Annotated in this window: 75 protein-coding genes (2 of these 75 running past the window's edge); 21 read left to right on the top strand and 54 right to left on the bottom strand. The window is 71.8% G+C overall.

Annotated features, from left to right (window positions below):
• From OO68_RS07725 to OO68_RS07760, 8 genes are all read right to left on the bottom strand, one after another.
• A protein-coding gene (locus tag OO68_RS07725) for a hypothetical protein (protein WP_033307372.1) crosses the window boundary here: on the bottom strand, positions 1 to 699 show its 5' portion. Its footprint begins 183 nt before the window's first position; the window shows 699 of its 882 coding nt (coding positions 1-699); the start codon lies at positions 697 to 699; the stop codon falls past the left edge of the window.
• Positions 700 to 804: 105 nt separating this feature from the next.
• On the bottom strand, positions 805 to 1608 hold the full coding sequence (locus tag OO68_RS07730; protein WP_033307373.1) for a DNA adenine methylase: 804 nt from the start codon (positions 1606 to 1608) through the stop codon (positions 805 to 807).
• A 55-nt stretch (positions 1609 to 1663) separates the two neighbouring features.
• A complete protein-coding gene (locus OO68_RS07735; RefSeq protein WP_033307374.1) occupies positions 1664 to 1966 on the bottom strand; it encodes a hypothetical protein in 303 nt (100 codons plus the stop codon).
• Complete coding sequence (locus tag OO68_RS07740; RefSeq protein WP_033307375.1) at positions 1963 to 2244, bottom strand: hypothetical protein; 282 nt, start codon at positions 2242 to 2244, stop codon at positions 1963 to 1965. Before OO68_RS07740 ends, OO68_RS07735 begins: the two co-directional genes overlap by 4 nt.
• 43 nt (positions 2245 to 2287) lie before the next feature.
• Positions 2288 to 2650 (bottom strand): hypothetical protein, encoded by a 363-nt coding sequence (locus tag OO68_RS07745; protein ID WP_033307376.1) that lies wholly within the window; start codon positions 2648 to 2650, stop codon positions 2288 to 2290.
• Between the two features lie 190 nt (positions 2651 to 2840).
• Positions 2841 to 3785 carry an adenine nucleotide alpha hydrolase family protein gene (locus tag OO68_RS07750; protein WP_078625216.1) on the bottom strand — a complete coding sequence of 315 codons (945 nt, stop codon included), beginning with the start codon at positions 3783 to 3785 and terminating at the stop codon, positions 2841 to 2843.
• A complete protein-coding gene (locus OO68_RS43000) occupies positions 3782 to 4396 on the bottom strand; it encodes a zinc finger domain-containing protein (protein ID WP_051814527.1) in 615 nt (204 codons plus the stop codon). The genes OO68_RS07750 and OO68_RS43000 overlap by 4 nt, the downstream gene beginning before the upstream one ends.
• On the bottom strand, positions 4393 to 5301 hold the full coding sequence (locus tag OO68_RS07760) for a hypothetical protein (RefSeq protein WP_033307377.1): 909 nt from the start codon (positions 5299 to 5301) through the stop codon (positions 4393 to 4395). The genes OO68_RS43000 and OO68_RS07760 overlap by 4 nt, the downstream gene beginning before the upstream one ends.
• A gap of 147 nt (positions 5302 to 5448) precedes the next feature.
• Between OO68_RS07760 and OO68_RS07765 the strand changes: the two genes are divergently transcribed.
• Positions 5449 to 5763 (top strand): type II toxin-antitoxin system prevent-host-death family antitoxin, encoded by a 315-nt coding sequence (locus tag OO68_RS07765; protein WP_033307378.1) that lies wholly within the window; start codon positions 5449 to 5451, stop codon positions 5761 to 5763.
• Between the two features lie 47 nt (positions 5764 to 5810).
• On the opposite strand, the gene OO68_RS46210 is transcribed toward OO68_RS07765, so the two are convergent.
• From OO68_RS46210 to OO68_RS43815, 26 genes are all read right to left on the bottom strand, one after another.
• Positions 5811 to 5978: a hypothetical protein gene (locus tag OO68_RS46210; protein ID WP_157852695.1), complete on the bottom strand. Its 168-nt coding sequence runs from the start codon at positions 5976 to 5978 to the stop codon at positions 5811 to 5813.
• On the bottom strand, positions 5978 to 6301 hold the full coding sequence (locus OO68_RS07770) for a hypothetical protein (protein ID WP_033307379.1): 324 nt from the start codon (positions 6299 to 6301) through the stop codon (positions 5978 to 5980). The genes OO68_RS46210 and OO68_RS07770 overlap by 1 nt, the downstream gene beginning before the upstream one ends.
• Before the next feature lie 11 nt (positions 6302 to 6312).
• On the bottom strand, positions 6313 to 6501 hold the full coding sequence (locus OO68_RS07775) for a hypothetical protein (RefSeq protein ID WP_033307380.1): 189 nt from the start codon (positions 6499 to 6501) through the stop codon (positions 6313 to 6315).
• On the bottom strand, positions 6498 to 6695 hold the full coding sequence (locus OO68_RS07780; RefSeq protein WP_033307381.1) for a helix-turn-helix domain-containing protein: 198 nt from the start codon (positions 6693 to 6695) through the stop codon (positions 6498 to 6500). Before OO68_RS07780 ends, OO68_RS07775 begins: the two co-directional genes overlap by 4 nt.
• 87 nt (positions 6696 to 6782) lie before the next feature.
• A complete protein-coding gene (locus tag OO68_RS07785) occupies positions 6783 to 7274 on the bottom strand; it encodes a hypothetical protein (RefSeq protein WP_033307382.1) in 492 nt (163 codons plus the stop codon).
• Positions 7271 to 7657 carry a DUF6915 family protein gene (locus tag OO68_RS07790; protein ID WP_033307383.1) on the bottom strand — a complete coding sequence of 129 codons (387 nt, stop codon included), beginning with the start codon at positions 7655 to 7657 and terminating at the stop codon, positions 7271 to 7273. The genes OO68_RS07785 and OO68_RS07790 overlap by 4 nt, the downstream gene beginning before the upstream one ends.
• A 54-nt stretch (positions 7658 to 7711) precedes the next feature.
• A complete protein-coding gene (locus tag OO68_RS07795) occupies positions 7712 to 8014 on the bottom strand; it encodes a hypothetical protein (RefSeq protein ID WP_033307384.1) in 303 nt (100 codons plus the stop codon).
• Positions 8011 to 8448, bottom strand: a complete 438-nt coding sequence (locus OO68_RS43005) for a WhiB family transcriptional regulator (protein WP_051814528.1) — start codon at positions 8446 to 8448, stop codon at positions 8011 to 8013. Before OO68_RS43005 ends, OO68_RS07795 begins: the two co-directional genes overlap by 4 nt.
• On the bottom strand, positions 8445 to 9320 hold the full coding sequence (locus OO68_RS45300) for a hypothetical protein (RefSeq protein WP_051814529.1): 876 nt from the start codon (positions 9318 to 9320) through the stop codon (positions 8445 to 8447). Before OO68_RS45300 ends, OO68_RS43005 begins: the two co-directional genes overlap by 4 nt.
• Positions 9320 to 9691, bottom strand: a complete 372-nt coding sequence (locus OO68_RS07815) for a restriction endonuclease (protein ID WP_033307385.1) — start codon at positions 9689 to 9691, stop codon at positions 9320 to 9322. The genes OO68_RS45300 and OO68_RS07815 overlap by 1 nt, the downstream gene beginning before the upstream one ends.
• Complete coding sequence (locus tag OO68_RS47500; RefSeq protein WP_033307386.1) at positions 9688 to 10014, bottom strand: hypothetical protein; 327 nt, start codon at positions 10012 to 10014, stop codon at positions 9688 to 9690. The genes OO68_RS07815 and OO68_RS47500 overlap by 4 nt, the downstream gene beginning before the upstream one ends.
• Positions 10014 to 10274, bottom strand: a complete 261-nt coding sequence (locus OO68_RS07825) for a hypothetical protein (RefSeq protein ID WP_033307387.1) — start codon at positions 10272 to 10274, stop codon at positions 10014 to 10016. The genes OO68_RS47500 and OO68_RS07825 overlap by 1 nt, the downstream gene beginning before the upstream one ends.
• Entirely contained in the window at positions 10271 to 10627 is a 357-nt protein-coding gene (locus tag OO68_RS07830) for a hypothetical protein (protein WP_033307388.1), read from the bottom strand. Before OO68_RS07830 ends, OO68_RS07825 begins: the two co-directional genes overlap by 4 nt.
• Positions 10627 to 11346 carry an exonuclease domain-containing protein gene (locus OO68_RS07835; RefSeq protein ID WP_033307389.1) on the bottom strand — a complete coding sequence of 240 codons (720 nt, stop codon included), beginning with the start codon at positions 11344 to 11346 and terminating at the stop codon, positions 10627 to 10629. Before OO68_RS07835 ends, OO68_RS07830 begins: the two co-directional genes overlap by 1 nt.
• Positions 11343 to 12167, bottom strand: coding sequence for a phage antirepressor N-terminal domain-containing protein (locus tag OO68_RS07840; RefSeq protein ID WP_078625218.1), 825 nt, complete (start codon positions 12165 to 12167; stop codon positions 11343 to 11345). The genes OO68_RS07835 and OO68_RS07840 overlap by 4 nt, the downstream gene beginning before the upstream one ends.
• Positions 12164 to 12373 (bottom strand): hypothetical protein, encoded by a 210-nt coding sequence (locus OO68_RS07845; protein WP_033307390.1) that lies wholly within the window; start codon positions 12371 to 12373, stop codon positions 12164 to 12166. The genes OO68_RS07840 and OO68_RS07845 overlap by 4 nt, the downstream gene beginning before the upstream one ends.
• On the bottom strand, positions 12370 to 12900 hold the full coding sequence (locus tag OO68_RS07850) for a hypothetical protein (RefSeq protein WP_033307391.1): 531 nt from the start codon (positions 12898 to 12900) through the stop codon (positions 12370 to 12372). The genes OO68_RS07845 and OO68_RS07850 overlap by 4 nt, the downstream gene beginning before the upstream one ends.
• A 73-nt stretch (positions 12901 to 12973) precedes the next feature.
• On the bottom strand, positions 12974 to 14098 hold the full coding sequence (gene bet, locus OO68_RS43015) for a phage recombination protein Bet (protein WP_051814531.1): 1125 nt from the start codon (positions 14096 to 14098) through the stop codon (positions 12974 to 12976).
• Entirely contained in the window at positions 14095 to 14343 is a 249-nt protein-coding gene (locus OO68_RS46215; RefSeq protein WP_033307392.1) for a hypothetical protein, read from the bottom strand. The genes bet and OO68_RS46215 overlap by 4 nt, the downstream gene beginning before the upstream one ends.
• The gene (locus OO68_RS46220) at positions 14340 to 14834 is read right to left on the bottom strand and encodes a hypothetical protein (RefSeq protein ID WP_033307393.1); all 495 of its coding nucleotides are present in this window, start codon (positions 14832 to 14834) and stop codon (positions 14340 to 14342) included. Before OO68_RS46220 ends, OO68_RS46215 begins: the two co-directional genes overlap by 4 nt.
• Entirely contained in the window at positions 14831 to 15184 is a 354-nt protein-coding gene (locus tag OO68_RS07870; RefSeq protein ID WP_033307394.1) for a hypothetical protein, read from the bottom strand. The genes OO68_RS46220 and OO68_RS07870 overlap by 4 nt, the downstream gene beginning before the upstream one ends.
• A complete protein-coding gene (locus OO68_RS07875; protein WP_157852696.1) occupies positions 15181 to 15417 on the bottom strand; it encodes a hypothetical protein in 237 nt (78 codons plus the stop codon). The genes OO68_RS07870 and OO68_RS07875 overlap by 4 nt, the downstream gene beginning before the upstream one ends.
• Positions 15414 to 15881 carry a hypothetical protein gene (locus OO68_RS07880; RefSeq protein WP_033307396.1) on the bottom strand — a complete coding sequence of 156 codons (468 nt, stop codon included), beginning with the start codon at positions 15879 to 15881 and terminating at the stop codon, positions 15414 to 15416. The genes OO68_RS07875 and OO68_RS07880 overlap by 4 nt, the downstream gene beginning before the upstream one ends.
• On the bottom strand, positions 15878 to 16189 hold the full coding sequence (locus OO68_RS07885; protein WP_033307397.1) for a hypothetical protein: 312 nt from the start codon (positions 16187 to 16189) through the stop codon (positions 15878 to 15880). The genes OO68_RS07880 and OO68_RS07885 overlap by 4 nt, the downstream gene beginning before the upstream one ends.
• A gap of 94 nt (positions 16190 to 16283) precedes the next feature.
• Positions 16284 to 16628, bottom strand: a complete 345-nt coding sequence (locus tag OO68_RS07890) for a hypothetical protein (RefSeq protein WP_033307398.1) — start codon at positions 16626 to 16628, stop codon at positions 16284 to 16286.
• Entirely contained in the window at positions 16579 to 16881 is a 303-nt protein-coding gene (locus tag OO68_RS43815) for a helix-turn-helix domain-containing protein (protein ID WP_078625219.1), read from the bottom strand. The genes OO68_RS07890 and OO68_RS43815 overlap by 50 nt, the downstream gene beginning before the upstream one ends.
• A gap of 173 nt (positions 16882 to 17054) precedes the next feature.
• Here OO68_RS43815 and OO68_RS07900 point away from each other — a divergent pair, with 173 nt between their 5' ends.
• From OO68_RS07900 to OO68_RS45305, 4 genes are all read left to right on the top strand, one after another.
• Positions 17055 to 17507 carry a hypothetical protein gene (locus OO68_RS07900; RefSeq protein WP_033307400.1) on the top strand — a complete coding sequence of 151 codons (453 nt, stop codon included), beginning with the start codon at positions 17055 to 17057 and terminating at the stop codon, positions 17505 to 17507.
• Positions 17508 to 17661: 154 nt separating this feature from the next.
• On the top strand, positions 17662 to 17856 hold the full coding sequence (locus OO68_RS07905; protein ID WP_033307401.1) for a hypothetical protein: 195 nt from the start codon (positions 17662 to 17664) through the stop codon (positions 17854 to 17856).
• Between the two features lie 86 nt (positions 17857 to 17942).
• Positions 17943 to 19316, top strand: coding sequence for a site-specific integrase (locus OO68_RS07910; protein WP_033307402.1), 1374 nt, complete (start codon positions 17943 to 17945; stop codon positions 19314 to 19316).
• A gap of 111 nt (positions 19317 to 19427) precedes the next feature.
• Entirely contained in the window at positions 19428 to 19577 is a 150-nt protein-coding gene (locus tag OO68_RS45305; protein WP_106974283.1) for a hypothetical protein, read from the top strand.
• A 20-nt stretch (positions 19578 to 19597) separates the two neighbouring features.
• Here OO68_RS45305 and OO68_RS07915 read toward each other — a convergent pair whose 3' ends face one another.
• Positions 19598 to 20200 (bottom strand): DUF4291 domain-containing protein, encoded by a 603-nt coding sequence (locus OO68_RS07915; protein WP_033307403.1) that lies wholly within the window; start codon positions 20198 to 20200, stop codon positions 19598 to 19600.
• Between the two features lie 96 nt (positions 20201 to 20296).
• Here OO68_RS07915 and OO68_RS07920 point away from each other — a divergent pair, with 96 nt between their 5' ends.
• Positions 20297 to 20767, top strand: a complete 471-nt coding sequence (locus tag OO68_RS07920; protein WP_033307404.1) for a nuclear transport factor 2 family protein — start codon at positions 20297 to 20299, stop codon at positions 20765 to 20767.
• Between the two features lie 68 nt (positions 20768 to 20835).
• Positions 20836 to 22401 (top strand): apolipoprotein N-acyltransferase, encoded by a 1566-nt coding sequence (lnt, locus tag OO68_RS07925; RefSeq protein WP_033307405.1) that lies wholly within the window; start codon positions 20836 to 20838, stop codon positions 22399 to 22401.
• Here lnt and OO68_RS07930 read toward each other — a convergent pair.
• Both OO68_RS07930 and OO68_RS07935 read right to left on the bottom strand, forming a co-directional pair.
• Positions 22325 to 23230: a Gfo/Idh/MocA family protein gene (locus tag OO68_RS07930; protein ID WP_033307406.1), complete on the bottom strand. Its 906-nt coding sequence runs from the start codon at positions 23228 to 23230 to the stop codon at positions 22325 to 22327. The two genes, lnt and OO68_RS07930, sit on opposite strands and share 77 nt — an antisense overlap.
• 13 nt (positions 23231 to 23243) lie before the next feature.
• Positions 23244 to 24428, bottom strand: a complete 1185-nt coding sequence (locus OO68_RS07935; protein ID WP_033307407.1) for an FAD-dependent monooxygenase — start codon at positions 24426 to 24428, stop codon at positions 23244 to 23246.
• Positions 24429 to 24509: 81 nt separating this feature from the next.
• Between OO68_RS07935 and OO68_RS07940 the strand changes: the two genes are divergently transcribed.
• From OO68_RS07940 to OO68_RS07950, 3 genes are all read left to right on the top strand, one after another.
• Positions 24510 to 25100, top strand: a complete 591-nt coding sequence (locus OO68_RS07940) for a TetR/AcrR family transcriptional regulator (RefSeq protein WP_033307408.1) — start codon at positions 24510 to 24512, stop codon at positions 25098 to 25100.
• A gap of 43 nt (positions 25101 to 25143) precedes the next feature.
• Entirely contained in the window at positions 25144 to 25656 is a 513-nt protein-coding gene (locus tag OO68_RS07945) for a DinB family protein (RefSeq protein WP_033307409.1), read from the top strand.
• Between the two features lie 113 nt (positions 25657 to 25769).
• Positions 25770 to 26300: a hypothetical protein gene (locus OO68_RS07950; protein ID WP_033307410.1), complete on the top strand. Its 531-nt coding sequence runs from the start codon at positions 25770 to 25772 to the stop codon at positions 26298 to 26300.
• A gap of 34 nt (positions 26301 to 26334) precedes the next feature.
• Here the strand turns inward: OO68_RS07950 and OO68_RS07955 are convergent, their stop codons facing one another.
• From OO68_RS07955 to fabG, 5 genes are all read right to left on the bottom strand, one after another.
• The gene (locus OO68_RS07955; RefSeq protein ID WP_033307411.1) at positions 26335 to 26835 is read right to left on the bottom strand and encodes a hypothetical protein; all 501 of its coding nucleotides are present in this window, start codon (positions 26833 to 26835) and stop codon (positions 26335 to 26337) included.
• Positions 26836 to 26957: 122 nt separating this feature from the next.
• Entirely contained in the window at positions 26958 to 27641 is a 684-nt protein-coding gene (locus OO68_RS07960; RefSeq protein ID WP_033307412.1) for a uracil-DNA glycosylase, read from the bottom strand.
• 91 nt (positions 27642 to 27732) lie between these two features.
• Positions 27733 to 29319, bottom strand: coding sequence for an ABC transporter substrate-binding protein (locus OO68_RS07965; RefSeq protein WP_033307413.1), 1587 nt, complete (start codon positions 29317 to 29319; stop codon positions 27733 to 27735).
• Between the two features lie 200 nt (positions 29320 to 29519).
• On the bottom strand, positions 29520 to 30278 hold the full coding sequence (locus OO68_RS07970; RefSeq protein WP_033307414.1) for an SDR family oxidoreductase: 759 nt from the start codon (positions 30276 to 30278) through the stop codon (positions 29520 to 29522).
• 12 nt (positions 30279 to 30290) lie between these two features.
• Complete coding sequence (gene fabG, locus OO68_RS07975; RefSeq protein WP_033307415.1) at positions 30291 to 31052, bottom strand: 3-oxoacyl-ACP reductase FabG; 762 nt, start codon at positions 31050 to 31052, stop codon at positions 30291 to 30293.
• A gap of 230 nt (positions 31053 to 31282) precedes the next feature.
• On the opposite strand from fabG, the gene OO68_RS07980 reads away from it, so the two are divergent.
• Positions 31283 to 31789, top strand: coding sequence for an excalibur calcium-binding protein (locus tag OO68_RS07980; protein ID WP_033307416.1), 507 nt, complete (start codon positions 31283 to 31285; stop codon positions 31787 to 31789).
• 19 nt (positions 31790 to 31808) lie between these two features.
• Here the strand turns inward: OO68_RS07980 and OO68_RS07985 are convergent, their stop codons facing one another.
• Complete coding sequence (locus OO68_RS07985) at positions 31809 to 32222, bottom strand: DUF3037 domain-containing protein (RefSeq protein WP_033307417.1); 414 nt, start codon at positions 32220 to 32222, stop codon at positions 31809 to 31811.
• Positions 32219 to 32974, bottom strand: coding sequence for a HipA family kinase (locus OO68_RS07990; RefSeq protein ID WP_033307418.1), 756 nt, complete (start codon positions 32972 to 32974; stop codon positions 32219 to 32221). The genes OO68_RS07985 and OO68_RS07990 overlap by 4 nt, the downstream gene beginning before the upstream one ends.
• A 197-nt stretch (positions 32975 to 33171) precedes the next feature.
• Here OO68_RS07990 and OO68_RS07995 point away from each other — a divergent pair, with 197 nt between their 5' ends.
• Positions 33172 to 33660: a Rieske (2Fe-2S) protein gene (locus OO68_RS07995; protein ID WP_033307419.1), complete on the top strand. Its 489-nt coding sequence runs from the start codon at positions 33172 to 33174 to the stop codon at positions 33658 to 33660.
• On the opposite strand, the gene OO68_RS08000 is transcribed toward OO68_RS07995, so the two are convergent.
• Positions 33647 to 34297, bottom strand: coding sequence for a cysteine hydrolase family protein (locus OO68_RS08000; RefSeq protein ID WP_033307420.1), 651 nt, complete (start codon positions 34295 to 34297; stop codon positions 33647 to 33649). The two genes, OO68_RS07995 and OO68_RS08000, sit on opposite strands and share 14 nt — an antisense overlap.
• A 134-nt stretch (positions 34298 to 34431) precedes the next feature.
• Between OO68_RS08000 and OO68_RS08005 the strand changes: the two genes are divergently transcribed.
• Positions 34432 to 34902 (top strand): pyridoxamine 5'-phosphate oxidase family protein, encoded by a 471-nt coding sequence (locus tag OO68_RS08005; RefSeq protein WP_033307421.1) that lies wholly within the window; start codon positions 34432 to 34434, stop codon positions 34900 to 34902.
• A gap of 51 nt (positions 34903 to 34953) precedes the next feature.
• Here OO68_RS08005 and OO68_RS08010 read toward each other — a convergent pair whose 3' ends face one another.
• On the bottom strand, positions 34954 to 35856 hold the full coding sequence (locus OO68_RS08010) for a LysR family transcriptional regulator (protein WP_033307422.1): 903 nt from the start codon (positions 35854 to 35856) through the stop codon (positions 34954 to 34956).
• A 75-nt stretch (positions 35857 to 35931) separates the two neighbouring features.
• On the opposite strand from OO68_RS08010, the gene OO68_RS08015 reads away from it, so the two are divergent.
• Positions 35932 to 36876 carry a DMT family transporter gene (locus tag OO68_RS08015; RefSeq protein WP_051814532.1) on the top strand — a complete coding sequence of 315 codons (945 nt, stop codon included), beginning with the start codon at positions 35932 to 35934 and terminating at the stop codon, positions 36874 to 36876.
• 779 nt (positions 36877 to 37655) lie between these two features.
• On the opposite strand, the gene OO68_RS08020 is transcribed toward OO68_RS08015, so the two are convergent.
• On the bottom strand, positions 37656 to 38987 hold the full coding sequence (locus tag OO68_RS08020; RefSeq protein ID WP_033307423.1) for an aminotransferase class I/II-fold pyridoxal phosphate-dependent enzyme: 1332 nt from the start codon (positions 38985 to 38987) through the stop codon (positions 37656 to 37658).
• 35 nt (positions 38988 to 39022) lie between these two features.
• Between OO68_RS08020 and OO68_RS08025 the strand changes: the two genes are divergently transcribed.
• The gene (locus OO68_RS08025; protein ID WP_033307424.1) at positions 39023 to 39709 is read left to right on the top strand and encodes a pyridoxamine 5'-phosphate oxidase family protein; all 687 of its coding nucleotides are present in this window, start codon (positions 39023 to 39025) and stop codon (positions 39707 to 39709) included.
• Positions 39709 to 40341 carry an FMN-binding negative transcriptional regulator gene (locus OO68_RS08030; protein WP_033307425.1) on the top strand — a complete coding sequence of 211 codons (633 nt, stop codon included), beginning with the start codon at positions 39709 to 39711 and terminating at the stop codon, positions 40339 to 40341. The genes OO68_RS08025 and OO68_RS08030 overlap by 1 nt, the downstream gene beginning before the upstream one ends.
• Positions 40342 to 40402: 61 nt before the next feature.
• Here the strand turns inward: OO68_RS08030 and OO68_RS08035 are convergent, their stop codons facing one another.
• The 3 genes from OO68_RS08035 to OO68_RS08045 form a co-directional block, all read right to left on the bottom strand.
• Positions 40403 to 41356 (bottom strand): DMT family transporter, encoded by a 954-nt coding sequence (locus tag OO68_RS08035; RefSeq protein WP_033307426.1) that lies wholly within the window; start codon positions 41354 to 41356, stop codon positions 40403 to 40405.
• A 229-nt stretch (positions 41357 to 41585) separates the two neighbouring features.
• Positions 41586 to 42590 (bottom strand): EamA family transporter, encoded by a 1005-nt coding sequence (locus OO68_RS08040; protein ID WP_033307427.1) that lies wholly within the window; start codon positions 42588 to 42590, stop codon positions 41586 to 41588.
• Between the two features lie 123 nt (positions 42591 to 42713).
• A complete protein-coding gene (locus OO68_RS08045) occupies positions 42714 to 43262 on the bottom strand; it encodes a Clp protease N-terminal domain-containing protein (protein ID WP_033307428.1) in 549 nt (182 codons plus the stop codon).
• 224 nt (positions 43263 to 43486) lie between these two features.
• Here OO68_RS08045 and OO68_RS08050 point away from each other — a divergent pair, with 224 nt between their 5' ends.
• Entirely contained in the window at positions 43487 to 43915 is a 429-nt protein-coding gene (locus OO68_RS08050) for a type II toxin-antitoxin system Rv0910 family toxin (protein WP_033307429.1), read from the top strand.
• Between the two features lie 62 nt (positions 43916 to 43977).
• On the opposite strand, the gene OO68_RS43820 is transcribed toward OO68_RS08050, so the two are convergent.
• Positions 43978 to 44601, bottom strand: coding sequence for a PadR family transcriptional regulator (locus tag OO68_RS43820; protein ID WP_078625221.1), 624 nt, complete (start codon positions 44599 to 44601; stop codon positions 43978 to 43980).
• Between the two features lie 177 nt (positions 44602 to 44778).
• Here OO68_RS43820 and OO68_RS08060 point away from each other — a divergent pair, with 177 nt between their 5' ends.
• On the top strand, positions 44779 to 45597 hold the full coding sequence (locus OO68_RS08060; protein ID WP_033307431.1) for a PhzF family phenazine biosynthesis protein: 819 nt from the start codon (positions 44779 to 44781) through the stop codon (positions 45595 to 45597).
• Positions 45598 to 45649: 52 nt separating this feature from the next.
• On the opposite strand, the gene OO68_RS08065 is transcribed toward OO68_RS08060, so the two are convergent.
• Entirely contained in the window at positions 45650 to 46450 is an 801-nt protein-coding gene (locus OO68_RS08065; RefSeq protein WP_033307432.1) for a CPBP family intramembrane glutamic endopeptidase, read from the bottom strand.
• 69 nt (positions 46451 to 46519) lie between these two features.
• Positions 46520 to 48037: a glutamate-cysteine ligase family protein gene (locus OO68_RS08070; protein ID WP_033307433.1), complete on the bottom strand. Its 1518-nt coding sequence runs from the start codon at positions 48035 to 48037 to the stop codon at positions 46520 to 46522.
• 545 nt (positions 48038 to 48582) lie between these two features.
• On the opposite strand from OO68_RS08070, the gene OO68_RS08075 reads away from it, so the two are divergent.
• The 3 genes from OO68_RS08075 to OO68_RS08085 all read left to right on the top strand — a co-directional run bounded on the left by OO68_RS08075 (position 48583) and on the right by OO68_RS08085 (position 51098).
• On the top strand, positions 48583 to 49167 hold the full coding sequence (locus OO68_RS08075; protein WP_033307434.1) for a hypothetical protein: 585 nt from the start codon (positions 48583 to 48585) through the stop codon (positions 49165 to 49167).
• A 492-nt stretch (positions 49168 to 49659) separates the two neighbouring features.
• The gene (locus OO68_RS08080; protein WP_033307435.1) at positions 49660 to 49863 is read left to right on the top strand and encodes a DUF5999 family protein; all 204 of its coding nucleotides are present in this window, start codon (positions 49660 to 49662) and stop codon (positions 49861 to 49863) included.
• Positions 49864 to 50072: 209 nt separating this feature from the next.
• Positions 50073 to 51098, top strand: a complete 1026-nt coding sequence (locus OO68_RS08085; RefSeq protein ID WP_033307436.1) for a LacI family DNA-binding transcriptional regulator — start codon at positions 50073 to 50075, stop codon at positions 51096 to 51098.
• A gap of 60 nt (positions 51099 to 51158) precedes the next feature.
• Here OO68_RS08085 and OO68_RS08090 read toward each other — a convergent pair whose 3' ends face one another.
• Positions 51159 to 52116: the 3' portion of an endo-1,4-beta-xylanase gene (locus tag OO68_RS08090; RefSeq protein WP_033307437.1), read on the bottom strand. Its footprint extends 92 nt past the window's final position; only the last 958 of its 1050 coding nucleotides appear in the window; the start codon falls outside the window, past its right edge; the stop codon is at positions 51159 to 51161.

Here is a 52116-nt window from a genome sequence, read left to right on the forward strand (position 1 = left end):
CCGCGCCTCGGCGGCGTGATTCACCGGGCAGGGCGCCGAGTCGCAGTCGCACGCGTCTGACTCGCAGGCGGTGGCCCCGCACGTGCACGCCGCCTCGGTGCCGGGCTGCGCCTCGCCGGCTGCGAGTGCGGCGATCTCGTCATCGGGCGTGCCGAGCAGCGCCGGGCTTTGGGTGACGGCGACGACGCGGCCCTTCAGCCGACGCGGTCCGGGCTGCGCCTCGTCGGCCATGCGGCGCAGCAGGGGGCGGGCTTCGTCGATGCGGTCAGCGATGTGGTGGCAGTCCTGCACCCATGCGGCGTTCCTGGGGTGCTCAGGGGCCATCGAGCGCACCAGCTCGGCGACCTCCCCGTAGACGTCGGCCCGGGACACGGGCGGCGGCAGCACGGCCAGCACCACATCGGCGAGGTCGAACTCGTTCGGCGCCAGAAGGGCGGTCGCTGCATCGAAGGGCTGCGCCTTAGAGACGGTGGCCCGCTTGATGCGAGCGAGGATCGCCTGGGCGATGCGGTCGCGCAACGCGGCCTGCTCGGGCTGCTCGCCGACGGCGGTGACTTCGTCGATGATCTCGGCGACGGCGGCGCACACCCGCTCGTGCTGCTCGGTGAACGTCGGCGTCTTCGGCCCGGGGATGGCGACGGCGTCCCACAGGCGGTCGGCGTGCTGCACGGACAAGCCGTGCGTGTGGTCGGTGGTCATGTGCTGCTTGCTCCTGGTGGTGGCTGGTGCGGGCGGGGGTGGGTGGTGTGGGACGCTGAACGGAGGCCCGGGGCGGGTATCGGCCGCCCCGGGCCGTCTGCGTGGTCACGGGGTGGGGAGCGGCCGGTTGGACCACAGCACCTCGGTCCGGGCCCGGCTCTGGTCGGCGCGGGCGTTGCCGGCGCTGGCGATCAGCTCGCTGCGGTGCCAGCCGGCGTACAGCTCGTCGTACAACGGGCTGTGGTAGCCGGACAGGACGACCGCGGCCTTGCAGGAGGCGAGCGCGGCAGCCAGCTCCCGGTGCTCGCCCTCGGTGCGCATCTCGTGCCGGTAGCCGGTCGCCCCGCGGGTCGAGCCCAGGTACGGCGGGTCCACGTACAGCAGCGCGTCCTCCCGCCCACCGAACGCTTCGATCAGCTCCAGGGCGGGCCGAGACTCCAGATGCACGCCCATCAGCCGCTCGGCGGCCGGGTGAAGGCGCAGCCGGTAGCCGTCCAAGTAGGCGGGCATGTTGGTGCCGATGTCGGCCTTGCAATGCCGCCAGCCGGTGCGGTCCATGCGTCCGGAGCGGCCCTGGGTGAGGCGCACCCACACTCGGCGGGCGGTCTCCAGATCGGTGTCCGCGGGCTCGTAGGACAGGGCGTGCTCGACGCGGGAGTGCGGGGTGAGCGCGCAGACGCGGGCGAACTCGGCGGGCTGGTCACGCAAGATCCGCCAGAAGGTGATCAGTTCGCCGTCCTTGTCGCTGACGGTCTCCAGCGGCGCCGGGTCCTTGGCGAGGAGCACGGACAGGCCCCCGGCGTAGGGCTCGACATAGTGACGGTGCTTGGGCAGCAGGGCGGCGATACGGCGGGCGAGGCGCTGCTTGCTGCCGAAGTACGGGACGGGCGGCCGGACGGCGGTGCTCATCGGTGTCTCCTCGGTGTTGGTGCCCGGTGTGGGGCGGGGTGGGGTGGTGGGGCAGTCAGGCGGCGGGCTGGAGGTGAGCGAGCGCGCCGCTGCCGGGGCAGGGGTGTCCGTGGGGTCCGTGCCGGCGGATGCGGCCCTGCTGGGTGACGAGGTGGCGGACGGTGCAGGCGGGGCAGGCGGCGCGCTCGCGGGACTGGTCGCCGCGGGGGACGTACAGGCCCCAGCCGCTGCCGACGAGGTACTCGGCTGCGCGTTCGGCTGCGCCGCGTGGGGTCTGCCGGTGGGTGGGGGTGGTGAGGCGGTAGTCGTCGAGGGCGGCGGCGATCACGGCTATCGCCGCGGCAGGCATGGCGGTCACAGTTGGTGCTCCTTGATGTAGAGCTCCTCGTCCTCGCGCTCCTTGTCGTGGCAGCGGATGCAGAGCTTCTGCTGGGGCAGGTGGTGGAGGCGGCGGGCGCACCAGCGGTCGTCGGTGTCCTCGATCTGCTCGATCCACTCGACGGCCTCGGTCAGGCGCATCAGTCCGGCGGTGTCGATGCAGTCGTGCTCGGTGACGTAGGTGAAGAGGGGGCGGGGCTGCTGGCAGCGCTCGCAGGTGCCCTCGGTCGGCTTGGGGGTGGCGGGCTTGTTACTCATGGGTTGGCTCCGGAGTGCGTGTTGGCGGACGGTCAGACGGCGGTCAGGTGCTCCAGCCGATGAGGCGGAACTGGGCGCCGTGCTCTTCCAGGGCGCGCTTCGACTCGGCCTGCTCGCGGGCCCAGACGAGACGGACGACCGAGTCGGACTCGGGGACGGTGCGGTACTCGGCGTAGAGGTAGCCCTCGTCGTCGACGTAGACGGCGTCGTGCTCGGGCGAGGGGCGTTCGGCCGACGGCATGAGCCCGGCGGCGACAGCGGCCTTAAGCCACGCGGCTGCCTCACCGATGAGGTGCTGGCGGAGGGCGGCGTCGAGGTTGTCCCAGGCGTCAGCGGCCCAGGCGCCGTAGCCGTTGCGGTAGCGCGCTTCGGCGAGCTGAAGGACGCGGGGGTCGGTGCTGGTCATCGCTGGTTCTCCTGTGCGTCGTGGGCGTCGATTCGTGCGGGGTGTGGCTGCTGGAGTCGTCGTCCGGTGCGGGTGGTGCAGGGTGCTCGTTCGGGTGCGCGGCAGTGGGGGCATGGGATTTGCCGGGCGGGGTGTGCGCCGGTGCGTTGGCGGAGTTCGTCGGGCATGGGGGCGCCGGGCCGGCGGGCGGTCATCGCTCGGTCTCGGCGGTGACGGGCTGTCCACTGCGGCAGGTCCACGGGGAGCAGCCGTCGGGGTCGCCTTCCTCCAGCTCGGCGTCGGCGATCTGTCCGAAGACGTCGGTCTGCTTGCTGGCCCACTCGTGGGCGGTGACGCGGTCGATGGGCGCCTGGTCGAGCGGGAGCCGCGAGCGGTGCAGGTACGCCTCGCCGAGGAGCGGCTTGCCGTTGGCGTTGCCGCGGGCGTTTCCGGAGCGGATGGCGTGGTCGAAGTCGACGGCGTCTGCCCACTCGTCGGGGTGTTCGTCGCGGAGCTGTCGCCACTGGGCGTTGCCGTGGAACGGGCAGCCGACGCAGGCGCTCTTGGGGGTGGACTTCCAGCCGCGGGAGCGGAGGTAGCGCATGCAGTCGGTGCGGGTCCAGCCTCCGCGGCCGTCGGCGGCGCCGTCGAGGTGCAGCAGCGGGTGCTCGGACTTCAGGTAGCCGATGCCGGAGTCCTTGGCGCGGCCGATCTCGTCGCGGCTGATGCCGATCCACTGCTCGGCGTACACGCCGCGCGGGACGGGCGTGGGGTGCGGGTAGCCGAGGAGCTGCCGCGCCTGACGCTTGATCGGCTTCAGCTTGTACTCCGAGGTGCACTGCCGTCGGGTCATGCCGTCGCCGCCGTCGGGGTTCTTGACGAACAGCGGCATGGACGCGAACCGGTGCTCGGGGTCGAGGGCGTCGTTGCGGATGTTGCCGACGGACACGCGGTAGATCGGGATCCCGGCGGGCTGGGCAACTTCGCGCTCCAGCCTGTCGAGGTGGGTGTACACGGCCGCGGGCTCCCAGCCGGTATCGGCGAAGATCGCGCCGTCCAGGCCGGGCAGGCGTCCCTCGGCGGCGAGGAGCAGCAGGGTGGTGGACTGGACGCCGGCGCCGAGGGACAGGAGGCGGAGGGCGGGCTGGCTGGTCATGCGTTGGTCTCCTCGTTCTGCGTGAGGTGGCGGGAGGCGTTCTTGCGGCGGGCTTCTTCGGCGGCGGGGTCGTGCTGGCGGCCGTGGACGGCGTGCTCGCGGGCTTCGTGGGGGGCGCGTTCGCGGCCGCCGAGCATGCGGCAGGGGCGGCCGATGGGGGCGTGGCAGGTGGGGCATTCGACGCCGAGGGGGCCGGGGCGGCGGACGGTGGCGATCTCGGGGTGGGGGATGTCGCGGCCGGCGCCTGCGAGGAGTTCGGCGACGGGGCGGCGCTTCAGTTCGCCGTCGGCTGCGCGGGTGCGCTGCTGTCGGACGGCGGCGAGGTAGGCCTGGACGTCGTCGGGATCGGCGTCGGGGATGGCGGCGGGGAGGCCGGGGCCTTGGATGTCGGCGGCGGTGTCGGCGCGTTGGGTGAGGACGTGCTGCCGGATGTCGGCGGGCATGATCCAGCGGGTCTCGCGGGCGTAGTGGGCGGCGACGGCGGCTTTGGCCGGGTCGAACCGGATGTCGGCGAGGACGGTTTGCCAGGCGAGGACGTCTGCTTCGCCGATGGTGCGGCGGTCGAAGGCGGCTGCGAAGGAGAGGAGCGCGGCGGTCTCGGCGGGGGTCATGCGGTGTCTCCTTGCTGGGCTTCGAGGGCGCGGAAGTGTTCGACGAGGGCGAGGCCTTGGGCGACGCGTTCGTCGGTGGTGGAGCGGCGAGGCGGCGGGGTGGGGCCCCCGGGGAGCGCGACGAGGTGTGCGCCGGGGGTGGGCATGGGGGGCAGTTCGCTCCAGCCCTTGAGGAAGTACTTCGCGGACTCGATGTTGGTCCGGGCGGCGGCCTTCAGGGCGTGGTCGACCATGGCGGGTACGCCGCTCTTGCTGATCATGGCCAGGATGGGGAACCAGGCGTTGCCCTGGAAGGGCCAGCGGACGACGACGCCGTTGGCGGTGAGGGCGTCGACGAGGGGGCGGGCGGCGTCGGGGATGCCGTAGCCGATCGGCGCTGGGGGCTGGCTCTCCTGCTTGCTTGTTGAGGGGGTAGTTGAGGAGGGGTTCAGAGGGGTAGGGGTCAGGGATTCCCTGACACTGACGTCCCGGATTTCCTGACACTGAGACGGTTCAGTGTCCGCGTTTTCGGGACACTGATCGTTCGCGTCAGTGTCCGCATTTCCGGGACGCTGAGGGGCGTCAGTGTCCCGGTTTTCGGGACGCTGAGAGGAGGCCTCAGTGTCAGCGATTCCGGGACACTGAGCGTCGAGGAACTCGGGGATCTTGTACTTGGCCGTGCCGTTCTTTTGGCCGGCCGCGAGCTTCGTGAGCGCGCCCTTGGCGATCAGCGACTTGATGACGGCGTAGAGCTGCGCGCGGCTGAGCTTGGCGCCGCGCAGGACTTCGGGCCGTTCGACGCTGTTCCACGTGATGCGGGTGTCGTCGTTGGCGTCCTCGGCCAGCACGACGAGGAGGAGCTTCTCCCGGTGCGTGAGGGCTTCGGGCGCTGCGGTGAGCACCTCGACGATCAGGCGGATTCCCACTGAGGTCTTCTCTCATCTGTGCTGGTCAGGGCATGGCGACTAGCGCCCCCTTCAGGGCGGTCTTGTGCGGTTCCTGACGTAGCTATCATAGCTAAGAAAGCGAATTAGCGCTCTTGTGTGCCGCAGCGAATCCGCTACGCTGTCGACATGCCGACCCCCCGCACCGAGCACCGGGCGAAGATCGCTGAGGCGCGCAACGTCCTCGGCGAGGTGATCTCGCGCGCCCGCTACGCAGATGAGCCGACGGTCCTCGTCAACCGCGGGAAGGAAGCGGCGGTCATCGTCAGCCACCCCTTCTACGAGCAAGCCCTGCGCGACCGGGCACTCATCGAGCTGCTTGAGCGGCGCGCTCAGAGGACTGCGGACGGCGCCCCGGCCGTGACCCACGCCCGGGTTCTCCGCGAGGAGCTGGACATGGCCGAGCGCGACATCCAGGCTGCGAAGAACATCGCCGAGTCCTGACACCGTCCCCTCCTCTCCTCCGGGCCCCGCCGTGTGCGGGGCCTTCGTCACGTCTGCTGCGGGTCTCGGGTCGGTAGGTCGACCTGCTCGCCGTTGATCAGGTGCCGCCACCAGCCGGGGCGGCCCGGGATCGCTACCGGTGGCCAGCCCTCGGTGGCGGTGACCGTGTGGGGCTGCGGTGGTTCGTCGTGCACCAGGCGCAGGTGGCCGGCCATCACGCGGCGCGGCCGGCTTGGGCGGCGCGGGTGCCGCGCCACACCCCCACCGCGGAGCGCTCACCGGTCGGCCGGCGGGAGCGGTCGAACGCCACGTGCTCGATCACGCCGTCGCGGACGAGGGAGAGGACGAGGTTTCCCCAGTCCGCGCGCGGGTTCGGCGGCTCGGGGAGGTCGTTCGCCTTGGCGATCTCGTAGCTGGTGAACAGCTGGCCGGTGCGCGCCGCGGCCACGAACGCGGGCCGCACCGTGGCGGCCCAGCTGTGGTAGTCGGCGGCGACCGCGGGTTGGGTGCCGTCGAGGGTGGGTTGTATCGCGGGCATCGGTCCTCCGGTCAGGTGGTTTCGGTGAGTGGGCCGTGGTCGGCGACGAGGACCCGCCAGCGGATGAAGTGGCTGCCGGTGCAGGTCCAGCGGGGGCCGCTGCGGGTCCAGCGGCGGCCGGTCCGGTCGGTCACCGCGCGCACATCCTCGGGGGCCTGGAAGGAGCCGGGGCCGTCGGGCCGCCAGCAGCGGCCGGTCACCGGATACGCCGTGTCTGCCGGGAGCCGGAGCGGCGGAGGCGCACCCCGGCCTCAAGGATCAGCGTCCGGGCGGTGCCGTAGGAGTAGCCGATCTGGCGGGCGACGCTGGTGATGGTGCAGCCCTCCATGTACAGCTGGGCGGCGCGACGGCGGGCGCGGTAGCGGGTCTCGCCGGTGATGGGGCGGCCGGTCATCGCAGGGTCCTTTCTGCCGAGGCCCGCCCCGCTGGGGGCCGGGGCGGGCGGAGTGGCGGCCGTTGGGGCGACCGCCGGGTGGGGTGGTCAGTCGTGGTCGTAGAACTCGACTTCGATGCCGTCGCGGCGGACGGTGATGTTGGCGTGGTCGCCGAACGCTTCGAGCAGGACGACCTCGAACGCGCCGCCCTCGACGGCCTTCTCCAGCGCCTTGCACCGGTGGTAGCGGGCCTCGTCCGGGCCCTCGTACGGGTCCTTCACCCACTCGCCGGTCGTCTCGTCGCGGCGGCCGGGGATCTTGCCGAGGCTGCGGTGGCCCCACATCTCCAGCTCGTCCTCCTCGGCGTCCGCATCGTCAGTGGTGCGGACCCAGGTGCCGTGGACGCTGAACTCGCAGGGGTCGCCGTCGTTGAAGTACGGGGTGTACTGCCGCCACCCGAACTCGACGATGGCCGGGTCGTCGAGGACGGCCTGAAGGATGGGCTGGAGTTCCTCGATCGGCTTCTGCTCGACGCGGGTGGCGCCGGGGGTGATGTCGCCCTGGACGGGGATGCCGAGGAAGTTGCGGCCGCTGGTCACTGGTTGCCTCCGGTGGGCTGGTTGAGGAGCAGGTGGGAGAGCGGGACGGTCTTGCGCTGGGAGCCGGACATCCACGGCTTGATGGGCATGCCGTCGATGTAGTCCGCGGGGCTGGGGAGCCAGCCGAGGTCTTCGAGGACGTGCTGTTCGGCGATGAGCCGGACCGGGACGCGGACGGTGGAGCGCTGCTTGGGGACGTCGAGGGTGACGCCGAAGATTCGCTGGCAGAGCCAGACGCCCTCGGTGTGGTGGTAGAGGGAGCGGTGGCGGACGTCGCCGATGATCCGCTTGCTGCTGTCGATGAACTCGTGGATGGGCAGGTACAACTCGGGCTCACCGCCCCACTTGCGGGCGCTGCTCTGGGCGTGGTGCCAGGAGTTCACGCGTGTTCTCCTTGGGTCGGTGCCCCGCCCGGATTCCGCCCGGGCGGGGCGCTGTTACGTGGTGGGGCGGACCGCGGCCTGCGCGGCCCGGTACGCCGCCGGGTTGGACCTGCGCTTGCCGGAGGCGACCGCCCGGGCGTCGAAGACGCGAGAGTCGTTCAGCGGCGACGGCGTGGACCAGGCGGCGGCCGGCATGCCCGGCCCCGGCGGAACCTCGGGCAGGCCCTGCAGGGCGCGGGGCGTGTGCTGCGGGCACCGGTGGCCGGGCAGGAAGTGGCGGACCTGGTCGGCGGCGTGGCAGTAGCGCCGCTCACCGCCGACCCAGTGGCCGCAGACCGCCGGGATCCGGCTCGTCACGCCGTGGCCTTCAACGGGGCCTGGCCCGCGCGCGCACGCTTCTCGGCCGACGCCCGCGCGTGTGCGTCCCGGCATGCCTGATCGATCGGCTCGCCGTACTTCACGTGCCGGTCGTACGCGGACGCCGTGCCGCACGCCGCGCGCGGCCGTCCACCCCTGCGGGGCTTGTCGGTGCCGTCCTTGACGCGGATCTTGAGGAGGGTGCGGCGTTCCCGTTCGGTCATGCCGCCCCAGGTGCCGTACGCCTCGCGGTTGTCGATGGCCCACTCGCGGCAGCTCAGCATCACCGGGCAGCGACGGCAGATGTCCTTCGCTGCCGCTTCAACGGCGGCCGTGCCGTCGAAGAACAGCTCGGACTGCCCATCGCATGCGCCCTGGTCGCGCCAGTCCGCCTTGCGCTTCGTCTCGGGGACCGCGCCGGTGTAGTTGCTCACGATGCTGCTCCGAAGATCGCGTCGTACAGGGAGTTGGTGCGCTGGCGCATTGGCCGGTCCTCCATGTGCGCGCCGGCCACGCACAACGGCATGTCGCAGCTGGGGCGGACCTGGCCCTCGGGGTCGCGGCCGTGCTGTACGCGGAACGCGATGCGGTAGGCGGAGTAGGTCGTGCCGTTGAACCAGACACGTGGCGTGCTGTGAGAGGTGCCGCCGAGCCAGCGGACGTGGCCGCCGTCGACCGGCTCGGCGTGGATCCGGAGGGCCTCTTCCAGCGAGGTGGGCCGCTGGCGGTGCGGGCGCGGGATGGATGGGTCTCGCTTCGCCTGCTTGTCGAGGAGCTTGCACAGTCCGCAGTAGGCGGTGCCGTCCGGTTCCAGGCGGGCGTGCTCGGTCATGTCGTGGCCGCTGACGCACACGGTGGGGAGGGCGCCCATGCCGCGTTCGGCGCGCCGCGCGAGGCGTGCCTGCTGCCGTCCGGCCTCGTCGTTGACGTGGTCGGGGGCAACGCAGTGCTTGAAGTCGCACTCGGCCCTGACGTAGCCCTGCGGCTCGCGGCCGTGCTTCATGCGGAAGGCGACGGCGGCCGGGCTGTAGCCAACCTCCTTGTACCGCATGACCGGTGTGCCGGACGTCTTGGCACGCTCGCCGACCCACTCCAGGTGACCGCCCTCAACGGGGCGGGTCTTGGTGGCCCACTTCTGTTCGAGGGTGAGCGGCTGCAACACCACGTTGGAGAGGCCCAACTCGATACGGAGGCGGGCGACGCGGGTCTTGTCGCAGCGGAGCTCGCGCGAGATGCGGAGGTTGCTGTGGCCATCGCGGAGCATCGCGATGATGTCGCTGTTGGTGGCGTTCAGCGGCGTGGGCATCAGGCCACCCCCGCGGCGAGTTCGTCGAGGGTGAGCTCGGTGTACGGCTGCCGTCGGCCGGGCTGGTCCTTGCGTCCGGTGAGCCGCCAGTACTTCCGGCCGCGGGCGAGTTGCTCGGCGAGCACCGGGACGGCGCCGATCATCTGGGCGAGGTCCCAGAGGGCGTTCCACTCGGCGGGTGGGAGGGCGCCTGAGCGCTTGCACTGGACGAGGAGGATCTGGCCGGGCTTGATGGCGACGAGGTCGACCTTCGACTTCGACCCGGCGGTGCGGAGCACCTCGTAGCCCTCCTCGCGGAGGTGGGCACGGACGCGGTGTTCGAGGTCCCGGCCGCGGGCGTAGTTGGAGCGCGGCTTCGTAGGCGTGGTCACTGTTCCCCCGTGGTGGTGTGCTGGTCGCGGCGGGCCTGCCACTCGGCTTCGGTGAGGTAGACCCGGGGTTGTGCTGTGCGCTGGCGGCGGTTGCGTTCGGTGTTCGCCTTGCGGCATGCCTTGCAGCGGCAGCCGGCCCGGTAGCCGCGCATGCCGTGCTGGACGGTGAGGTGCTTGGGCAGCAGCCCGAGGACGTCGAGGAGTTGACGGCAGTCGGCCGCATCGCCGGCCATGGCGGCGACGTACAGGGACGCCCTGCGCTGCTCGTTCGGGGTGGCTTCGTCGGCTGGGCCCCAGGTGCGGCGGTTGAGGTCCTTGCCCATCAGCAGCCGCCCTCGACGAGGTGTCCGTGGGGGCAGCGGAAGGTGGTGCCATGGAGGGTGCCGGGGAGGTCCATCGAGCAGGTCGGGCACCAGGCGAAGGCCTGCACGATCACGGCGCCCGGGGCGAGCGGCCATACCGACCGGTGCCGGGCGGCGAGGTTGCGGGCCCGGGTCGGGGCGACCGCCCAACGGAGCGCGGCCACCGCCACGACCAGCGACCCGAACAGGCTCGCGGCGCCGAGGGTGATCTGCGGGATCACGCCGCACTCCCCTCAGCGGGCGCCGTCGCGGCGGCCAGCGCCTCGCGCAGCTCCCGCACTTCGCGGGTCAGCTGCACGTTGACGCCGATCAACTCACTGCGGTCGTCGTCGAGCGCGCGGCGGGCCTTCTCCGACAGGCTCAGCTGCTGCTTCAGCCGGACGGTCTCCGGCGACGGGGCCGGGTAGTTGATCGGCGCGTCCGGGTGCTGGTCGCGGTGGTGCTCGACCAGGCCCTGCATGCGGGCGATGGCGACGTCCTTCTCGTCGAGCTTCCGCTCCGCCGCCACACGGGCCGCGGCTTCGCGCTCGCACTGGCGGGACATCTGGTCGTAACGGGCACGGGATACGAACATCACGCCTTACCTCCGATGGAACGCAGCGGCCAAGAGCCGTCGATGGATGCGGCCTTGCCGCTCTGCTTCAGATGGGCCTCGAAGTCCTGCGCCCACCGGGCGTGCCACTGCACCTGCCAGCCGTGCAGCACCTCGGCCGGGACCTGGAGGTCCGGGAACTTCTCGGCGATCGCGCAGGCCACGTCGAGCGCGGCCCCGGCGTCGGCGTCCGCCGTGTGGGCGTCGGTCAGCGGCACGCCGTAGTGCGCGGCGAGCGCCTCCAACGTCCGCTTCCCGCGCCGGAAACGGTCGGCGGCCCGGTCCAGGACGAGCGGGTCCACCACCGGGGCGATCGCGGTGCCGAGCCGCTCGGCCACCGTGGCCACGCCGTGGCGGTGGCACTCGACGTCGAGCAGGCTGAGGTCGAACGGGGCGTTCATCACGACGAGCGCGGCCTGGCCGGCGAGTTCACCCGTGAGGGCGTGGGCGATCTGATCGACGACCTGCTTCGCCGGGCGGCCGTGCGCCCGGGCGTGCTCGGTGCTGATGCCGCGGACGTCGCTCGCGGCCTTGGGGATCTCGGCGCCGTCGAGGTCGGACAGCCAGTGGGTGGTCTGGCCGTTCGGGTGGATCAGGGCGGCGGAGACGATCCGGTGGGTGTGGATGTCGACGCCGTTGGTTTCGCAGTCGTAGGACGCGAGCGGCCCGCGGTGCCACGACGTGGCGGTGGGGGCGCTCATGCCGCACCACCGATCGCGGTCTGGACGTCGTAGTGACGGGCCAACTCGCCCCAGGCGGTCTCGAAGAGGTCGATGTCGCGGTGCGTGTAGACCGCGACGTCCCGGTGTACGCCGTTGATGGGCCGCTTGATCTTCTGTGGCGCCTGCCCGTAGCGGGCCCGGTAGAGCGATGCCACCGTCGTGCCGAGTTTCACCCGTGCCGACCGCAGGTCCTTGCCGGTGACGCCCCGCTCAGTGAGGAACTCGTCGCACGTGATGGTGATGTCCGCTGGGTCGATGTCCGGCTCCTCGCCGTTCATCCGCGCCAGCTCGGTGCGCGCCATCGCCTCGACGTACGAGGAGTTGACGAGGCCGAACTGCTTCGCAACGCCCATCGCCGAAAGACGCTCCTGCGCGAGCCGGGCCCGCTCGACGCCGTCCAGCCGCTGGCGGAGGTCGGCGACCTGCTCAACGCTTGCGGCCGGGTTGATGGCCCCGCCCCGAGTCCAGTACTCCTCGACGGCAGTGGTCGTCTCGCGCTGGTAGGCGACGAGCGTGGGCCGGGCGGACTCGGCGACCTTGTTTTCGTTGACGGTGGCGAGCCACATGAGGAAGGTGCGAATGTCGACGGCGACCATTTGGCGGGTCTTGCCGTCTTCGGCAACCGTGGGGATATCCCTACGGTTGGCCCACGACCGCTCCCGCAACTTCCGAAGTTGGGATGAGTAGTCCAGGCCGATCGCCTCGACGGCTGGTCGGAACACCACGTGCGGCTCCCCATCAACCATGACCGTCTCGACAGCTCCGGCGGACAAGCTGATACGTGCGATTTCGGTGGTCATTCGGTGCCTTCCTCGGCCAGCGACTCGTGATAGGGGGTGGCACGGTCCTGGCCGTCGCAGGCCGTGCAGGGGACGGCCAGAACTGCGGGGCGTCCCTGAGCGACGCGCTTCCGCATGACCGCCGTCAGACCGGGGACGTCGACGGTGACGGTGCGGAACGTGCTGCCGTGGCCGCTGCAGTTCCGGCAGAAGTCGAGGGCGCTCACTCGGCACCCCCGGCAGTGAGCTCGGGCAGCGCCACGGTGGCCAGACGGCCCTCGCGCCAGGCCTGCATCACCTGGTCGCGGCCGTCCTTCTTGAACCGCACCGCATGCGTCCGGGCCCGGGCCGGGGCGATGGCGACACCCGGCACGTCGTGGATCACGCCCGTCTCGGGGTCCGCCCAGTCCGTACCGCCGGCCGCGGTGAGCTCGGCGAGGAGCTTCTTCGTGAACGCCTCGCGGACGGTGGTGACGAACCGCCGCTCGATCTCGCTGGCAAAGTTCTCCCGAACCCAGGCGGTGAACTTCTCCTCGTCGACGACCTTCGCCGCGGTCTCACCGGACGCGAGGCTGACGGTGGCGATGTCCGGGCCGTCCGGCAGGGTGACGGCGACCTGGCGGGCGCCGGTCTCCTCGGCGGCCGCGTCGAGGAGCGTCTGGGTCTCGGCGCGGGCCGCCTTGTAGGCGTCGTTGACGACGTCGACGAGGGTCTTGAGGTAGGCCTCGCGGGCTGCTGCCTCTTTCAGGCTCATTCGTGTTCTCCTTGGGGGCGGGCCGCCCTGCCTGCTTCGGACGGGCAGGGCGGCCCCTCTGCGTGCGGCTGGGTCAGGCGGCGGAGCCGGTCAAGATGGCCGTCATCTGCCGCATCTGCTGGGCGCCGGCCTGGGCGATCGGGATGCCGTAGCTCTGCTCGAACTCCTCGTCGAGGTTGTCGAGTCCGGCCGCAGTGGCGGCGGCGCGCAGCTCCCGCTCGGCGACGTCGGCCTCGGCCTCGCCCTCAGCGACGACCACGGCGTCCGGCACGTCCTCGCCGGGCTTGCCCTCCCCGGTGGTGGGCTTCGGCTGGGCGAGCTGTTGGCCTCGTGCGATCAGGTAAGCGCCCAGCTCCAGCAGTTCGCGGTCGGCGGTCTTCACCGTCTCGGCGAGGAGACCCTCGCCGTGCGCCTGCCGGTACAGCTCCTTGACGGCGGCCTGGTCGGTCGTCGTACCGGCGACGTCGGCGATGGCCTGGGCGGGCTGCGAGCGGCCCTTTACGGCCGTCGTCCCGGCCTGCCCTGCGTCCGGACCCGGAGTGGCCCACGGGTCACCCTCACCCGGCTGCACCTTCCGCAGGTGCCGCTCCTCGGGCGCCGGGTTGTCGGCCTGCGCCATCTCCTCGGCGGTGTACACCCCGGCCAGGTCGTGGGGGAACGCCTTGCGGAGCGCGAGTGCCTCGGCGCACTTCGCGAGCTGACCGGCGGGCATCTTGCCCCAGAGGCCGATCGGCTTGTCGTCCTTGTTGGTCTGCACGTACTCGCGGAACAGGGCGACAGCGGGGAACCGCTGGCCGTTCCGGATCACCGTGACCTTCGCAGCGGCGGGCGGCTCGTCGAGCAGCCACACGTCCCGCCACTGGCCGTTCGCGTCACACCACAGGGTGTCCTCGTAGCCCAGGTCTCCACCTTGCTCGGCAACGACACGGTGACCGATGACGCGGTAGCCGTCGATGCTGGTCTGCGGCGTGTACACCTTCCGCCGCTGTCGGTTGTCCCAGCGGCCGATCAGGTAGATCTGCCGGGAGAACGGGTCCAGGCGGGTGCGCTGGCAGAGGTGGAGGAACGCGGACAGCTCCTCGGCGGTGACCTCGTTGTCGATGCCGGACTGCCGCAGGACGGCCCCCTGTTGCGGGGTCCAGTCGGTTTGGTCGGGGCGGATGGCGAGGGAGCCGCCGGCCTTGACGATGTCGTTCACTGGGTGTCCTTCGGGGCGGGGTAGTCGAGTGCGGGGGTGGTGGCGTCGGGGTCTGCGTCGTAGAGGAGATGCCGGTACTCGGCGGCCTCCCCGGCGGTGGCGTGGCCGGTCGGCCAGTCGGGGTGCGCGACGAGCCAGTTGGCGCGCTCGATGCGCGAGGTGAGCCGCTGGCGGGCGACGGTCTTCCGCACGTCGGCTTCGAGCTGGGTGCGGCCGACGTCCAGGTCGGAGATCGGGCGCGTCATCGGGCCACCTCTTCGGTGATGTCGCTGTGGCCGACGCGCTGGTGGATGTCCCAGTCGTCCTCGCCGTAGGCGTAGGGCTCCCATGTCCCGTCGAAGTGGCGCCAGCCGAGGGCCGTGCGCTCGCCGTCCTCGGGATGTGTGGTGACGACGTCGACGCGGAACATCCAGGCGGTGCCGTTCGCGGCGGAGTAGGTGTGGCCGGGCTGGAAGAAGTCCGGCGCGGCAGCCTCCGTGCCCTTCTCGACTCCGTAAGGCGCCTCGGCTCCTCGCTCGGCGAGACGGACATCCACAGCGCGCACGACCTTCGCCACGTTCTCCGGCGTCTCCCCGGCGGGGAACGTCGGCAGTTCGGCCCGGTGCACGTCTGCAGCAGCCTCAGCCCGGACGTGGGTGTCGTGCCGGGCGAGGAACTGGCGGGCGTCGTCCTCGTACATCGATCCGGCCTCGCGGATGCACTGCACGATGTACTCGGTCTGGTCGGCGGGCCTCATGCCGTCCGCCTCTCGGGGTTGAAGCGGGACAGGACCCGGTCCGCGGCCGTCAGCTCGGCGTGCAGGCGGTGCGTGTCCGCCATGGACACCTCGACGTGCGCCGACTCCATCCCGGCGACGTCCTCGACCTGCTCCAGCGCGGCGTCCAGCTCACCCTCGCGGCGCGGGCCCTGCATCACAGCGGCCAGCTCGTCGAGCGCGGCGATCACGTCGTCGCGGGCGTCGGGGTCACCCCAGTGGGTGACGAGCTGCACCAGCGTGTCGGTGCGGATCTGGTCGACGCGGAGCACCGAGTGCAGGTGGCCAGCGCCGAGTTCGAAGGAGAGTTGCGGCTTCGTGGACTTGATCATCGGGTGCTCCCGGTCTTGCGGTGGCGGCCCTGAGGCCGAGAAGGAGAGGGAGGGAGGTGGCCGGTCCGCGCCCAGTGCGGGACACGCGGCGCTGCGGCGGGCTTCACGCGGGGCAGCGGCTTCCGGTCCGTGACGGCCATCCACACCAGTTGGGCGATCCAGAACGCGAGGATCAGCAGGCCCAGGTAGATGACGGCGTGGATCGTGCACCAGCCGACCAGCACATGCATCACGGAGCGGCGTCCGGTTGCGGCAGGTCCCGGCCGAGCCGGTAGGTGTGGTGCAGGGGCGAGTCGTGCGGGTCCTCACGGAGGGCCGCGACCGGCGTGAACGTCCGCGTCAGTGCGTCCGGCTTCGGCAGCGGCTCACCACTCGCCGCCCGACGCACCGCCTCGACGGTGAACCAGCCACCGGAGACGATGCCGACCTGGTCCGCCGCGTCGCACAGCGCACGCAGCGTGGCCAGCCGCTCGTCCAACTCGGCGACCCGGGCCCGCAGCTCGGCGACATCGAAGACGTACGCCCGCTCCACCTTGTCGAGCCGCGCCTGCAACGCCTGTTGCTCGGCCGCCGTCTCCGGCGACTGGAGCATGCACGCCGCCTCCAGAGCCGCAGCCCACGCCGACGCCGTGATGTGCCCCCGCTTCTGCGCCGCGAGGATCACCTCACCCGCAGCCTTCACCCGCTTCGTGTTCACGCCGCCACCGCCTCAGCGCCAACCGGCACCGCCACGACAACCTCGACCGGCACGTCCCGCCACACCGTGTCCAGCACGTGACGGCGCATCGTCCGCCCCAAGTGCTCGTAGGAGTTCGCCGCGTGCACGTCCCCGCCGAGCACGTCCTGATACGCGTGGAGCCCCTCCAGCGAGTCGGCGTGCACGAAGCCGCGCAGCTCCGCCATGACCGAGCCGATCGACCAGCTCGCCTCCGGCAGGTGCGGGTGCTCCGCGAGGAGCTGCACCAGCGCGGTCGCCGCGCTGATCTGGGTACAGTTACTGGCCATCGGTGGCCTCTCCTTCTTCGGTTCGTAGAGGTGCGCCGGTAGTCGTGGGGTCGCCGGCCGGGCAAGCTGGGCGGCCCTTCGGCGCGAGTGGGGGTCAGTTGGTGGCGAGCGCCGGCTTGGCGGCGGCCTTCTTGCGGCGCGGCCGGTAGCCCGAGGTGGTGCTGCGGCGGCCGGCCCGCTTGTCCTTGCGGTTCGCCAACTTCTCGGCAATTTCGGCGAGGTCGGAGTCGCTGAAGATCAGGCGGTTGCCCATGCGGTGGCAGGGCCAGCCGAGCTTGTTGACGCCGTCGCGCAGGACCTTCTCCCCCGTGGTCGTGGGGTCGTCCTTGTCGCGGAAGCGGAGGCGGACGGCGGCTTCGGGGACGGTCCAGAAGTTCTCCAGGACCGGCTCAGCCGGGGTCTTCCGGGTGCGGGCGGGGGTCGCCTTCGTGGCGGGCATGGGTGTCCTTTCCGTGCTGCTCCTCGGGTGGGGCGAGGAGGCGGCGGTCGTCTTGCTGGATTTGCAGGACGGTGCGCAGGCGCTTGTAGGTGGGGGGCCGCACGTTTCGTCGAGCGCCGGTTTCAAGCTGGCTGAGGTACGGACCGCTTATGCCGGCGGCTTCGGCGCACTCGTCTCGGCTGAATCCGAGCTCTTTGCGGCGGGTGCGGATCTCCGCCCCGTCCACCGGGATGGTGGGTTGGGGTCTCTCCATGCACTGAAGGTAGCAGTCGAATCTAGATGGAACTAGATGTACGCGTGGGTAACTTACAGACGCATATAGCTGGCCATAGCTTCGCGAGGGGAAACCGGCCAGTCACCCTGCGCATCGGGCCATGCACACAGATGCGTATAGCGGTAGCTGGAGGTAGCTGCCATCATGTCGACATGGCGTCACCCAGCGATCAGACCGCCCGACACCTCCAGCGACTCGCTGCCCTGGTGTCGCAACGTCGCGCCCAGCTCAGGCTGAAGAAGCAAGAGGCCGCCGCGGTCTGCGACATCGCCTACATGACGTACTGGAAGATCGAAGACGGCCAGAGCGTCAGAGCCTCCACGTACTCCAAGCTCGAAGTCGGCTTCGGCCTGCGCGCCGGCTCGTGCAAGGCGGTCCTCGACGGCGCCGCTGACAGCGTTGTCCTTGAGGACGGCACCGAGTTGATCGAGGGCGGGCAGATCGCGCGCGTCGACACGGAGTCGCTGAGCGACGGCATCCCGGACGCGGTCACCAAGTCGGCGATGCTCGTGGCGCCGGAGTTGACCGGGCGTCAAATCCAGGACTTGAGTGAACAGGTGATGGAGGAATTGCGAAGGCGCGGAATTTTGCCCTCCGCGCCGTGAACTGCGGGCCTTCGCCGTACAACCTTTTCGCCGTTACCGAATCGTGACCGTATGGGGCTGATGAATCCTCAATCAACCCTTTGCGAGCGCCTGTTCGCCGTGTGACGCTTGCGGTCCACCTGGGGGGTTCCCAAAGCGACACTTAGGGGGACCTATGGCGACTGTGATCACCTTCGACAGACCCGGCTTCACCGCCAGGCTTCTGGAGACGGACGGACAGATCGTCTGCGTCCTGGCGACAGCGGCAGCCACCGACACCGTGATTCAGGCACGCGTGCGGAGGATGATGCGCGGTCAGGGCATCGACTGCCGAAATTGCGGCGGCTGCCCCGTGGGGCAGGCAAAGTAGAGCAGTCAGTACGCGGAGGCCGGCGGCAGGGGTGCTACGCCGGCACATCCGCGTTTCACCTCGCGATCGTCCTGGGGGGATGACGCATGCCGTACGCGGAACAGCGCGGTTCGAAGTGGAGAGTCCGGTGGAACACCGGCAAGAAGCACCCCACGAACGGGAAGTGGCTGTACGACAGCCAAGGCGGGTTCGACGACCGTGACGCGGCCATCGAGTACGGCCTGGACCGCGAGTCCGACATCCGCAACGACCGCTACACCAGCCGCCGCGACGGCGCGATCCTGATCAGCGAGTACTGCCGGACCTGGCAACAGACCCTCGACGTCGGGCATCTGAGACGCAGGAGCATCGAGAGCTACATCCGGCTGTACATCGAACCCCGCTGGGGCAAGATGGCGGTCGCCGACATCAAGCCGTCCGCCTACCGAGCCTGGGAGCTGTGGCTGAAGGACCAGCCCAACATCGGCGACCGGTACCGACGGGAGATTCTCCTCGCGTTTTCGATGATGATGGACGACGCCGTCAACGACGGTATGCGGCAGGCGAGCCCGGTCCCGAAGCAGCGCAAGCGCGGCCGGTACACCAAGGAGAAGCGCGAGCGGAAGCGGCCCATGCTCATGGCCGACGTCCATCAACTCGCCACCAACGCCCTGACGTTCTGGGGCTTCCCTGGCTATGTGTACGTCCTCACCATGGCGTTCACCGGGATGCGGCCCGCCGAGGCCTACGCACTGCGCCGCGAGTACTGCTATCCCAACTGGCCCGCCGCGGACCCGCGCATCGACCCGACCGAGGAGATGCGCTACGAGGAGGACCTGGAGCGGTACGCCGGCGAGAAGCCGATGCCTGCGATCCGGGTCGAGTGGCAGCATCAGCGGGAGGACGGGAAGCTGAAGCTGTTCCCGCCGAAGTACGAGTCCCGGCGCACGTTGGTTGTGCCGCCGTTCCTGGCGGAGCTGCTGGAGATGCTGCTCGGATCGCACGAGTTCGAGTACGTGTTTCCTTCAATCAACGGTGGCGAACTGGCGAACGCGAACTTCACCTTTCACTACTGGCGTCAGATCGCCGACGGCCGTGAGGCGTCGGTGCCGCGGCAGAAGGGCGCCGGCCGGGGCGGTACGTGGCGGCCTCTGCCGGCGATTCCTGCGGTGCCGGGGTGGGAGGGGAAGCGGCAGTACTTGACGAGGCATGGTCACAAGGAATGGTGCGACGAGGACGGCCATAGCCGGATCGCGGTCGAGTCGCGCATGGGCCACGAGCTGGCCGGCGTGGAGGGGCTCTACGCGAACGTCACGCCGACGATGGAGCGGGCGATCGCGGATTCACTCCAGGCTCGGTGGCTGGGCTTCATGGCGGGTCTCCCAGCCGGTTGGGAGCCTCAATCTCCCACCCCTCTCCCAGTGGATCTTGCGGAATGGATGAAATTGCAGGTCAAAGCGGGTAAGGCTTTGCAGAAATGACGTTGTTCATGAAATTCATTTCGACCAAGAGCTTCATGCCCTTCGTCTACTACCGCATCGCCCTGGGCATCGTCATCATCGTGCTGGTCAGCATGGGCGCCCTCTGGTTCCGTGCGGCCCGCTGCCGAGGTCAACGACGAGATCCGTGCGCTGTGGCAGCGCACGGGCGGCTCCCTGTCGGCCGAGGATCGCGCGGAGTACGAGCTCCTCGTCGTCGAGTGGGCGGCCGCGATCCGCGGCGGCGTCGTCACGGCGGCCTGATCCACACGACAGGCCCTGGCCTAGGCGCGCAGCCGCGCCAGCACCTCGTCGTCGAGGCAGAGGGGCCGCTCCTCGGGCAACAGCCCGGCGGCCGCGTCCTGTTGTCCCGTCCGCACCAGCCCGCGGATCTCTCTGGCCAGCGGCGTGACGTCCTCGATCCCCACGATCCACTCGTCCGCGTACCGCGCGGCGGCCTCCCCCGCGAGCCCCAGCTGAAGCGACCGGTGCGGCAGCGGGTTGAGGTGCAGGTCCCGTTCCGGATCCCACTGCACCCGCGCGGGCGCCTGCCTCAACTGCCGCTTCCAGGAGGCCTGGTCGCCGTGCAGGGCGGGGACGTGATGGGACAGGCACGCGTTGCGCAGCGCCCACAGGAAGCCCTCACGGTCGATCTCGATCGCCAGGACCGTCTCCTGGCCCTCCTTGGTGCCCCAGCCGCAGCGGTACATCATCCACAGGAACGACGGCTTGATCCAGGTCATGCGCTCCCGCTTCCAGGACGACGGGAAGCGGCCCATGCGGGCCGCGGGGCCGCCGATCTCGGGGCGGTAGGCCTGGTAGACGGTGATCGTGGACTCGGTGTGGCGGGCGCGCACCCGGAATCTCGGTTCGTGCAGATCGTTCACGGAGGACAGGCTGGCCTCCCAGGTCCCCCGGCGGCCACCGAATATCGCGCACGCACGGCTCTTGGCCCCTGCTCCGCCATGCCCAACACTGAGCCGATGACGCAGCGCGTGGAGCTCGCTACCGTGAGGGACCGGCTGGCCGTCGACGGGCTGATCACCGACTATGCGGTGGCGGTCGACGACGGTGACTGGGAGGCGTACCGGGGGCTGTTCGCCCCTCGGGGGCGGGCGGACTACCGCTCGGCCGGCGGCATCGAGGGAGAGGCCCGGGCGGTCGCCGCGTGGCTCGCGGAGAGCCTGCGGCTGTTCCCGATGCGGCAGCATCTGATCGTCAACCGGCGGGTGCGCTTCGGGGTCTGGGAGCAGGACACCGGTGACACGGCCGAGGTGCAGGCCGACTACGTCAATCCCATGGCCACCGCGGGGCCCGCTTTGGACTTCGTGTGCGGTGGCCGGTACGCCTTCGCGGCGCTGCGCACGGACGACGGCTGGCGGCTGAGCGGAGTCGTCGTGCGGGAGAAGTGGCGGCGCCTTCCCGAGCCGCGGACCGCGCCTGTGGTCAACTGACCCGGCGTCCTGTGTCCTAGATCGTCCGCAAGGCGCACACTGGAGGCACCCGCGGGTAGGAGGCGCCTATGAAGACGCTCGGCCACTGGCTCGCCTCCCCCTGGCGCCGCTCGGCCGCCGCGGCGGTCGCGGGCGCCCTCCCCGTCCTGGCCTTCCCCGCGCCGTCCCTGTGGTGGTGCGCCTACGCCGCCCTGGTCCCCTGGCTCCTGCTGCTGCGCACCGCGCCGACCGGCAAGCGGGCCGCGTTCGACGGATGGTGGGGCGGCTTCGGCTTCATGCTGGCCATGCACCACTGGCTGCTGCCGAGCCTGCACGTGTTCACGTTCCTCATCGCCGCCCTGCTGGGCGCGCTGTGGGCACCGTGGGGCTGGCTGGTACGCCGTCTCCTCGGAGGTCTTCCCTCCCTCGGGCGGGTCACGGTCGCGCTGCTGGTCCTGCCGTCGGGCTGGCTGGCCGTCGAGCTGGTCCGCTCCTGGCAGGGGCTCGGCGGCCCCTGGGGCATGCTCGGCAGCAGTCAGTGGCAGGCCGAGCCCGCGCTGCGTCTCGCCGCAGTGGGCGGGGTGTGGCTGCTCAGCTACCTGCTCGTGGCCGTCAACGTCGCGGTCACCGTGCTCGTCGCGGTCCCCCGGGCCCGGGTACCCGCCGTGGCCGGTCTCGTCGCCACGGCCGCCGCCACCTCCGCCGCCTGGGCGTTCTCGCCCCGCCCCGCCGTCGACGGCCAGGTCAGGATCGCCGTCGTGCAGCCGGGCGTCATCGCCGGCCCGGACGGGCGGTTCGCCCGCGAGGAGCAGCTCACCCGCCGGCTCGCCGGCCAGGACGTCGACCTGGTCGTCTGGGGCGAGAGCAGCGTCGGGTTCGACCTCGACGACCGGCCCGACCTCGCCCGGCGGCTCGCGGGCCTCTCCCGCGCGACGGGCGCCGGCATCCTGGTCAACGTGGACGCCCGGCGCTCCGACAAGCCCGGCATCTACAAGAGTTCGGTCCTGATCGGGCCCGACGGCCTGACCGGCGAGCGCTACGACAAGATGCGGCTCGTGCCGTTCGGCGAGTACATCCCGGCCCGGTCCCTGCTCGGCTGGGCCACCTCCGTCGGCAAGGCCGCGGGCGAGGACCGCAGGCGCGGCTCGCAGCCGGTCGTGATGAACGTCGGGGACGATCTGCGCGTCGGCCCGCTGGTGTGCTTCGAGACCGCCTTCCCCGACATGACCCGCCATCTCACCCGGGAGGGTGTCGACGTGCTGATCGGCCAGTCGTCGACATCGACGTTCCAGCACAGCTGGGCGCCCGGGCAGCACGCGTCGCTCGCCGCGCTGCGGGCCGCCGAGACCGGCCGCCCCATGGTGCACGCGACCCTGACGGGCGTCTCCGCCGTCTACGGCCCGGACGGGCAGCGCGTCGGATCATGGCTCGGCACGGACGCGTCCGCCGCGCGCGTCTATGACATCCCCCTCGCCCACGGCACCACGCCCTACGTCCGCCACGGCGACTGGACGGTCCACGCGGCGATGCTGATCCTCGCACTGTGGGCCGTCGGTGAGGGCGCACGGACCGTGCGGCTCAGGCGGTCCGCTCCTGAACCGCACGTACCACCCGCTCGCACAGTTCATGGGTCTCCAGCGCGTCCCGGGAGCTGAGCACCTTGCCCGTCCGGACGGCGTCGAGGAAGGCGAGCACCGCCTGCTCGATCCCGCGCTGCCGGGCCACCGGCACCCAGTCCCCGCGCCGCCGGACGGTCGGCTGCCCCTTGTGGTCGACGACCTCGGCGAGGTTGATCACCTGCCGCTTGGTGTCCTGCCCGGACACTTCCAGGATCTCCTCGGCGGAACCGCTGAGCCGGTTCATCACGCCGAGCGCGGTGAAGCCGTCCCCGGCGAGCTGGAGCACCAGGTGGTGCAGCAGCCCGTCCTGGACGCGGGCGCGCACGGTCACGTCGTCGATCTCGCCGGGCACCAGGAACCGGAGGGTGTCGACGACGTGGATGAAGTCGTCGAGGATCATCGCGCGGGGTTCCTCCGGCAGTCCGATGCGGTTCTTCTGCATCAAAATCAGCTCGCGCGGATGGTCCGAGCACTGCGTGTAGCCGGGGGCGTGGCGCCGGTTGAAGCCGACGGCGAGACTCACGCCCCGCTCCTCGGCGAGCGCTACCAGCCGCGCGGAGTCGTCGATCTCGTAGGCGAGCGGCTTGTCCACGTACGTCGGTACGCCCGCCTCCAGCAGCCGCGTCACGATCTCCGGGTGCACGAGCGTGGGCGCGTGCACGAACGCCGCGTCGAGGTCCGCCGCGATCAGGGAGTCGAGGGTGGTGTGCCGCCGCTCCGGCGGGACGTGCAGGCCCTCGGCGACCCGGTCCAGGGTGGCGGGCGTACGGGTCTGCAGGTGCAGTTCCACCCCGGGCCGGCAGGCGAGGACCGGGAGGTAGGCCTTCTGCGCGATGTCGCCGAGTCCGATGCAGCCGACCTTCACGGGGTGATCTCCTCTAACGGTTGCCTGCCGGGGTCTGCTCGGAGCATACGGCGTCCGCCGGCGGGGGCCGCCAGTCGGCGATGCCGTCGAACCCGCGCAGGACGAGGGCGGGCCCGGCCTTCGAGAGGGTGGCCAGGGCGGTGTCGCGCACGGCGATCGCTGCGCGGTTCGTCATGAGGTTGAGGCGGGCGACCCGCACGGCCCGGCGTGCGACGGCGGTCGTGCGGGGCAGCCGGGCGGCGGTGTAGGCGGGCAGGTCGTCGCGGTGGTGCGCGAGGACGATCGCGTCCTCGATGGCCTGGTTGCCGCCCTGGCCGAGGGTCGGGGGCATGGCGTGTGCGGCGTCGCCGAGCAGGGCGACCCGGCCGTGGTGGTAGGCGGGCAGGGGTTCGGCGATGTGGTGGACGTCGTGGCGCAGGACGTCCACGGGCCGGGCGGCGGCGAGCACGGCGGGGATCGGGTCGTGCCAGTCACCGAAGCGGCTCAGCAGCTCGGCCCTCTCGTCGGGCGCGTGGCCGCCGGCGGGCGTGACGGCGGCGGCGTAGGCGTAGACGCGGCCGTCCTTGAGCGGGTGTGTGCCCCAGATGCGGCCCCTGCCCCAGGTCTCGTGCGAGGCGAATTCGGCGCCGGGCACGGGGATCACGAGCCGCCACGCGGTGAAGCCGGAGTACACGGCCCCGGGGTGGGCGGGGAAGAGCGCGTGGCGTACGGCGGAGCGGATGCCGTCCGCCCCCACGACCAGGTCGGCCTCCAACTCCTTGCCGCCCGCGTCGACCCGGGCGGGCCGGCCGGGGCCGCCGGGGTCGGTGAGGGTCGCGGCGGTGTCCGTGCGGATGGCGCCCGGCGGGAGCCGGGATGCCAGGCCGGCGATGAGGGTGGCGCGGTGCAGCAGCACGAGCGGGCCGCCGTAGCGCTCGGCGGCGGCGTCGGCGGAGGACCGCGAGAGCCACCTGCCGGAGGGGGCCCGCAGCCCGCCGTCCCCGGACCAGGCGGCCAGGTCGCGGATCTCGTCGCCCAGTCCGATGGCGTCCAGCGCGCGCAGGGAGTTCGGCGCGAGGGAGATCGCCGCGCCGACCGGCTCCAGCGAGGGGGCCCGCTCCAGCACCGTGACCCGCAGGCCGCGCTGGTGCAGGGCGACCGCCGCCGTCAGGCCTCCTATACCGCCACCGATCACGACGGCATGCCCGGGTTGTGTCATGACCCCTCCTCGAATGTGACTACACCTGTAGTGACGCCACCGACGTTACTACAGGTGTAGTCGGACGGGTAGCGTGGCCCCATGTCCGAACGCACCGCCGGCCCTTCCCGCTCCGACCTGGTCGCCGACGCCGCCCTCGCGCTGCTCGCCGAGCGCGGCATGCGCGGCCTCACGCACCGCGCGGTCGACGAGGCGGCCGGGCTCCCCCAGGGCTCGACGTCGAACCTGGCGCGCACCCGGCAGGCCCTGCTGGAGCTGGCGGTGCGGCGCCTGGCCGACCGCGAGGCCCGGGTCCTGGGCCTGCACGAGATGCCGGACCCCGGGGCCGGGCCGGGCCCTCTGGCGGACGCACTGGCCCTGGCGACCCACCGGGCCCTGACGGGCCACCGCGCCCTCACGCTCGCCCGCTACGAACTGGCCCTGGAGGCGACGCGCCGCCCCGAGCTGCGGGCCTTCTTCGACGCCACCGGCGCCCGCTTCCGTGACCAGCTCGCCGCCCTGGTCAGCGGCTTGGGCTCGACCGACCCGGCCCGGCACACCCTGTCGCTGATCGCGTGGGGGGACGGGTTGATGTTCAGCTGCGTGGCGGGGTCGTTCGGCGCCGAGGTGCCGAGTCTGGAGGAGGTGCGGGCCGGGCTACGGGAACTGCTGGAGGGCATGCTCGGGGGCTGAAAATCTTGTGGTGCGGCGGGGGCGGCTCGGAAAGGATGCGTGCATGACGAACGAACGCCGAGAGCCCGCCACCACCGCCGACGAGCGCACGATGCTGGAGGGCTGGCTGGAGTATCACCGCCAGACCCTCGCCTGGAAGTGCGAGGGCCTGACCGACGCCCAGCTCCGCACCGCCGCGGTGGGGCCGTCCGAGCTGAGCCTGATGGGGCTGGTGCGGCACATGGCGGAGGTGGAGCGGGGCTGGTTCCGCAAGGTGCTCGCGGCCGAGGACGCCGGCCCGATCTACTACACCGAGGAGGACCCGGACGGCGAGTTCCATCTCTCCGAGTCCGACACGTACGAGGAGGCGTACGCCACCTGGCAGTCCGAGATCGAGACCGCCCGGCGCAACGCGGCCCGCTTCGGCCTCGACGACATCTCCGAAGGCAAACACCGCCGCACCGGCGAGCGCTTCAACCTGCGCTGGATCTACACCCACATGATCGAGGAGTACGCGCGGCACAACGGCCACGCCGACCTGATCCGCGAGCGCGTGGACGGCGCGACCGGCGACTGACGTCACCCCCGTCGCACCGGCGCCCTCCGTACGGGGCGCGAGATCACCCGTGCGGGGCATCCTGCGCCGGATCCGCGACCCCAGCGAGGGCCGCACGCACCAGAGTTGCGCGGGTGCATCGAACGACGACCACAGCGACGCTCCTGCTGACCGTGGCGGTCTCGGCCCTCTCCGGCTGTACGACGACGGTCCCGCATCCCTCCGCACCGGGGCCCGCTCCGGCACCGTCCCGGCCGTCGGCGCCGGAGCGGGAGGAGGAGGAGGCGGCGGAGACCCAGATCGTGCAGGCGCCGGCCCGCGAGGCCCTTCAGCTCATCGAAGAGGCGTCCCGCCGCCCGGAGCCGGCCGCGCCGACGACCCGCCCGGCCGCGCCTCCGGCGGCCGCACCGGAGCCGGGGACACCGCGGCCCGGCCACCGCGCCACCCGCCCCCGCCCCGCCCACCCGGAACACCCCGATCCCACCCGGCGCGGCCCCCAGCGGTCATACGCCGGCCTCCCCGACGTTTCGGAGTCGGTACGCCAGGACGTCGAGAGGAGCGTCCCCAAGAACAACGCGGACGTGTGCGCCCTGGGCAGGCGCTACGGGGGGTGGCGGGCGGACAGCCCGGAGGCGACGATCTGCCGCGACACGTACGGGCGTTGAAGGCACAGCACCGCGGAGCGTCGACGCGGGCGTCTCAAGGCCGCTGCCGTGGCGGCGTCCAGGACCCCGTGCCGCCCTCCCCGAGCCGGGACTCCAGTCGGGCGATGGCCGCCCACACGCCGTCGCCGTAGCTGTCGTCGGTGAGGGCGGCGGCGGCTTCCCGGGCCCATCGCAGGTGGGTGCGGGCGGCGTCGCGGCGGCCGAGGCCGAGGTAGTCGTCAGCCAGGTTCAGATGCAGGGCGGGGTAGATCGCGATCACCGCGGCCACCGCGACGGACTCCTCCCTGGCCTCCTCGGCCGCCGTCAGGGCACGCAGGTCCCAGGCCAGTTCGTCCGCCGGGTCGTCCTGGGTGTCGGCCAGGTAGTGGGCGAGGGTGCAGCGGTGGAGCGGGTCGCCGTGTTCGCCGATCTCCGCCCACAGGCCGAGGTAGCGGTGCCGGGCCTCCTCCCGGTCCCCGGCGTGGTGCAGCATGACGACCTGCCCGATCCGCGTCAGCACGGCATCGGGCGCCGCCTGCTCCTGTCGCTCCGCCACGACGCCCTCCGCGCACTCGCCGGCTGTTCCCGCCGACGCTAACCGCAGGCGGGGGCGATCCGGCTCAGGCGGCTCCGGACACCGCCGGGCCGGGCACGGCACGGCGGTACGGCCGGGGCACGTCAGCCCAGGTTCGGGATCGTCCAGTCGATCGGCGTGTGCCCCTGGGCCGCCACGGCCTCGTTGATCTGCGTGAAGGGCCGCGAGCCGAAGAACTTTTTCGCGGACAGGGGCGAGGGGTGCGCTCCCTTGATCACGGCATGCCGGGACTCGTCGATCAGCGGGAGCTTCTTCTGCGCGTAGTTCCCCCACAGCACGAAGACCGCCGGGTCGGGGCGCTCGGCCACGGCCCGGATCACGGCGTCCGTGAACTTCTCCCAGCCCCGGCCCTTGTGCGAGTTGGCCTCGCCGCCACGGACCGTGAGCACCGCGTTGAGCAGCAGCACGCCCTGCTCGGCCCACGGCATGAGATAGCCGTTGTCCGGGATCGGCGTGCCCAGCTCCTCGTGCATCTCCTTGTAGATGTTGCGCAGGGACGGCGGGATCCGCACGCCCGGCCGGACCGAGAAACACAGCCCGTGCCCCTGCCCCTCGCCGTGGTACGGGTCCTGACCGAGGATCAGGACCTTGACCCCCTCGTACGGCGTGGCGTCCAGCGCCGCGAAGACCTCCTCGCGCGGCGGATGGACGGGACCCTTCGCCCGCTCCTCCTCGACGAACTCCGTCAGCTCCTTGAACCAGGGCTGCTGCAGCTCGTCACCCAGAACCCCGCGCCAGGACTCGGGCAGCATGGCGATGTCGGTCACGTCAACGTCCTCACGATGTGCGGTCACTTCAGGCCACAGAACCTACAGGCGACCACTGACACCGTGCCCGGGAGAGCCCGAGGCCGACGCGCTACCAGGCGGTCTTGCGGTGCAGCTCCCACAACATCATGATCGTCGACGGGTCCAGGGCCCGCTCGGCGCCCGAGACGTCCCGGCTCGCCGCCACGTACTGCCGGCCCTGCCACAGCGGCAGCAGTCGCGCGTCCTCCACGAGGATCCGCTGGGCCTCCTCGAACTCCTTCTCCACACTCGCGCGGTCGCTCTCGCGGCGCGAGCGGGGCAGCAGATCGCCGGTGATCTCGGGGGCCGGGTAGGGCGTGCCGAGGGCGTTCTGGTCGCCGACGAACGGCGCGATGAAGTTCTCGGCGTCCGGGAAGTCGGGGAACCAGCCACGCCCGAACACGGGGTACTCGCCCTTCTGGTAACCCTCGACGTAGGTCTTCCAGGGGCGGCTCTTCAGACTGATCGTGAACAGCCCGGAGGCTTCGAGCTGGCGCTCCAGCTCCTTGAACTCCCCAGCGGTCTCGGAGCCGTAGCGGTCGCTCGTGTACCAGAAGGTGAGCGGGACGCGCTGGTTGATGCCCGCCCCGGTGAGGATCTTGCGGGCCTTGGCGACGTCCGGGTCGCCGTAGTCGTCGAAGAAGCCCGTGGTGTGGCCCGTGAGGCCCTTGGGGACCATGGAGTAGAGCGGGTCGACGGTGTCCTTGTAGACCTTGTGGGCGATCGCCGCCCGGTCGACGACCTGCGCGATGGCCTGGCGCACGGCCTTCTTGTTCGCCCAGGAGTCCTTCGGGTTGAACACCAGGTAGTTGATGTCGGTGCCGGTGCCCTCGACGAGCTGGATCTCCTCGTCCTTGGAGGACTTGCTCTGGAGGTCGACGACGTCTCCGGCGGCCAGGCCGCGGTAGGTGACGTCGATGTCCTTGTCCCGCAGGGCCTTCACCATGGTGCCCGAGTCCTGGAAGTAGCGGACGGTCACCGCGTCGTTCCGGCGCTCGGCGTAGCCCGTGTAGGAGTCGTTGCGGACGAGGACGGCCTCCTTGCCCTCGGTGTACGAGTCGAGGGTGTACGGCCCGGACCCGACCACGTCGCCGTCCTTGCGCAGGCTGTCCCGCGGATAGGCCTGCGGGGACACGATCGACATGGCGGGGGTGGCGAGCACGAACGGGAAGGTCGCGTCGGGCTTGTTGAGGTGGAAGATCACCTCGCGGTCGTTGGGCGCCTGGACCCGCTCCAGGCTGCCCAGCAGACCGGCGGGGCCGCCGTTGACGTTGATCTTGCGGATCCGGTCGAACGAGTACTTCACGGCCTGGGCGTCGAGCGCGTCGCCGTTGGAGAACTTCAGGCCTTCGCGCAGCTCGCAGCGGTAGACCTGGTTCGAGGAGTCGCTGAAGCCGCAGCTCTCGGCGGCGTCCGGCTGGGGCGTGCTCGCGCCCGTCGGATAGCTCAGCAGCGTCTGGTAGATGTTGCGGAACAGCTCCCAGGAGCTGTCCCACGACGCGGCAGGGTCGAGCGTGCTGGGCGAGCTGGTGGTACCCACGACGATCGGCCCTTCGTCCTCCGGGGTGTCGGACGACAGCACGCCGCACCCGGCGAGCAGGGACGATATGGACGCGATGGCCGCCACCTGCCACAGGCACCGGTTCCGCTTGAACACGCGCACGCTCCTCGATCTGCCATACCAAGGGTCGGCAGACCATACCGCAGTGCCGCGCCCGCTGACCCTCCCCGGTTCATGACTTCTTGATCGATAAACCTTTGACGACGTTGTCATCGCGCTTTGCGGTGCTTTTACCGCCGGCACGGGCGCCGTTTGTGTCAACGGGCGCCCGTGCCGGTCCGCGTGCGCGGTCCTCGTCAGCCGGTTCCGGCGTTGAGGAAGATGCCGCCGTCCACCACGAGCGTCTGGCCGGTGACCCAGTCGGACTGCTCGGAGGTGAGGAACGCGGCTGCGCCGCCGATGTCGGAGGGCACGCCCAGCCGGCCCAGCGGGTAGGCCGCGGCGGCCTCCTCCTCCCGGCCCTCGTACAGGGCCTGGGCGAACTTGGTCTTCACGACGGCCGGGGCGATCGCGTTGACCCGGACCTTGGGTGCGAACTCGTGCGCGAGCTGCACGGTCAGGTTGATCATCGCGGCCTTGCTGACGCCGTACGCGCCGATGAAGGGCGAGGGCGACAGGCCCGCGACGGAGGCGATGTTGACGATCGCTCCGCCGTTGTCCTTCTGCCAGGCGTGCCACGTGCGCTGGGCGAAGCCGAGGGCCGAGACGACGTTGGTCTCGAAGACCTTGCGGGCGACGTTCAGGTCGAGGTCGGCGATCGGCCCGAACACCGGGTTCGTGCCCGCGTTGTTGACCAGGTAGTCGACGCGCCCGAAGGCCTCCATCGTGCGCTCGACGGCGACGGCCTGGTGGGCCTCGTCGTGCGCCTTGCCCGCCACGTAGACCGCGCGGTCGGCACCGAGCTGCTCGACGGCCTCCTTGAGGGCGTCCTCGTTGCGGCCGGTGATGCACACGCGGTCACCACGCGCGACGAGGGCCTCGGCGACGCCGTAGCCGATGCCGCGGCTGGCGCCCGTGACGAGGGCGACCTTGCCGGAAAGTTCCACGGAAGTCATGTTCATCGTCCCTTAGTCGAGCGGTCCGCCGGCCACGTACAGCACCTGGCCGGAGACGAACCCGGCCGCCTCGCCGGTGAAGAAGGCGATGGCGTTGGCGATGTCCTCCGGCTCGCCGACCCGGGCCACCGGGATCTGGGTGGCGGCGGCGGCCTTGAAGTCCTCGAAGCCCATGCCGACGCGGTCGGCGGTGGCCTTGGTCATCTCGGTGGCGATGAAACCGGGGGCGACGGAGTTGGCGGTGACGCCGAACTTGCCGAGTTCCTTGGCCAGGGTCTTGGTGAAGCCCTGCAGGCCCGCCTTGGCGGCCGAGTAGTTCACCTGGCCGCGGTTGCCGAGCGCGGACGACGACGACAGGTTGACGATCCGGCCGAAGCCCGCGTCCACCATGTGCTTCTGGCAGGCCTTGGACATCAGGAAGGCGCCGCGCAGGTGCACGTTCATGACGGTGTCCCAGTCGGAGACGCTCATCTTGAACAGCAGGTTGTCGCGCAGCACGCCCGCGTTGTTGACCAGGATCGTCGGCGCGCCGAGCTCCTGGGCGATCCGGGCGACGGCCGCCTCGACCTGTGCCTCGTCCGAGACGTCGCATCCGACCGCGAGGGCCTTGCCGCCCGCGGCGGTGATCTTCTCGACGGTGTCCTTGCAGGCCGCCTCGTCGAGGTCGAGCACGGCGACCGCGCGGCCCTCGGCGGCCAGTCGTACGGCGGTGGCGGCACCGATGCCGCGCGCGGCACCGGTCACGACGGCGACCCGCTGCTCAGTGGTGGACATGACTGCTACTCCTCAGGTGAGCGACCGCTTAGTACCTTCAGTGGGTGTGACGCTAGAAGCCCTGGCACGCGGTGTCAACGGCCGGAGGCGGCATGTGATCCATCACCCGGGCCCACCCTGCCCGGCGGCACCGTCCGGGACACCCGATCGGCCTACGGACACGCGCCGCCGCACCGCTCGGCGCCTAGCGTCGGAGCGCGAGCCACCCGTGGCCGGAAGGGAGGCGCTCCATGCGCCGTCGCACCGGTGCCATCGGCACGCTGTTCGCGATCGCCGCGATCGTGCCGCTGGCCGACCCCGCTCATGCCCGGCAGGACCTGGACTGCCGTGATTTCGCCTTCCAGGAGGACGCGCAGGCCGCCTTCGAAGCGGAACCGGGCGACCCCCACCGACTCGACGAGGACCCGGGTCCGGACGACGGCATCGCGTGCGAGGCGTTGCCCCGCGTGGGCTCGGGCGTCATCTCCCCCGTCCGGCCGTTCGCCTCCGCCGGCCCTTCCCCGTCGGTGAGCCCCTCCCCGACCGCTAGCCCGTCCGTCAGCCCGTCCGGGTCCGCGAGCCCGTCAGTGCCCGGCACCACGGCGCCCACGACCGCCCCTTCCCGCGGTGTGCGGGGCGGGGCCGGGGGTGCGGTGTCCTGGGGGCCGAGCGACTGGGAGACGGGGATCGGCCTGACCTTCGCGGCGGGTGCCGTCCTCGCGGCCGGCTGCCTGGTGAGACGCCGCCGCAGGCACTGACGTACCGGCGCGGTGTCCGTCACCGCACCAGCAGGTCCAGCAACCGCTCGGTCTCCGCCGCCGGGTCCGTGGTCAGGCCGGTGTGCACGGGGCCGGGCTGGACGATCGTGGAGCGGGGGGCGACGAGCCAGCGGAAGCGGCGGCCCGGGTCGTCGGACGCTGCCTGGCCGGCCGCGGAGCCGCCCGCGCAGAGGCTTTCGACCGCGCTCAGGGCGGCCCGGACCCCGGCCACGTCGGCCCGGGGGTCGAGGGCCAGCAGGCGGGTCTCGTCGAGGTGGGTGCGGGCACCGACGTACGCCTCGGCGCGGCAGTAGACGAGGACCCCGGCGTTGACGCACTCGCCGCGTTCGATGCGCGGGACGACGCGCAGGACGGCGTACTCGTAGACGTGGCGGTCCCGCGGTCCGCCCTTGATGATGTGCCGGTCGTTCACTTCAGCCCCTGGATGCGGTCGTGGATGACGGCGGCCCGGGCGAGCAGCGGGCGCGCATAAGCCTGCCTCAGGTCGTCCGGCGCGGCGAAGCCCGGCTCGTCCGTGAGCCAGGCGTCCGGGATCTGTGCGGTGACGTCGGCGAGGAGTTCGTCCGTGACCAGGGGCGCCAACTCGGCCGCGGCAGAGGCGACATCGGGCGCGAAGGACGCCAGCGCGTGCTCGGAGGCGTCGTACGGGCGGGCGGCGGAGGCGTCCACGCCGGGCCAGTTGTGGTGCCAGATCATCGTCGCGCCGTGGTCGACGAGCCACAGCTCGCCCCGCCACCTCAGCAGGTTGGGATTGCGCCAGGACCGGTCGACGTTGTTGATCAGCGCGTCGAACCAGACCACCCGGCCTGCCTCTTCGGGGCTCACCGGGAACGCGAGCGGGTCGAACCCGAGCGCGCCGGAGAGGAAGTCCATGCCGAGGTTGGTGCCGCCGCTGGACCTCAGCAGGCTCTGCACCTGCTCGTCCGGTTCACCGAGACCCAGCTCCGGGTCGAGGTCGACGGTGACCAGGCGCGGCATCCGCAGCCCGAGCCGGCGGGCGAGTTCGCCGCAGACGACCTCGGCGACCAGTGTCTTGCGACCCTGTCCCGCACCGGTGAACTTCAGGACGTAGGTGCCGGAGTCGTCGGCCTCGACCAGGCCCGGCAGCGAACCGCCCTCGCGCAGGGGCGCGATGAATCGGGTCGCGATCACTTCCTTGAGCATCGTCCCAGGTTACTGACGTACGCGGCGGTCGCGGCGATGGCCTCGCGGCACCGGGCCGGAACCCGACAGCCAACCGACAGCTCCGCTTTACCCGTGTCCTTCCGCGAACGGGCCAGGATTTCGGGAGTGTCTGAACAGCCGGTCCGCAAGGGCCGTACCTCTCCGCAGATCACGAAACCCCCGGAAGGAACGTCAGCATGACCAGCGAATCAGTTCAGCCGATGTCGGGACCGAGCCGCCGCACCGTCGTGGCGGCGGTTGGCGCGGCGGGGCTCACCGTGGCGCTGACGGCGTGCGGGTCGGACGACAAGGCGTCCGACCCGTCCACCGAACAGGGCGCCGCCGGCGGCGGCGCGACGAACGAAGGGGGCGGCTCGTCCGCCGGAGCGGGAGCCGGTGGTGCGGCGCTCGCGAAGACCACCGACATCCCCGAAGGCAGCGGCAAGATCTTCAAGGACGAGAAGGTGGTGGTCTCGCAGCCGGCCGCGGGCGACTACAAGGCCTTCTCGACGATCTGCACCCACCAGAACTGTCCGATGGTGGACCTCAAGGACGACGTCATCTCCTGCGCCTGCCACGGCAGTCAGTTCTCCGTCCTCGACGGCAGTGTGAAGAAGGGCCCCGCGGTCAAGCCGCTGGAGGCGAAGAAGGTGACGGTGAACGGCGACTCCATCACGCTCGCCTGATTCCGCCCCATCGCTCCAGGCACGCCAGCACCTCGTCCGTGGTCGCGACCGTGGCGACCAACGCGAGGGTGTGGCGGATCATCGCGGGGGTGTAGTCGGACGGCACCCCCGCGATGGCGTCCGCCGGGACGACGACGGTGTAGCCGCGGTTCACGGCGTCGAACACTGCGTTCGGCACGGCCACGTTGGCTGAGACCCCGGTCACGATCAGCGTGCGGCAGCCGAGGTTGCGCAGCAGCGGGTCGACGTCGGTGCCCGTGAGGGGTGACAGCCCGTGCAGCCGCCGTACGACGAGGTCCTCCTCGGCGACCTCGATCGGGGCGACCACTCGCACCGCCGGTGTGCCCGCCAGCTGCTGGACGGGCAGCCGGGCGGCGGCGCGGAACAGACGGGCGTTGCTGTTGGCGCCGCGGCCGTCGGGGCGGCGCTCGGCGACGGCGTGCACCACCTGGACGCCCCCGGTGTGAGCGGCAGCCACCAGACGGGCGACGTTGGCGAGAGCACCGCCGGCGCGTGCCTGTTCGGCGAGTTCGGGCAGGGCGCTGTCCTCCCCGACGACGCCCTCCTGGCACTCGACGGTGAGCAGCACGGTGGTGCGCGGTTCGAGGAGTTCGCTGAGCGCTTCGTACGAGGGCACGGGTTTCCCCCTGTCACCGGCGGACGGGCGGGCGAGCGTAACCACCATTGCGCACGGACGGAAGAGCACTCATCCTTTTCTGACGTGATGTCAGAGGATCTCCTCTGGCACGACGTGGGAGAAAGAGGGGGCGCATGACCGTCACGCAGCAGCGCAGAGGCCGGAAGATCATGATGACGCCGGGCGAGCTGGACGACTTCCTGACCACCCAGCGCACCTGCCGGGTCGCCACGGTGTCGTCCGGCGGGGCGCCGCACGTGAGCACGCTGTGGTTCGCCTGGGACGGCGCGTCGATGTGGCTGTACTCGGTCGTGCGCAGCAAGCGCTGGACCGACCTGCGGCGCGACCCGAGGGTGGCGATCGTGGTCGACACCGGCGAGGAGTACGACGAGCTGCGCGGCGCCGAGCTGTCCGGCACGGTCGAGTTCGTGGGCGAGATACCGCGCACGGGCGAGCTGCGCGCCGAACTCGACGTCCCGGAGACGCTGTTCGCGCGGAAGAACTTCAGCCTGGAGGAGATGCCGCACGACGGCCGGCACGCCTGGATCCGGCTGACGCCGGAGAAGATCGTCTCCTGGGACTTCCGCAAACTCGCCGGGCAGTAGCCGCTCCCCGCAGCTCCGGCCGCGGCCCGGGCAGCAGCCGCTGCCGGGACCTCAGCCGGCGCTCTCCCCCGCCGCGCGCAAGGCCTGCACCGCCGCCCGGATCGACGGGCGGCGGTCCGCGTCCGCGCGCCAGACGACGTACACGTGCCGCCGGACCCGCTGTCTGAGGGGCACGGTCACGACCCCGGCGGGCACGGGACGGCGGCCGAGCACAGGGGCGATGCACACCCCGAGCCCCGCGGCGACCAGCGCCAGCTGGGTGTGGTTCTCGGCGGCGCGGTGGCCGACGATCGGTTCGACGCCCTTGGAGCGCAGGGTGAACATCAGCCACTCGTGGCAGAACTCGCCCTCGCCCCAGGTGATCCACTCGTCGTCGGCGAACTCGGCGAGATCCACCTCCTCGCGCGCCGCGAGCCGGTGGGCCACCGGCATGGCGACCTCGGCCGGGTCGTCCAGGATCGACGCCTTGACCAGCCCGTCGGGCAGCGCCATCGGCTTGTTGTACCAGTCGAGCACCACGGCGAGGTCGAGGTCGCCGCGCACGACCCCGGCGATGCCGAGCTCCGGTTCGAGCTCGCAGGAGCGCAGGCGGAGCGCGGGGTGCTGCTCGCGCAGCGCAGCCAGTGCGTGGGGGAACAGCCCCCGCGCGGCAGTCGGGAACGCCGACAGCCTGAGCTCGCCGACGACCTGTCCGCGCTGCGCCTCCAAGTCCGACTGGGCGAGTTCGACCTGGGACAGGATGCGTGCGGCGTGCTCGGCGAGCAGCCGGCCCGCGTCGGTGAGCCGCACGCCCCGCCCGTTCTTGGCGAGGAGCTGCTGTCCGACCTCCCGTTCCAGCTTGGAGAGCTGCTGCGAGACGGCGGACGTGGTGATGTGCAGCCCCTCGGCCGCGCCGCTGACCGAGCCGTGCCGGGCGAGGGCATCGAGGGTGCGCAGGCGCTCCAGATTCAACATGTAAGCAATGCTACGCAGTACCGGGTGCGAAATCTCGATTGTGCTACGAGGTTCCGGTGCCACATCGTGGCTGCCATGAGCACCGTCACCACACCGGCCGGCCGGCTCGCCGGCGCCCCGTCCGCCCCGGCCCGCCGCCACCGCCTCGACTGGCGCCTCCGGTTCGCCGCCCTGTCCCTGATCTGGGGCTTCAGCTTCCTCCTCATCAAGGTGGGCACCGGGGCGTACGCGCCGTTCCAGGTGACGCTCGGCCGGCTGCTGTTCGGCACGGCGGTGCTGGCCGCCGCGATGGCGGTGCGCCGCGAGCGGCTGCCGCGCGGGGTCCGGGTCTGGGGGCATCTGACGGTCGCCGCGTTCCTGCTCAACGCCCTGCCGTTCTCGCTGTTCGCGTACGCGGAGCTGACCATCCCGTCCACGCTGGCGGGCATCTGCAACGCGACCTCACCGCTGTGGGGCATGGCGCTGTCGCTGATCGCCCTGTCGGAGGACCGCCCGACCCGGGTCCGGGTCGCCGGGCTCGGGCTCGGCTTCCTCGGGGTGCTCACGGTGCTGGGCGCCTGGCAGGGCTTCCACGGCCTGGACGCCACCGGGACGGCACTGGCCCTGCTCGGCTCCCTCAGCTACCCGATCGGCTGGATCTACGTCCGCCGGACCCTGGCCGGGACCGGCGACTCCCACCTGTCGATGACCGGAGCCCAGCTGCTGCTCGCGACGGTCCAGCTGGCGGTCGTCACCCCGCTGTTCACGACCCTGCCCACCCGCATGTCCTTCGGGCCTCTGCTGGCGATCGCCGCCCTGGGCGCACTGGGCACGGGTCTGGCGGTGCTCCTCCAGTACGGCCTGGTCGCCGAGGTTGGCCCGACGACCGCCCAGATGGTCACGTACTTCATCCCGGTCATCGCCACGGCCGCGGGCGTGGCCCTCCTCGGCGAGACGCTCACGTGGTCGACCCCGGTCGGTGCGGCGATCGTCCTGACGGGAGCGGCCCTCACCCAGCTCCGCCCGAAGCCCCGCCCGTAGCTCCGCGTCGACGCCCTCCTCCGCCTTGCAGCTGCACGCACCAGACCCCGCTCACCGGCGCTGATCAGCGCCGTCGATCTCCTGCGGCCCGATCCAAACGACAGGGCCCAGCCGTGGCCGCACGCGGACGCACGGCCCCCGGGCCGGCGTCCGGGCCAAGCCTCGCAGGGCAACGCGCCTTGCCCGCCGCCTCGGTGTCAGCTCAGCAGGGGCTCAACACCAGGGCGGCGTCCCGGCACGGCCGCGCACGGGCAGACGCCTGCGCCCCACGGCGGTTCCGGCTCCGCAGGGGGCCGACTGCGTCCCTGCCGTGGCCGCGCGCGGGCGGACGGCCGACGCCGTGTCCCCATCGTCGCCCCTCGCGAGCCCGGAAGCCCCAGCCCGAGTCCCTGCGTTCCAGCCCCATGGGGACACGACTCAATGCCGACTGCGCGAGGACGCACAGCCCCCGGGCCGGCGTCCGGGCCAAGCTCCGCAGGGCAACGCGCCTTGCCCGCCGCCTCGGTGTCAGCTCAGCAGGGGCCCCACCCTCGGGCTGCGTCTCGGTCCGGCCGTGCGAGGGCCGAGGGCCTGCACCGCGGCTCAGTCGCCGCCCCTCGCGTCCCAGGCCGCTGCGGCTCAGGCGCCCTCGGCCGCGACTCCGTCCTGACCGCACACGGGTCCCGCAGTCACGGCCGTAGCCGCGCGCAGGCCCGGGGCCGGGAGCCGCACCCCAGTCGTAGTTCCGCACCAGGGCCCGCGACCCAGCCCCGTCTCCGCCGTCGGCCCGAGGCCCTGTCTCAGTCGTAGCTCCGCGCCGGAGCGGGACCGACGGCTGAGGTGATGGCGTCGGCCAGCGTCTCGATCTCGGTCCCGGCGAGGGTCGAGACGGTGACCCGGATGCCGGGCGGGGCGGCCAGCCGGAAGCGGGCTCCGGGGGCCACGGCCCAGCCGGCGTGCAGCAGCCGGGCGACGGCGCCGGTCTCGTCCGGCACGGGCACCCACACGTTCATGCCGCTGCGCCCGTGCGCGACGACACCGCGCCGTTCGAGCGCGTCGATCAGCGCGTCCCGCCGCCTCCCGTACGACGCCGCCACCTCGGCCGTGTCCACCACATCGTCGGCCCACAGCCGTACCAGGGCCCGCTGCATCAGCCGGCTGACCCAGCCGGGGCCGAGCCGGTGCCGTCCCAGGACCCGGTCCACGGTGAGGGCGTCTCCCGTGAGCAGGGCGAGCCGCAGATCGGGGCCGTAGGCCTTGGCCGCCGAGCGGACGAACGCCCAGTGCCGGGTGACTCCGGCCAACGGGTGCAGGGGCACGTCGACGATGCCGTGCCCGTGGTCGTCCTCGATCAGCAGGACCTCCGGGTGCTCCCGGAGCACGGCCCGCAGGGCACGCGCGCGCGGCGCGCTCACCGCCGCGCCGGTCGGGTTCTGCGCCCGGTCCGTCACGATCAGGGCGCGCGCCCCGGCCTCCAGCACCCGGCGCACGTCCTCCGCGCGCGGCCCCTCGTCGTCGACCCCCACCGGGACGGTCCGCAGTCCGAGCGCCGGCACGAGATCGAGCGTGCGGCCCCAGCCGGGGTCCTCGACGGCGACGGTGTCGCCGGGCTTGAGGTGGGCCGCCAGCACCCGTTCGACGCCGTCCAGCGCCCCGGAGACGACGGCGACCGGCCCTTCCGGCACCCCGTCGGCGTCGAGGCCGGCCCGCGCGAGCCGGGCCAGCTCCGGCTCCACGGCGGTGTCCCCGTAGAGCACGGGCGCCCGGTCGCCCTCGGCGGCCGCCGCCGCGAACGCACCCGCGAGCGGCGGCAGCAGCGCCGGGTCCGGATTGCCCTGCGCGACGTCCCGCACGCCCTCAGGGACGTCCACCCTGAAGTGCTCCCGCCCGGTCGTCGCCGGCGCCGGCCGCACCCGGCTGCCCCGCCGGCCCGCGGTCTCGATGACCCCGCGCTCGCGCAGGGTCCGGTACGCGGCCGCGACCGTGTTGGGATTCACCCCCAGCCGCTCCGCCAACTCCCGCATGGGAGGCAGCAGTTGCCCCGGCCGCAGCTGACCGGCCCCCACCGCGCGCTCGATGCTCGCGGAAATGTCCGCTGCGCGACGCCCACTGATCGGATACTCTCCTAGCACAAAGCCAAGTATGCACTAGTGCAATGGAGAGCGCCATGCAGGGGACCGCGCAGACGCCGTCGCAGCCCGAGACCGGCTACACCCCGACCGACCGCACCGTCCCCACCCGCTCCCCGGACCGGGCCTCGTACGACAAGGACCTGGTGCACGCGATACTCGACGAGGCCTACGTCTGCCACCTCGGTTTCGTCCGCGACGGCGCACCGGTCGTGCTGCCCACGCTGTACGCCCGGGTCGGCGAGCGGCTGTACGTACACGGCTCGACGGGCTCGCGTCCGCTGCGGGCGGCCGGTCAGGCCGACCCGGGCCTCGAGGTCTGCCTGACGGTCACGCACGTCGACGGTCTGGTCCTGGCCCGCTCGGCCTTCCACCACTCGATCAACTACCGCTCGGTCGTGGTGCACGGCGTCGCCCACGACGTGACGGACCCCGAGGAGAAGCGGCAGGCCCTGGACGCGCTGGTCGACCACGTCGTGCCCGGCCGCTCCGCCGACTCGCGCCCCGCCAACAAGAAGGAACTCGCCGCGACCGCCGTGATCCGCCTGGAGCTGGACGAGGTCTCCGCGAAGCTGCGCACCGGCGGCGTGAACGACGAACCGGAGGACCTCGCCCTCCCCCACTGGGCCGGCGTCGTCCCGGTGCGTCGCACCTACGGCACCCCGGTGTCCGACCCCGACCTGGCCCCCGGCACCGAACTGCCCGGCTACCTCGGGGCCCTGTGATGCTGATCCACCCCTGGGACGCGCCCCGCGACGACGCCGAGTGGCAGCAGTGGCTGGCCGGTCACGACTTCGGCCAGCTCGCCGTCAACGGCCTGCCCGGCGAACCACCCCACGTCCAGCCCCTGCACTTCGCCTACGACGCCGGGGACCGCGAGATCGTCACCCATCTCGCCCGCCCCAACCCGCTCTGGCCCGCGCTGGTGGCCGACCCGGACGTCCTGCTGAGCGTGGTCGACGACTACGTGTTCGTACCCGGGCCCTGGCAGGCCGCCCCGGACGTCCCGCCCGAGCACGGCACCCCTACGAGCTTCTACACGGCCGTGCAGCTCCGCTGCCGCGCCCACGTCGTGGACGGTCCGGCGGAGAAGGCCGTACTGCTCAACCGCCAGGTCGACCACTTCCAGCCGCGGGGCGGCTCCGCACGGGCTGCGGTGGATGAGGCCCCGTACGGCAGGATGCTGGCCGGCATTCGCGTCCTGCGCCTCGAAGTGACGGACGTGCGGGCGAAGTTCAAGTACGCGAACCACAGGCCGACCGAGGTCCGGGACCGGATCGCCACGAGCCTCGCGGCCCGCGGCGGCCCGGGTGACGCAAGGGCTCGCGACCACCTCCTGCGCAGGCAGCAGGCCTAGGCCGCGGCCCCGCGCCACAAGGCCGCCACCCGCCTCACCGCCTCACACGGCTGCCACCGCCTCACACGGCGACCGTCACCGCCTCCTCGCGCGTCCGGGCGCCTCGCGCCTCCCCCACCGCGAGGCCCGCCACCGAGCCCAGCATCAGCAGGGTCCCGGCCAGCGTCGCCGCCGTGAGGTGCTCGCCGAGCAGGACGACGGCGAGCACCGCCGCGCTCACCGGTTCGAGCAGCATGATCACCGAGACGGTGGCGGACCGCACGACGGCCGCGCCCGCGAAGTAGAGGCCGTAGGCGAGCGCGGTGGGGACGGCGGCGACGTAGACCAGCAGGAGCAGGAGCCGGCCGGGCTCCCCGGTGTGCGGCAGCAGTCCCTCCGCCAGGGCGAACGGCAGCAGGCACAGGCTCGTGACGGCGAAGGCCCCGGCGGTCGTCCGCGCGGCGTCGGTCTCGCCGTCGCGGCCCCACCAGCGGGTGAGCAGGGTCATCGCGCTGTACCCGGCCGCGGACAGCAACGCGAGCAGCACACCCCCAGGACGTACAGTCGTGCTCCCTCCCCCGAGGACGAGGACCGCGAGCCCGGCGAGGGCACCCGTGACGGCGACGGCTCCGCCCCGGCCCAGCCGCTCGGCCAGGGTCAGCCGGGCGCCGAGCGCGATGAGGACGGGCCCCGCCCCCAGGGTGACGACGGTGGCCACGGCGAGTCCGGTGGCGGAGACGGCCGCGAAGTACGCGGTCTGGAAGACGGCGAGCCCGAGCCCGGTGACCCCGGCCCGCAGCGCCCGGCGGCCGAGCGGTTCACGCACGGGAGTTCCGGCGCGGGGCCGCAGCAGGCGGACGGCGAGCAGCAGCACAAGGCCTGCGGCGCAGCGCCAGAAGGAAAGGGCGACGGGCCCCATGTCGCTGGCCCGGTAGACCAGGGAGGCGGCCGCGCCGGCGGTGCCCCAGGCGACACCGGCGACGATCAGATAGAGGAGGCCTCGCCCGACGGGCAGGCCGAAGGCAGTGTTCGACACGTGTTCTCTCCGCAGACGCGCACGGCACACGACACGCGACAAGCGGCGGCGGGTGCGCGGAAGTTCGGGAAGAACCCCGGATCGTTCGGGATCAGGGGTCCACGGACTTCGTCTGCGGGCAGCACCGTTCTGCGCGGCGGCGGCGAAACGCCGGGCGCGGTGTCCGGAGGGCCCGCCTCAGGCGGCCGGAGGCGGAAGAACGAGTGCGTTCGAAGGCATGATCGGCACCCTATGCGCTGGTTCCGCGCCGGGACAATTCCCTTTCCGGGCCGCCGCTCGCGACCGGCTGCGTGGACCCCTTCGAGGGCGTCGAGGACTGCGCGATGAACGCGCCCGCCAGCACGATCGCACCACCGGCGATCTGCGGTGCCGAGAGGTGCTCGCCGAGCAGGACCCAGGCCAGGACGGTGGCGATGACCGCTTCGAGGCAGGCCACGACACCCGCGACCTGCGGGGAGAGCCGGCGTACGGAGACCACACCGGTGACGTAGGCGACGACGGTGGCGACGAGGACGATCCACGCCAGCAGGACGACGGCGGCGACGGGCCTGCCGTCCATGCTCGCGGTGCCCTGGAGCACCGACCAGTCCATGGTCCAGGGCCGGGCGACGACGGTCAGCACGGCCGCGCCGACGATCAGACCGTAGGCGATGACGCCCAGCGGGTCGGGCGCCTCCTCCCCGGCGTCGCTGCCCTGGTCGGACAGGACGAAGTAGCCGACCTGGCAGCAGGCCGCGCCGAGCGCGAGCAGCAGCCCGACGGGGTCGAAGCTCAGGCCCGACCAGACCTCGACGACACAGGCGAGTCCGCCGACCGCGAGCACGACACCGACGGCCGCGGCACGCGTCACGGGCCGCTTCTGCACGAACCGCACCCAGCAGAGCACGAGCGCGGGTGCCAGGTACTCGATGAGCAGCGCCACGCCGACGGGGATCCGGGAGAGCGCCGCGAAGTAGAAGGCCTGGACGCCCGCGACGGCGAGCAGCCCGAACCCGGCGAGCAGCCCGGGCCGCCGCCGCAGCAGCGCGCGATGGCGCACGGCGAGCGGCAGCATGACCAGGGCAGCCCCGGCCACGCGCAGCCACACCACGTGCAGCGGGTCCAGGCCCGCCTCGATCAGCGGCTTGGCCGCGACACCGGATCCGCCGAAGGCCACCGCGGACAGGAGCGCGAGGCCGAGCCCCACACCCCTGCCGCGTCCGTTCACGCTGCTGTCAGAGGTACGCACGGGCACATGATGGCAGGCCGTGACAGGAGCGTCATCCCCTATGACACCTGTCTCACTGCCTGGACGCGGCGGACCGCCCCAGGGGCCGCCCATCAGAGGGCGGCTGCGGGCTCAGAGGGCGACTGTCGCTCAGAGCGCGGCTTCGCCGCACTCCCCGGTGAGGCCGGACCGGCCGTCGAGCCGGGCGAACACCTCGCGCGGATCGATGCCGGCCCGTTCGAGCACCTCGACCGCGCGCGCCTGCGGGTCGGCCACGATCGCCGCGAGCAGGTCGGTGCCGCGAGCAGGTCCGCCGCGCCCGGCGGCGCGTTCGCAGGCGTACTCCATGCACCCGGCGGCGAGCGGGGAGAAGCCCGCCGTCTCCGTCACCACGGGGACGGCGCCGGAGTCCTCGACGCCGTTCTGCCAGCGCAGGCCGTAGCCGATGCTGCGCTGGACGAGGTAGCCGAGCAGCCGGGCGATCTGCGACCCCTCGCCGAAGACGGAACGCGCCTCGGGGTCGGACTCCAGCAGTGAGTGGAGCAGATGGGCGGTGTCGATCTGCCGGTCCCCGTCCCGGACGGCCCGGCGCCGGGCACCGCCGACCACCGATGCCAGCTCGTCACTGAGCCTGGCATCGTTGTCCACGCGCTGAATGCCGTGCTCATGGGCCGACTGCCGGGGGATAAGGGGTTGCACATCCTCTACCTCATCAGCCCCGCGGACCCGGGTCATCCCCGGAGGGAAGCATCTTCGCGTCCCACGGGAAGTGGACTATTGCGAGCGGAATCTCCTCCTTACGGAGGAGATCAGGCAGATTCAGGTGGAGGCCTCCGTGCGACTGACAGTTCGTCAGTATTGAACATTGCGGCCGCCGCGGCTACGTTCCGCGACACCCAGCCCCGACACGAAGAGGTGGTCGCATGGCCGAAGTCAGCGCGGAGGCACGCATCGGGGCACCGGCCGAGAAGGTGTGGGCGAGGCTCACGGACTGGCCCGCCTACGGCGAGTGGAACGCGACCCACACGAGCTTCCCGGCGGGCGGCCCGGAACCCCTGGAGCTGGGCGCGACGTTCCAGGAGAACATGCGGCTCATGAACTTCCCGGCCGAGGTGGCGTGGACCGTCGAGGCGCTGGAACCGGCACGTGTGCTCGCGATCCGCGGCAAGGGCCCGATGGCCGTGACCGTGGCGACGCGCTACACCCTCACACCCGACGGCGACGCCACGAGGGTCCGCATCGACGGCGAGTTCACGGGCGCGACGGTGTCCCTGATGGCCGGCAAGCTGAAGGACTCGGCCACGGCGGCCCTGCACGAGTCGCTGCGCAAGCTGGACGGCCTGGTCACCTGACCCCGCTCCGGCACGCAAGGGCGCCCCCGGAGAGGCCGGGGGCGCCCGTCCCGCGACGAGGGTCAGTCCTCGTCGGCGAGGATGAGATACAGCTTCTTGCGGGCTTCGTTGATGACGCCCAGCGCCTTCTCCCGCTGCTCCTTGCTGCCCGTCTTCCAGACCTGGCCGAAGGCCTCCATCAGCCCGAAGCCGGCCTGGCGGATCTCACCCAGGGCCTCCCAGTCGACCCCGCGCGAGGCCTCCTCCCAGGGCGCCTCGGGCCCCTCCTCGGCGGCCTCGCGGCCCGCCTCGGTGAGCGAGAACAGCTTCTTGCCGCCCTCGGACGCGCTGGCGATCAGCCCCTCGTCCTCCAGCAGCTGGAGGGTCGGGTACACCGAGCCGGGGCTGGGCTTCCACGCCCCGCCGCTGCGCTCGGCGATCTCCTGGATCATCTCGTAGCCGTGCATCGGCCGGTCCTTGAGCAGGGCCAGGATCGAGGCGCGTACGTCACCGCGCCGCGCCCTCCCCCTCGGCCCCCCGCGCCCTCGTCCACCCCAGGGGCCGGGACCGAAGCCCGGCCCACCGGGCCCGCCCCAGCCGGGGCCACCCGGCCCGAACGGACCGAAGGCCGCACGCAACCCCTCGAAGCCACCCCGACCGTGCGGGCCGCCGTGTCCATGTCCACGCTCGAATCCATGGGTACGCATCGCAACCACTCTCCATTCCATCGTTGATCTGTCGCGATGCTTCACCGATATATCGGTAATGCGCGAACGACAAGACCCTCCACCGCGCCCTCCACCGCCCGGAGCGCCCGCAGAACCGGTCCAGTGCTCGCGTATTGGCCTTGGCCTGCGGGTTCGTGGGAGCCATAGCGTCAGGGCATGCGGATCCGAATCGTCGACGCCTTCACCGATCGCCCCTTCTCCGGCAACCCGGCCGGAGTCCTGCTCCTGACCGGCGCGCACGCCTTCCCGGACGACACCTGGCTGCAGAACGTCGCCCTGGAGGTCAACCACGCCGAGACGGCCTTCGCCCACCCGCTCCCCGAGGGTGCCGAGGCCGACTGGGCCCTGCGCTGGTTCACGCCGGCCACCGAGGTCGCGATGTGCGGCCACGCGACCCTCGCCACCGCCCACGTCCTGCACACGACCGGCGCCCACGAGGGCCCGGTACGGTTTGCCACCCGCAGCGGCGTCCTCGTCGCCACGCCCGGCGGGGACGGCTCCGTGACACTGGACTTCCCGACGGCCCCGCTCACCCGCGTCGACCCGCCCGACGGCCTGGCCGAGGCGCTGGGCACCGACCCACTCACGGTCCTCGACACCGGCCCGAACGTAAGCGACCTGCTCGTCGAGGTCGCCGACGAGAAGACGGTGCACGGCCTCGCCCCCGACCTGAAGGCCCTCGCCGCCCACTCCGAGCGCGGCGTCATCGCCACCGCCCGCGCCGAGGACCCCGCCCGTGGCTACGACTTCGTCTCGCGCTGCTTCTTCCCGAACGTCGGCATCGACGAGGACCCGGTGACCGGCAGCGCCCACACCGCGCTTGCGCCGTTCTGGTCCGAGCGCCTGGGCCGCGCCGGCCTCACCGGGCTCCAGGCCTCCCCGCGCTCCGGCCGCGTCCGAACGGAGCTGCGCGGCGACCGCACCCTGCTGACCGGCAGCGCGGTCACCGTCATCGAGGGCGACCTGCTGACCTGAGCAACGGCTAAGGGGGCGTACGACACCGTCGTACGCCCCCTTCCGCAGCGCGTCACGCCGTGGGCAGCCAGCCCACCTTGCCCGCCAGCAGCGCGTACCCGACGAACGCCCCGATGTCGAGCAGCGAGTGGGCCACCACGAGCGGACCGACACGCCCCCAGCGCCGGTAGAGGCAGACGAAGACGACGCCCATGACCATGTTCCCGATGAAGCCGCCGATGCCCTGGTAGAGGTGGTACGAACCGCGCAGCACGGCGCTGCCGGCCAGCGCGGCCGTCGGAGTCCAGCCCAGCCGGTCCAGGCGCCGCAGCAGGTAGCCGACGACGATCACCTCCTCCAGCACCGCGTTCTGGATCGCCGCGAGGACCAGCACGGGGTACTTCCACCACACCGCCGGCAGCGCCTCGGGCACCACGGTGAGGTTGAAGCCGAGCCCCCGGGCCGCGAGGTAGAAGGCGATGCCGGTGCTGCCGATGACCGCCGCGATCGCCGCCCCGCGGCCGAGATCGAACCACGGCCGGGTGCGGTCGAAGCCGATCGTGCGCAGGCTCGCGCCCTCGCGCAGCAGGAAGTGCGCGACGAGCGCGACGGGAACGAGCGCGGTGGTGATGCCGAAGAGCTGCCAGGCGAGGTCGAGCCAGGGCCGGCCGGGCGCGGCCGAGGCGTTCATCGTGGCCGCCTGGTCCTTGAGGCCGCCCGGCTTGGTGACCGACCCGATGAAGCTGATCAGCGCGGACACTCCGCTCGCGCCCAGCGACAGCGCGAGGACCAGCAGCGTCTCGTTGCGGAGCATCCGCCGTGAGAGCCCCTGCTGGGGAATGGAACCGCCCACCGGACTCGCCTCCGCCTGCACACCTGCCTCCACTTCACCGACGTGTCGGATCAGTATGGCGGCAGGGGGAGGCCGGCCCGACGGCGGCGGTCAGTCCGGCGACACCGGCTCCGGCACACCCACGGGCCAGGTGTGGACCGGGTCGCCCTTGTGCATCAGCTCGCGGTACCGCCGGGTCGTGGCGGCCAGCGCGTCGCCCCGGGAGAGGCCCGCGTCCAGTGCCTTGTGGAACGTGGCGGCCTGCCAGCTCGCCCCGTTCACCCTGCGCCGGCACCGCTCCTCGATCACGCCCAGGTACAGATCACGGTCGGCCGGCTCGACTCCCCAGGCGTCCAGTCCGGTCTCGGCGAGCGGCAGCAGTTCGTCGCGGATCAGGCTCACGGCGTCGACCTGGGTGGTGCCGCTGTAACGGCCGCGCCGGGGCCAGGTGAAGCGGGCGTCGATGCCGTCCTTGCACGCGGCGTCGAAGTTGGCGGCGGCAGCCGCGAACGGCAGCCGCGTCCAGACCGGCCGGGACTCCTCGGCGAGGGCCCGGACGACGCCGTAGAAGAAGGCCGCGTTGGCGACGACGTCGATGACCGTGGGCCCGGCCGGCAGCACGCGGTTCTCCACGCGCAGGTGCGGGACACCGTCGGCGATGCCGTAGACCGGGCGGTTCCAGCGGTAGATCGTGCCGTTGTGCAGGACGAGTTCGGCGAGGGACGGCGTGCCGCCCCGGTCGAGCACCTCGAGCGGGTCCTCGTCGTCGCAGATCGGCAGCAGGGCCGGGTAGTAGCGCAGGTTCTCCTCGAAGAGGTCGTACGCCGAGGTGACCCAGCGCTCCCCGAACCAGGTGCGCGGCCGCACGCCCTGGGCCTGGAGCTCGGGCGGGCGGGTGTCGGTGGACTGCTGGAACAGCGGGGGCCGCGACTCGCGCCACAGCTCACGGCCGAAGAGGAAGGGCGAGTTCGCGCCGACGGCGATCTGCGCGGCGGCGACCGCCTGGGCCGCGTTCCACACGTCGGAGAAGCGGGCCGGGGTCACCTGGAGGTGCAGTTGCACGGAGGTGCAGGCGGCCTCCGGCGCGATGGACTTCGAGGTGCAGCTCAGGTGCTCCACGCCCTCGATGTCGAGCGTGAACTCCTCGCCGCGGGCGGCCACGATCTGGTCGTTGAGGAGGGTGTACCGGTCGACGTCGGAGAGGTTCGACGACACCAGGTCGTCACGGTCGAGAGTCGGCAGAATACCGATCATCACAATCCCCGCGTCGACCTCGCCGGCTTTCCGGTCGGCATATGCCAGTGACGTACGGAGTTCTTCCGCGAGGCGGTCGAATACCCGGCCCCCCAGAGGGTGTGGAGGAATGTTGACTTCCAGATTGAACATGGCGAGTTCTGTTTGGAAATCACGGCTCGCGATGCGTTCGAGGACTTGCCCGTTCAACATTTTCGGCATGCCGTCGGCGCCCGCGAGATTCAGCTCGATCTCCAGCCCCATGAGGTTCCTGGGGCGATCGAACCGCTTCTCCGCCAGGAGTCGCTCCAAGCCCGTCAGGCACTGACGCAGCTTGTCACGGTAGCGCTGGCGATCGGACAGGTCGAACCGGCCTGCCGCGACCTTCTCCCCCATCGGACGTCCTTCCTCGGTGGTGCGTGCCAGGATCCAGGGCCGCCGGGGTCCCGGTCAGGTGGAGGATGCCCAGCGAAAGCGATCGATAACGTCCCGGCCGGACCCGTCGGCCGCTACGCTGGTCACGAGTGACCGGTGGCACATTCACTCGGCATGACGCACAGGACAGGTTTCGGGCCCCAGGAACTCGTGAAAAACGCCGACGAGAATGGGCCGACCGGTTCGCGGGCATTCGCCGAGGTCACCGCATGCACCCCCACCTGAAATCAGGATGATTCTCGCGTATCGCCGACCGAATGTACCCTTGTTCTACTCACCGGAAACGGCTAGACGAAACACAGTCGGAACCCGTGTCATATAAACTCCGCGAACAAGGCAGAAGGTTGGCGCCCACGGTCGATGGGTCCTGCCGTCGAGGCGACGCGGACCCCACCCCCCTCTCGTTCACATGACCCCGGCCCCTGCCTCTCTACCCTCGTGAGCTGACAGCGCCGTCCGCCCCCGCCCTCGCGCCACCGTGCCTTTTGAATGAGAGGCGACCCACCATGCCGCTGCATGTCCCTCCGGCTCCCGCGCCCGCACTCCGTTCCGTCCTCACCGCGCTCTCCTCTCCCACCGCGGTCCGCGAAGCCCGCACTCCCTCCCTGCTCGGCACCCAGGGACCCGCCACACCCGAGCTCCCCCTGCCCGTGCACGTCCTCGACCATGTGACGGCCGAGGGCGTGTCCGCGACCCGGCTGGCCGGGTGGCGCTTCCTGATCCGCTGCGGCGACCGCGCCGTGGCCGCGGCGGAGACCATGCTGACTCCCGACGGCTGGACCTTCTCCCACTTCTTCGAGGGCCCGTACATCACCTCCACCGAGCGCGCGCTGCGCCAGGCGGAGACGATGCCGCAGCCGTACCAGCCCCGCCTGCTGTCGGTGCCCGGCCTGTACATGCTGACGCTCTGGCTGCACGAGGACTGCAGCGCGGACGGTGCCGCAGGCCACCCCGCCGCCACCGACCTGCTCGTCCCGCTGGCGCCCGCGCCTCCCGGCATCGCGGCCCATCGCCCGCACCGCGTCGCCGAACTCCTCCCGGTGCTGACCCACCGGGCCACTCCCACCAGACTGCTCGGCTCACCCGCCTGAAGCGCCGCGCGGCCCCCTCTCCCCCCTCGCACCCCGTCGCCGATTTCCGGCGGCGGGGTGTTTCGTCTCGCTTGTTTCCCCTCCCGCCGCCAATGGCCCGCCCGGCCGCCCGCTTTCCGCTCACACGACCACATCCCCGCTCACGCGATCGGTTTCTCGCCCGCACGATCGCTCGTACGAGCACCGAATGGCTCGTACGAGCCGGAATAGTCGCCCGCCCGAGCGGACTAGCCCCATTCGGCCACTGCGAACCACCCGAAGGGACAGTGCAGTTGGGATGAACCGTCCGCGCGGGTGATGCGTCATCAACCTGTGAGAAGCGGTGCCGCGAAATCCCTGCGGATTGACGCCCGTGGGGCAACACTGGGTTCCGACGACTTATCACAACGGGGGGCGGCCATGAACGACACTTCTAGCCGCGGAACAGACACGACAGCCGACGCAGCCAGCTCAGTCTCATCGTCCATCTCGACCCAGCGAAAGATCCCACCCATGTGCCAGCACCAGACCCAGTGCCCCTCAGCAGAATCCGCCGACCGGGAATCCGCCCGCCTCGTGGCGCACCACCCGGAGCAGGGATGGAGCCTGCTGTGCAACGGCGTGGTGCTCTTCGAGGACACCGGCGAGCTCCTGCCGGACGGCCGGGCCATCGCCCCGCACCGTCCGCTGGCCGGCCAGGTGATGACGGCCGCCTGAGGCCGCTCGGCGGGGTGACGCCCGCCGGCACACATGAGGGGCCGGCCGCAGGACACCCTGCGAACCGGCCCCGACGCATGTCCGGGGGTCGTCACTCACCGTCACTCCTCACGACGCGCCGTTCCCGGCTCGTACGCCTTCCCACGGATGCCCGTTTTCCGGAAGACTTCTGGAAGTTTCGCGGTCACCCGTTGACGGAGGTGGGGCAAGTGGGAGCACGTGAGGCCGACGCCGGGGGCAAGGTCACGATCACGGAGATCGCCCGGCAGGCCGGCGTGTCCGTACCGACGGTGTCCCGGGTCGTCAACGGCCGGTCCGACGTGTCGCCGCGTACCCGGGCCCGGGTCGAGGAGCTCCTGCGCCGCCACGGCTACCGCAGGCGTCCCGCGGCCCAGGGCGCCCGTGCCGCCCTGCTCGACCTGGTCTTCAACGACCTCGACAGCCCCTGGGCCGTGGAGATCATCCGCGGGGTAGAGGAGGTCGCGCACGCCGCCGGGGTGGGCACGGTGGTGTCGGCCATCCACGGGCGCTCGGGCGACGCCCGCGAGTGGATGCGCAACCTGAGGGCCCGCGCCTCCGACGGCGTCATCCTCGTGACGTCGGCGCTGGAGCCCACGCTGCACGAGGAGCTGCGGATCCTCGGCGTGCCCCTGGTGGTCGTCGACCCGGCGGGCTCCCCCGCCCTGGACGCCCCCACGATCGGCGCGGCGAACTGGTCGGGCGGCCTCGCGGCCACCGAACACCTGCTGTCCCTCGGCCACCGCCGGATCGGCCTGATCGCCGGCCCGCCCCGCCTGCTGTGCTCCCGGGCCCGCCTGGACGGCTACCGCGCGGCCCTGGAGGGGGCCGGCATCACCCCGGACGCGTCCCTCGTCGTCCCCGGCGACTTCCGCCCGGAGTCCGGGTTCACCGCCTGCACCGCCCTGCTCGGCCTCCCCGAGCCGCCGACCGCCCTGTTCGCGGCCAGTGACCAGATGGCACTCGGCGCGATCGAGGCGCTGCGCCGGCGCGGGCTGCGAGTGCCGCAGGACATGAGCGTGGTCGGCTTCGACGACCTCCCGGAAGTCCGCTGGTCGGCCCCGCCGCTGACGACGGTCCGCCAGCCCCTGGCGGACATGGGCAAACTCGCCGTGCGCACAGTGCTCCGGCTGACCCGCGACGAGCAGCCGGACTCACCGCGGGTGGAACTGGGCACCGACCTGGTGGTCCGGGCAAGCACCGCGCCTCCGGCCTGACTCCGGCTTGCGGAACGGCGCCCCGCCACCCCCTGTCGGGCAGGGCGCCGTCCGCCCCCGCTACCTGCCGCCGAGCGCCTTACGCAGGGCGAAGTAGGCCGGCTTGCGCCGCAGTTCCTCGTCCCACGGCAGGGCCGCGCCCTCGCCCGGGAAGAACGCCGGGATCCACGAGTACTTGTCGGTGTAGTCCCACAGGGTGATTCCGACGCACCGGCGTACCGCCAGGCACGCCTTGGTCAGGTCGGCGTACCACTGGGCCTGCTGGGCCAGCTTCTCCTCGGTCGCGGGCAGCTGCATCCGGATGTCGACCTCGGTGAGCGCGGTGTCGAGGCCGAGCCGGGAGAAGCGGCGGAGGTTGTCCTCCAGGGTGTCCGGATAGCCGTACTGGAGGGCCAGATGGGCCTGGAGGCCGATGCCGTGCAGCGGGACGCCCGCGGCCTTCAGCTCCTTGGCCAGCCGGTAGTAGGCGTCGCTCTTCGGGCCGGTCGCCTCGATGTTGTAGTCGTTGAGGTACAGCTTGACGCGCGGATCGGCCTGGTGCGCCCAGCGCAGCGCGTCGGCGATGTAGCCGGGGCCGAGCGTCTTGTAGAAAACCGACTCGCGGTACGTGCCGTCCTCGTTGAAGGCCTCGTTGACGACGTCCCAGGCGAACACCTTGCCCCGGTAGTGCCGTACCTCCGCCTGGATGTGCTTCTTCAGTACGGCCCTCAGCTCCGGGGCCGTCCACTCCCTGCTCGTGAGCCATCCGGGCAGCTGGCTGTGCCAGACCAGGGTGTGGCCGCGTACCTTCTGCCGGTTGGCGCGGGCGAGGTTGACGATCTCGTCGCCCTGGGAGAAGTCGAAGACGCCCTGCTCGGGCTCGGTCGCGTACCACTTCATGCCGTTGCCGGGGGTGATCTGGTCGAACTCGCTGCCGAGCAGGGCCTTGTACGGCCCGTCCACGAGCTCGGGGTTGTCGGTGGCGCTGCCGAAATAGCGGCCGTGCCGCTGGGCGAGGTCGGCGAGGGTGGGCTGCTGG

Source organism: Streptomyces iakyrus (genome assembly GCF_000717055.1).
Classification (GTDB): domain Bacteria; phylum Actinomycetota; class Actinomycetes; order Streptomycetales; family Streptomycetaceae; genus Streptomyces; species Streptomyces iakyrus.

Bases quoted from the DNA above. Each gene is read 5' to 3' on its own strand.
- OO68_RS07730 (WP_033307373.1), bottom strand. From the start codon at position 1,608: ATGAGCACCGCCGTCCGGCCGCCCGTCCCGTACTTCGGCAGCAAGCAG.
- OO68_RS07740 (WP_033307375.1), bottom strand. From the start codon at position 2,244: ATGAGTAACAAGCCCGCCACCCCCAAGCCGACCGAGGGCACCTGCGAG.
- OO68_RS07745 (WP_033307376.1), bottom strand. From the start codon at position 2,650: ATGACCAGCACCGACCCCCGCGTCCTTCAGCTCGCCGAAGCGCGCTAC.
- OO68_RS07750 (WP_078625216.1), bottom strand. From the start codon at position 3,785: ATGACCAGCCAGCCCGCCCTCCGCCTCCTGTCCCTCGGCGCCGGCGTC.
- OO68_RS43000 (WP_051814527.1), bottom strand. From the start codon at position 4,396: ATGACCCCCGCCGAGACCGCCGCGCTCCTCTCCTTCGCAGCCGCCTTC.
- OO68_RS07765 (WP_033307378.1), top strand. From the start codon at position 5,449: ATGCCGACCCCCCGCACCGAGCACCGGGCGAAGATCGCTGAGGCGCGC.
- OO68_RS46210 (WP_157852695.1), bottom strand. From the start codon at position 5,978: ATGGCCGGCCACCTGCGCCTGGTGCACGACGAACCACCGCAGCCCCAC.
- OO68_RS07770 (WP_033307379.1), bottom strand. From the start codon at position 6,301: ATGCCCGCGATACAACCCACCCTCGACGGCACCCAACCCGCGGTCGCC.
- OO68_RS07780 (WP_033307381.1), bottom strand. From the start codon at position 6,695: ATGACCGGCCGCCCCATCACCGGCGAGACCCGCTACCGCGCCCGCCGT.
- OO68_RS45300 (WP_051814529.1), bottom strand. From the start codon at position 9,320: ATGCCCACGCCGCTGAACGCCACCAACAGCGACATCATCGCGATGCTC.
- OO68_RS47500 (WP_033307386.1), bottom strand. From the start codon at position 10,014: ATGGGCAAGGACCTCAACCGCCGCACCTGGGGCCCAGCCGACGAAGCC.
- OO68_RS07830 (WP_033307388.1), bottom strand. From the start codon at position 10,627: ATGTTCGTATCCCGTGCCCGTTACGACCAGATGTCCCGCCAGTGCGAG.
- OO68_RS07835 (WP_033307389.1), bottom strand. From the start codon at position 11,346: ATGAGCGCCCCCACCGCCACGTCGTGGCACCGCGGGCCGCTCGCGTCC.
- OO68_RS07840 (WP_078625218.1), bottom strand. From the start codon at position 12,167: ATGACCACCGAAATCGCACGTATCAGCTTGTCCGCCGGAGCTGTCGAG.
- OO68_RS07850 (WP_033307391.1), bottom strand. From the start codon at position 12,900: ATGAGCCTGAAAGAGGCAGCAGCCCGCGAGGCCTACCTCAAGACCCTC.
- OO68_RS46215 (WP_033307392.1), bottom strand. From the start codon at position 14,343: ATGACGCGCCCGATCTCCGACCTGGACGTCGGCCGCACCCAGCTCGAA.
- OO68_RS46220 (WP_033307393.1), bottom strand. From the start codon at position 14,834: ATGAGGCCCGCCGACCAGACCGAGTACATCGTGCAGTGCATCCGCGAG.
- OO68_RS07870 (WP_033307394.1), bottom strand. From the start codon at position 15,184: ATGATCAAGTCCACGAAGCCGCAACTCTCCTTCGAACTCGGCGCTGGC.
- OO68_RS07885 (WP_033307397.1), bottom strand. From the start codon at position 16,189: ATGGCCAGTAACTGTACCCAGATCAGCGCGGCGACCGCGCTGGTGCAG.
- OO68_RS07890 (WP_033307398.1), bottom strand. From the start codon at position 16,628: ATGCCCGCCACGAAGGCGACCCCCGCCCGCACCCGGAAGACCCCGGCT.
- OO68_RS43815 (WP_078625219.1), bottom strand. From the start codon at position 16,881: ATGGAGAGACCCCAACCCACCATCCCGGTGGACGGGGCGGAGATCCGC.
- OO68_RS07900 (WP_033307400.1), top strand. From the start codon at position 17,055: ATGGCGTCACCCAGCGATCAGACCGCCCGACACCTCCAGCGACTCGCT.
- OO68_RS07905 (WP_033307401.1), top strand. From the start codon at position 17,662: ATGGCGACTGTGATCACCTTCGACAGACCCGGCTTCACCGCCAGGCTT.
- OO68_RS07910 (WP_033307402.1), top strand. From the start codon at position 17,943: ATGCCGTACGCGGAACAGCGCGGTTCGAAGTGGAGAGTCCGGTGGAAC.
- OO68_RS07920 (WP_033307404.1), top strand. From the start codon at position 20,297: ATGACGCAGCGCGTGGAGCTCGCTACCGTGAGGGACCGGCTGGCCGTC.
- lnt (WP_033307405.1), top strand. From the start codon at position 20,836: ATGAAGACGCTCGGCCACTGGCTCGCCTCCCCCTGGCGCCGCTCGGCC.
- OO68_RS07935 (WP_033307407.1), bottom strand. From the start codon at position 24,428: ATGACACAACCCGGGCATGCCGTCGTGATCGGTGGCGGTATAGGAGGC.
- OO68_RS07940 (WP_033307408.1), top strand. From the start codon at position 24,510: ATGTCCGAACGCACCGCCGGCCCTTCCCGCTCCGACCTGGTCGCCGAC.
- OO68_RS07945 (WP_033307409.1), top strand. From the start codon at position 25,144: ATGACGAACGAACGCCGAGAGCCCGCCACCACCGCCGACGAGCGCACG.
- OO68_RS07970 (WP_033307414.1), bottom strand. From the start codon at position 30,278: ATGACTTCCGTGGAACTTTCCGGCAAGGTCGCCCTCGTCACGGGCGCC.
- fabG (WP_033307415.1), bottom strand. From the start codon at position 31,052: ATGTCCACCACTGAGCAGCGGGTCGCCGTCGTGACCGGTGCCGCGCGC.
- OO68_RS07980 (WP_033307416.1), top strand. From the start codon at position 31,283: ATGCGCCGTCGCACCGGTGCCATCGGCACGCTGTTCGCGATCGCCGCG.
- OO68_RS07990 (WP_033307418.1), bottom strand. From the start codon at position 32,974: ATGCTCAAGGAAGTGATCGCGACCCGATTCATCGCGCCCCTGCGCGAG.
- OO68_RS07995 (WP_033307419.1), top strand. From the start codon at position 33,172: ATGACCAGCGAATCAGTTCAGCCGATGTCGGGACCGAGCCGCCGCACC.
- OO68_RS08005 (WP_033307421.1), top strand. From the start codon at position 34,432: ATGACCGTCACGCAGCAGCGCAGAGGCCGGAAGATCATGATGACGCCG.
- OO68_RS08010 (WP_033307422.1), bottom strand. From the start codon at position 35,856: ATGTTGAATCTGGAGCGCCTGCGCACCCTCGATGCCCTCGCCCGGCAC.
- OO68_RS08015 (WP_051814532.1), top strand. From the start codon at position 35,932: ATGAGCACCGTCACCACACCGGCCGGCCGGCTCGCCGGCGCCCCGTCC.
- OO68_RS08025 (WP_033307424.1), top strand. From the start codon at position 39,023: ATGCAGGGGACCGCGCAGACGCCGTCGCAGCCCGAGACCGGCTACACC.
- OO68_RS08030 (WP_033307425.1), top strand. From the start codon at position 39,709: ATGCTGATCCACCCCTGGGACGCGCCCCGCGACGACGCCGAGTGGCAG.
- OO68_RS08050 (WP_033307429.1), top strand. From the start codon at position 43,487: ATGGCCGAAGTCAGCGCGGAGGCACGCATCGGGGCACCGGCCGAGAAG.
- OO68_RS43820 (WP_078625221.1), bottom strand. From the start codon at position 44,601: ATGCGTACCCATGGATTCGAGCGTGGACATGGACACGGCGGCCCGCAC.
- OO68_RS08060 (WP_033307431.1), top strand. From the start codon at position 44,779: ATGCGGATCCGAATCGTCGACGCCTTCACCGATCGCCCCTTCTCCGGC.
- OO68_RS08070 (WP_033307433.1), bottom strand. From the start codon at position 48,037: ATGGGGGAGAAGGTCGCGGCAGGCCGGTTCGACCTGTCCGATCGCCAG.
- OO68_RS08075 (WP_033307434.1), top strand. From the start codon at position 48,583: ATGCCGCTGCATGTCCCTCCGGCTCCCGCGCCCGCACTCCGTTCCGTC.
- OO68_RS08080 (WP_033307435.1), top strand. From the start codon at position 49,660: ATGTGCCAGCACCAGACCCAGTGCCCCTCAGCAGAATCCGCCGACCGG.